Source organism: Streptococcus sp. HMSC061D10 (genome assembly GCF_001808865.1).
Classification (GTDB): Bacteria; Bacillota; Bacilli; order Lactobacillales; family Streptococcaceae; genus Streptococcus.
Genome location: NZ_KV794993.1, coordinates 1 through 46,847 on the forward strand (window position 1 = coordinate 1; position 46,847 = coordinate 46,847).

Consider the following 46,847-nt stretch of genomic DNA (forward strand, 5'->3'; position numbering starts at 1 on the left):
GCCTCATTCAAATATATTTTTGAATGTATTTTAACATTAAACTTTGTAGATGTCAACTTCAGCTCCATCAAAATATAGATAAGAAGGTAGTGTACCAAACATTAAAAAGCCCTGCCATCGAAATGATAGCAGGGCTCAACTTCAATATCCAGATGATATATTTATCTAAAAAAGGTAGTGATAAAGGTAGAGTTTGGACTGAAATATAGTGAAATGTATTGAAATTGAAAAAAGAAAAAACGCTTGAAATCAGCGTTTTTCCTATGTATTGATTCGTATTGAATGCTTACTTCACTTCTGTAAACACAACGTGTTTGCGAAGTTTTGGTGAGTATTTCTTCAATTGAAGACGGTCTGGAGTGTTACGTTTGTTTTTAGAAGTAAGGTACAAGCGTTCACCAGATTCTTTGTGTTCAAGTGTAATATTTACGCGCATGGTATCTCCCTTCTATTATTCAGCTGATGCAGCTTTAGCGATCTTACGTCCTTTGTAGTATCCTTTAAGTGATACACGGTGTGAACGTGAGTAATCTCCAGTAGTTTCGTCAAAGTTTACAGATGGAGCTGTTACTTTGTAGTGTGTACGACGTTTGTTTTTCTTCGCTTTTGAAGTGCGACGTGCAGGTACTGCCATTTTGATTTCTCCTTTTAAGATATAAATTCAGTTAGGTTTGATTTTCATCAACTTTAATAGTATATCAAAACTTTTTTGTAAAGTAAAGTTACTTGACAAAAAAAGATAAAAAATTTTCCTATCCAATCTTCTGGATAGGAAAATAGACTAAATATCAATCTCGAATGGTTCATCAATGGTTTCTGAGACGTATTTCCCGTCTTTCTTTCGTTGCTTGACACATTCTGTAAGGAGATATTCAATCTGCCCGTTAACTGATCGAAAGTCATCTTCTGCCCATGATGCGAGTGCAGCGTATAGCTTATTCGAGAGTCGAAGGGGGATTTGCTTTTTTTTAGCTTCTGCCATTTCTAATAAAGGCTTCCTGTATTGACAATTGGTTGTGCATCATGATTGCCACAGAGAACGACTAGGAGATTTGAAACCATCGCTGCTTTTCGTTCTTCGTCAAGTTCTACTAATTCTCCTTCATTGAGACGTTCTAGTGCCATTTCAACCATTCCTACAGCGCCATCAACAATCATTTTACGTGCATCAATAATGGCTGATGCTTGTTGACGTTGAAGCATGACAGCTGCAATTTCCGGTGCATAAGCTAGGTAAGTAATACGTGCCTCAAGGATTTCCAAGCCAGCGTCCTCTACACGACTTTGAATTTCCTCACGAATGCGACTAGCTACAATCTCGCTAGAGCCTCGGAGACTGCCTTCATCTGCTTGTCCATCACCTGTAGTATCCACATTCGGAGACACATCGTAAGGATAGATGCGGACAATATTACGAAGGGCGCTATCACACTGCAATGACAGATATTCTTTGTAGTTATCAACGTTGAAAACTGCTTTTGCCGTATCGACTACACACCAAGTAACGGCAATTCCGATTTCAACAGGGTTCCCTAAGCAATCGTTAATTTTTTGGCGAGAATTGCTCAAGGTCATAACTTTGAGAGAAATCTGTTTCTTGCCAATTTCAATGTTTACATCATTGCCATTTGATGATTTCATCCCTGAAAAAGGGGATTTTGTGCTAACGTCACCACTTTGACCAAGTCGAGTGTGATTTGCAGGGTTGACCGCTATGCTAAAAGGATTTACAAAGTAAAAACCAGGTTCTTTGATGGTCCCAGTATAGTTACCAAAGAGGGTCAAAACCAGTGCTTCCTGAGGTTTGACAACTTTTAAACCAGCATGAGCTAGAGCTGAAATTAGGATTAATAAAAGTCCGATAATAATTCCAAAAATATTTTCCGAACCAGCACCCATTATAAATATAAGGAAACCAAGTACGAGTGCCAACTCAATGAGTACCAATGCTACTACACCATTTGGTTTTGAATTGATTAGTTTTTCAGTCATCAGAATGACCTCCTGTATTTGATATCTAAATGATATCACTTTAATTTTAAATGTCAACAAAAATATGCAATCTTTTTTAAGAAGATTTCAACGACTTGAATTGTCTGAAAATTTAAAAATTTTCTTCTGTTATTCAGGTAAAATTTGTGCTATAATGGTAAAAACTGAAATGGGAGGGAACTTAATGACAGAATTAGATAAACGTCACCGCAGTAGCATCTATGACAGCATGGTTAAATCACCAAACCGTGCCATGCTTCGTGCGACTGGTATGACAGATAAGGACTTTGAAACACCGATTGTAGGAGTCATTTCGACTTGGGCAGAAAATACACCATGTAATATCCACTTGCATGACTTCGGTAAGCTTGCAAAAGAAGGTGTCAAATCTGCTGGTGCTTGGCCTGTGCAGTTTGGAACCATTACTGTAGCCGACGGTATTGCCATGGGAACGCCGGGTATGCGCTTCTCTCTAACGTCACGTGATATCATCGCGGACTCTATCGAAGCTGCTATGGGCGGTCATAACGTCGATGCCTTCGTCGCTATCGGTGGCTGTGACAAGAACATGCCTGGTTCCATGATTGCTATTGCCAATATGGATATCCCAGCTATTTTCGCTTACGGTGGTACTATCGCCCCTGGAAAACTGGATGGCAAAGACATCGACTTGGTTTCTGTATTTGAAGGAATCGGTAAGTGGAATCACGGCGATATGACAGCGGAGGACGTGAAACGTCTCGAATGTAATGCCTGCCCTGGCCCTGGTGGTTGTGGTGGTATGTATACTGCCAATACTATGGCGACTGCTATCGAAGTTTTGGGGATGAGCTTGCCAGGTTCTTCTTCTCACCCAGCAGAATCTGCTGATAAGAAAGAAGACATCGAAGCAGCCGGACGTGCCGTTGTCAAAATGCTTGAACTTGGTATCAAACCGTCTGATATCTTGACTCGTGAAGCCTTTGAAGATGCCATTACAGTGACAATGGCTCTAGGTGGTTCTACTAACGCTACTCTTCACTTGCTCGCCATTGCCCACGCAGCTAATGTTGACTTGTCTCTTGAGGACTTTAATACGATACAAGAACGTGTGCCTCACTTGGCCGATTTGAAACCTTCTGGTCAGTATGTCTTCCAAGATCTTTACGAGGTTGGTGGTGTGCCTGCGGTTATGAAGTACTTGCTGGCAAATGGATTCCTTCATGGAGACCGCATCACATGTACTGGTAAGACTGTCGCTGAAAACTTAGCTGACTTTGCAGATCTTACTCCAGGTCAAAAAGTCATCATGCCACTTGAAAATCCTAAACGTGCGGACGGTCCGCTTATCATCTTGAACGGTAATCTTGCTCCTGACGGTGCAGTTGCCAAGGTGTCAGGTGTTAAGGTTCGTCGTCACGTTGGTCCAGCCAAGGTCTTTGACTCTGAAGAAGATGCTATCCAAGCTGTCTTGTCAGATGAAATCGTTGATGGCGATGTTGTCGTTGTTCGTTTCGTTGGACCTAAGGGTGGTCCTGGTATGCCTGAGATGCTATCACTTTCATCAATGATCGTTGGTAAAGGCCAAGGAGACAAAGTTGCCCTCTTGACAGATGGCCGCTTCTCTGGTGGTACTTATGGATTGGTTGTTGGACATATCGCTCCTGAAGCTCAGGATGGCGGACCAATTGCCTATCTCCGTACAGGCGATATTGTCACTGTCGACCAAGATACAAAAGAAATTTCTATGGCCGTTTCCGATGAAGAACTTGAAAAACGTAAGGCAGAAACAACCTTGCCACCACTCTATAGCCGTGGTGTCCTTGGTAAGTACGCCCACACCGTATCTTCTGCATCCCGTGGTGCCGTTACAGACTTCTGGAATATGGAACAATCTGGTAAAAAATAAGCAAATCAAAAGCAAGCCATTTTTGACTTGCTTTTTTGTGTGTTTCAAAATAGATAACTATCGCGGTGGTAGTCCAAGTGCTATACGTCCATAGCGACTGATGCGTGTAATCTTCCAGGCAGGTGACCAGGTAACTTCAACCCTAACATCCTCAATTCCTTCAATCTGTTTCAAGCCTGCCACAATTTCAATAGGTAAACTTTCTGCACAGTCACAGGCTGTATCGGTGAAGGTCATGACAATTGTACAAAGACCAGCCTCGTCCAAATGAATCTCGTAAATCAAGCCAAGATTATAGACATCTAATTCCACATCTGTATCGTAAACTTTTTCTAGCTTGTCAATGATTTGATTTCCTAATGCTAAAGCACGGTCATTAATCTTGATGTCCTCTCTCATTGCATTCCCTCCATTTTCTGACTGCACCTATTTTCTCATAATTCTGACAATTTGGCAAGCTTTTCCCAATCAAGACGTGATCCGCCATAAAAACGAAAGCCTAGAGATTGCCATAGTTGGGCCAAACTACCCAAAGATCTAATAACCTAGAGTAAGACGATATTGCCATAGGTTAGAGAGAGAAGCTTAGAGAATGAATTATTTTCTAAGAAGTACTTTCTAAAAAGAAAAAGTAGAGAACGGTCACCTCTACTTTTTAACTATTATTTTGACTTCACAGGCTTATCTGCCAAGGCCTTGATAGCTGATGCTATCGTTTCTGCGTAGAGCTTAGCACCCTCTTCTAATTTGGTATTATCACTTCCAAAGTGAACTTGGTCCGTTCCTTTCCAGATGTCTGGATGATCTTTAGACACCTGATTCCAGTCTGCAACCGCAATGTAAGGATACTTTTGAGCTACTTCACGCACATAGCTAGCATACTGTTCTACATAAGGCTGAGTTGCTTGAGTTGTATCACCCTCATAAGGTGTCACAAGTACAAGCTGATGTCCCTTAGGTAGATTTGTTATCAAAGAATCGATATCAGCCTTATAATCCTCAGGGTTATTCACTCCAGTAGCAATAACAACTATTTTAGGGAGGACTTTATTCTGACTGTGGTTGAGCATAATAGCATTGGCTTGCTTGGTATTTCTGCTTATTTGACCATCTGTCTGAGCGTCTGGTAGAACCTCTTTAAGTCCAGGTGTTGCACGCAAGGTTACAGAATCTCCGATAATGGATACACCTTCAGCAATATTGTAGCGACTGGCTTCTGCTTGATCCGCCATGGTTTTTGTACGGGTAATATTGGTTTGAGCTTGATTGAGGCCATTTACCATCAAATCCGTTTCAAAAGCACCGACTTGGGGAGCTATGAGCATCACAATCAGTGTCAGCAAGCCAAGAAAACCGACGCTACCCGCAAAGATTGGTTGAATATGCGGAATTTCTTTTACCCTTTGCAATAAGCTAGTGTTCTTCCCGGCAATGAAAGGTTCAATCACATAGAAAGAAAGGCTTGCAAAGAGATAAGAAAAGATAGTGGTGAGAATCACTGCCGGTAGATTGCTCATCAACTGAGAGAAAATGATATAAAATGGCCAGTGGAAAAGATAAACGGCATAGCTCGTATCAGCTAAGAAGCTAATTACCTTTGGTTCTTCAATCGTCGGAGTTTTCTCATGTAAAACTCGTGCTGCAACGATCATCAGAAGGGCAGCTAAACTTGCCAACAAGAAACCAAGCAAGTAGGCAAAGAGATAATTGAATTTCACAAAGAAGGTCAATAAGAGTAAAACTCCGAGACCAGCCCCAAATACTAGCAAGGTCTGTTTCAAGTCTAGGGTTTGATTCAAACGTTTGAGAAGAGGTGTCGTATGACGAACTCCTATCAAGGTCGCAAGCACACTTCCTAAAAAGAATGGATAAACATGAGTCAAACTTGAAAAGTAAAGCGTTGAGTATGAGCTAACGATAAAGCTACCAATAAACATTGAAAGAAAGCTAACGACGAAGGTAGCTGAAGATAGTAGAAAAACCATTCCCCGTAGTTGCCCACCTGTTTTGGCTTGCTTAGACATAAGCCAAACTGCCAAGCCCCACAAGATATAGTAATGAACTTCAACCGCTAAACTCCAGTTGTGAACAAAGAGGTGAGGGATAAATTGAGATTCATAACTTCCTCCTGTCAGCATTTCATAGAAGTTAGTCATAAAACCAAGGACACCAGCAATCTGACCACCGATTCCTGCCACATAATCCTGTCGAACCAAGAAAGTAAAAGGCATAACGACCAGGATCATCAAGACAACTGGGGGAAAAATCCGATAGAAGCGTCTTCTAAAAAATCTTAGGATATCAATCTTACCTTTTTGTCCAAATTCTTCTAACAGGAGTGACGTAATTAGGAAACCTGAGAAGGTAAAAAAGACATCAACCCCGAAGAAACCTCCTGGAAAAACCGTCTGAAAGAAATGGTACAAAAGCACCAAGAGTAAGCCTGTAATCCTGATCAAGGAAAACCATTTAATACGCATACGAGTTTATTCTCCGTTCATTAGAGTAGTAAAAAACCATCTAATGTTCATTCCATACTACCTTTATTTTATCAAAAAAAGAAGAAAAATCCTAAGAGAAAACTTAGGATTTCAGCTTTAGATTGATAATCTTAGAAATTACGACCTGATTTATTGTAGCCATATTTTTCAACAAAATGCTCACGGAATTCCAAGAGATTGTCATCCATAATAGCCTGACGGACCTGCTTCATGAGATTGAGCAAGAAGTAGAGGTTATGGTAACTTGTCAAGCGGATGCCAAAGGTTTCGTCAGCCTTGAGCAAATGACGAAGGTAGGCACGGGTGTAGTTCTTACATGTGTAGCAATCGCACTCAGGATCAAGTGGGGTAAAGTCCTCCGCAAACTGGGCATTTTTGACAACCAAACGTCCTTGGCTAGTCATACAAGTTCCGTTACGAGCGATACGAGTCGGCAAGACACAGTCAAACATATCGACCCCACGAATAACCCCATCAATCAAGCTATCTGGCGCTCCCACTCCCATCAAGTAGCGAGGTTTGTTTTCAGGAAGGAGTTGAGTGGTGAAGTCCAAAACTGCGTTCATCTCTTCATGAGTTTCACCTACTGCCAACCCTCCGATAGAGTATCCTGGGAAGTCCATGCTGACAAGGTCATGAGCTGACTGACGACGAAGATCTTCAAATCCTGCACCTTGTACAATCCCAAACAAACCTTGGTCATGTGGACGACGATGAGCTTTTAATCCACGCTCAGCCCAACGGCTGGTACGTTCGATTGACTTCTTCACATAATCATAAGGCTGATAAAATTGAGGACATTCGTCAAAGGACATCATAATGTCTGACCCTAGATTGTTTTGGATAGAGATGGCTTTTTCAGGTGATAGAAACATTTTAGAACCATTGAGGTGGTTCTTAAACGTTACCCCTTCTTCTGTGATGTTACGACTATCCGCTAGAGAGTATACTTGGAAACCGCCACTATCCGTTAAGATAGGTTGGTCCCAGTTCATGAACTTATGAAGCCCACCTGCTCGAGCAATCAACTCATCTCCAGGGCGAAGCCACAAGTGATAGGTGTTGGATAGGATAATTCCTGAACCCATCTCTTTCAATTCTTCTGGCGACTGAGTCTTGACCGTTGCCTGAGTCCCTACTGGCATAAACATAGGAGTTGGGAAGGTTCCGTGTGGCGTGATAATCTCACCCAAACGAGCTCCCGTGTGTTTTTCTTTTTTAATCAAACGATATTTGATTGGTGAATCTGACATTTTTACCTCCGAAGCTGGAAAAGACAGTCCCAGTTCTTACTTTGTGCCCAAGGGCATACTGTATGATTCTATCAAAAAAAACAGGAACTGTCACGAACTATGGTATAATGAAAGAATGAAATACCCAAAAATTGATTTAAAAGAAGTTCGTCAACAAGCTAAACAGTTTCAAGCTGAACATCCACGTTTATTGCTTGTCTTTTTATTACCAAGCATTTTCTTGATTCTATCCAGCTTCATAAGTCCGTTATCCCTACTTGATGAGGGGATTCTTGAGCAATCCTTCTTTACTTTTTTGATGAGCTTGATCCAGTCTTCACTCTTTCCTCTAGCAGTTGGATTCACAAGTTCTATTATACTAGCTGGCGCTCTTTTTACAACCATTAATCTTTACAGAATTTCCGAGATAGAGCTTTCTTTTAAAGATAGTCTGTCCTTACTTGACAATCGCTTCTTCACCCAGACCTTTCTGACTCTCTTGCTCAAGCGTTTCTATCTCTTTTTGTGGAGCATCCCTAATCTTTTTGGAGTTTACTTGCTCTTTTACAGCAGTGCCATGGCTCGTAAATTTGTAGAACTTCATCCCGAATTTCCAGCTGTCGACGTCACCAATTCAGATATCGAACATTTTCTGCTCACTTTTGCACTCTACTTCTTTGGTAGCGTCTTTCTGATGATTTTGGGAACCATTGCCTATCTGCCGCAATACTACGCTTATTCCCAAGTAGAGCTGCTCCTTTGTGATACCCTTGCAATTGGAATTGCCAAGCCAAGTCGCGTACTCAAAACCAGTCGCTTCCTTATGAAAGGCTATAAGTTCCAACGCTTCGTACTTGATTTACAACTCCTACCATGGTATCTTCTTATCTGGATCAGCTTTGGAATTGCGAGCATCCCTTCTTTCCCTTATATCTATAGTAGTCAGTTCTTCTTCTATCAAAGATTACTCGAAATCAAGCGGAGAAAAGTTTAATGTGAATGATTAAAACCAGCACCTTCAATAGAAAGTGCTGGTTATTTTTATCTCAAGAAAAGGATACTCAAGAGTGCTAGGATTGCTGGTCCGCCTTGCTTTAGAATGATTTTTTTATCTGCTGTTAAGGCACCATAAGTCGCTGCTCCTACGACAAACAACACAAAGATTGTTACGATTTCTAAGCTATGTGAGAAATAAATTCCATAAATAAGAAATACCCCAATCAAGGCATTATAAATTCCTTGGTTTTTAAACAGTGAGGTGACAGAGGGGCGAGTCAACTCTTCCTTGTCCATATTAAAGACTCGGCTGGTTGCATCTGATTGGGTTGCGATACTCTCCAAATAAAAGATATAAAAATGTTCGAGGGCAACAAGGGTTGCTAAAATGGTAGTAATGATTGACATCGTTTTCTCCTTAAAATTCTATTTTTTCTAATCCTGATACTAGTTTTGTCAACAAAGCTATCAGCTCTTCCTGCTCGGCTGTCGATAAGATGCTGTCCATCTGTTCCTTCACCTTCAGGTGACGTTGAGGCGGATTAACCAAGAGTAGATTCTTGGCTTCTTGGGTTAATTCAACTAAGACTTCTCGCTGATTGGCCGGATTACGCTTGCGACTGACATAGCCCTCTGACTCTAGTATCTTAAAATGACGAGTCAAGGCCGCCTGGTCGATTTGCAACTTCTCCTGAACGGCAATCTGGTTGCAGGGTGACTGCTGCAGTAAAAACTGCAGGATTTGATAGCGGGTCAAACTAATTCCCAATTGTTTCTCAAAAAGTTGAGTGATCATCTGATCTGTTAAATGGAGCTGGTACAGTAAGTCGTTAATTTTTTTCATTTCTACCTCCCTGCGTACACTTGATTTATCAACTATTGACTTATCAAGTATAATGCAATCTTAGTAAAAACGCAACTATTTTGCTTATTCACGAAAAATAGCCTCTTGATTTCAATCCCAAAAGGCTATTATTTCTATATTCTAGACAAAATCCAGCACTAACCTACCAAATCTGCTCGAAGGATTTCTCCCTCTTTATCAATGACAACTTCGATGGCATGGCCTGCAAAAATTTCTTCACGATCATCATAGTAGAGGGTCAATTCTCCATCTTCGTTGATCGATAGTTCACTCAAGGAAAGTGAGTTGGTAAAATACTCTTCTGTTAACACTACATCATTTTCATCTGAATCTATCCAGTCTTGAGCTGTTTCCCACAGTTCTTTGACAATATAGTCTTTAATCCGAGTATCTTGAACTTGGAAAGTTCCCATAAATTTCTTTAGATCATCAAAAGAACTTGGAGGGAGACTTTCATCTGTACTCGCAGCAAAGATAGCATGAATCTTACCACCCTCGTAAGTGATAAATCCTTCAAACCAAGAATAGGCTCTGTTTAAGGTGAATTCGCCAATATCGTCTTGAATGATGACCGGTTTTTGATAGGTTTCAATCAAGGTCTCTAACCTAGAGTCTGAGGATTGGTCATCTAGGTATTCCAGCAAGTGGTAGCAGTTATTAGCTACTTCTGACATATATGGCTCTAACTCCATGAAGGGGCGTTTTTGGCATTTGATATGATGAATTTTGTAGGGTTCAAAACTAAAGCACCATCTCTTTTCTTCAAATTCTTCAGGAGTCAATACCCATTCCAAACGACCCTCACATTCAGAGAAGTTCTGAGTTTCAACATTGACACTAGCTTTAAAATGAACGGACGGCATTTTACAACCATCTTTTAAAGAAGCAGCCCCATTTACATTTTGGAGGGTAAAAATCAAGAGCTCAACAATTTCTCCAGTAAATTCCTGTTCAAAATCATCTCTTGTTTTCTCAAATGGAGTTTTTAATCGGTTTGTCATCCTTATCATCCTTTCTTTCTGCTTTTAATGCGTTAGCACTTTGTTTGTATCCGCTTACATTATATCGTGTTTTAGATTTTATTTCACTTATCAATACTATTTTTACAAAAAAAGAAGCCGAAACTAGATTAGTTTCAACTTCTCTTTGCATTAATTCATCGATACGTGAACGTGATCATAGTGGTTTTCTGTAACACTACCACGGTCTGGCATTGGATTCCAAGTGTAGGCTGGTCCGTATTTGCTATCGAATGGTGCGTAGAAACGTTGTTTCCAGATGATGTAGCTGATGCCACGGCTAGCCATATTTTGGATAGCATAATCTGCAATCTGGTCCCCAAGAGCAGAGCTTACTGGAACCATAAAGTCAATGGCAAGACCTTTTCCGTGATCGCCACTATCTCCTGGACGGTAACCACTAAATGACGTGATTCCGAACAAATTAGCTACTTCCTCTTTAAAGGCAGCCGTTTGTGGCTGAAGACCTGCATTTTCTGATTTTGAAGCTGCAATACTTGCATAATCAGGTGCTGCTGGTGCTGCATAAGTCGCTGATGAACCTTGGCTTGCTTCAGCTTGGTAAGTTGATGGTGTTGGTTGAGTCTCTGCTACAGTTTCTGTAACAGGGGCTTCTGTTGTAGTGGTTTCTTCCACTACAGGTGTTTCTGATACTGCTTCTTCTGCTGGTGCTGAAACTTCTGCCGTAGTTTCTGTAACTGGTTCCGCTACTGGTACTGAGGCTTCTGTTGTAGTTTCTGCTACTGCTTCTTCAGTCACTTGTGGTGTTACTGCCTCAACTTGAGCCTCTGTTTCTTCAACTGGTTGAGTTAAATCTTCAACCTGTACAGTTTGGTCATCTACAGTGACTTGGTTGGTTGTCAAATCTGCTCTTGCAGTTGTGCCTTCACCTGCCTGAGCTGTGTCAGGGGTTTGGATTTCAACTTCCGTCACTTCTTCCTCATCATTAACAGTTGTAGTAAGCACTGTCTCAGGGAAAATCAGATCAATATTGCTGATCTTGTTCAAGTTAGCAAGAACGGTCACATCCACTCCCAAAGCTTCGGCAATGGTACTTAGAGTATCTCCATACTGAATCGTATAGCTTGTTTTATTCTCATTCTTAGTAACATCGTTTTGAATTTGCTCAACACTGCGCGCTGTCCATACTAGTTCTTCTGCTTGAGTTGCCAATACAGGGGCAAAGGACAAGGCTACTGTTGATGCTAAAATAATTCTTTTCTTCATACTATCAAACTCCTTTTCAAATGTAGTACCTGTCTATCATAACACAAAGAAAATAGAAAAAAAGCCCTTTTGGGGCTATTTAACAGAACTGTACATTCGTTGTAACAAATCACATTACTTGAAATAGTTTGTTAGTTTCTTGTCATCAGGCTGACACATTCTTCTTAAAGAAAGTTCTAGAAAGAAAGTGAGCTAATATCTTCTAAACGCTCTATCTGTTGATTACAAGTTGCAGGTGAGGCAAGAAAATTGATACTCTGAATCCCACTATTTTGGGCAAATTCGATATCCAAAGTCCGATCGCCGATATAATAAGTCTGCTGAGGATTTAATCCATACTTATCTAAAAGATAAATCGCAGCTTCTGGACTAGGCTTTCGAGCAAAGCCACTTTGATTGGTTAAAATTTCTGTGAAATAGTGGGCCAAACCCAAATTCTCCAAAATTGTAAAAGCATTGTCCCCTTTATGGGTATAAACAAACTGCTCAATTCCTTGCTGAGCTGCCCAAGCTAAGATTTCACGCGCCCCTGGCATCAGAACCACTTGAGCATTCTTCTCAGCCAAGCTCTGAGCACGAACCTGATTGAGCATATCTGCATCCAAGCCTCTTTCTTCTCCCACCTTTTCCAACAGATCTTGAACGGAAGTTTGTAGAATAAAGGCACGAACCTTAGCCTTATCATAAGGAATGTCAAACTGGGCAAAAGTCTCTTCGATTCCTGCTAAAATAGCCTCATAAGAATCCAACAAGGTCCCATCTAAATCCCAGATAAATCCAATTTTTTTCATATGTCATCCTTTCAAAGAGATATATTGCTTATAACGATAGCGTAGGAAAATCCAACGGAAACCATTATCCAAAAGCGTTCCTGCCCAGATACCAGGCAAGCCCCAACCAAGAACAATTCCCATCAGATACCCTGTTCCGATACGGATACACCACATTCCGATACTTGTCGCATAAAAGGGAAGTCGGGCATTTCCCAAACCTTGCCAGACAGCTGTATAAATGACTGTCCCCGTCGTCATAGGAGTCCCTAGTAGAGAGAACAGCGTCACCATAACACTTGCTTCAATAGCCACAGGATCACTAGTGTAGAGGTGACTTAGGGGCGTTCCCAGAGCATAGATACTGAGTGTTAAGGGCAACATAAGAAAGAGGGAAAGACAAAAAGTTTGCTTACTTAAGTTGTATACCCTTGCCCAATCATCTTCTCCAACTGCTCGAGCCACCTGCATGACTGTTGCTGTAGCGACACCAAAGGCTGGCATATAGTTAAACTGGGTCAAGACTTCACCGATTGCATTTCCTGCGACTGCCTCAGTTCCGAAAGAAACAACTAAGGCAATAATGACCACATCTCCAGCTCGCATCATGAGACGTTCTCCCGCTGCAGGTAAAGCCAAAGTCAGCAAGTCTTTGTCCAGTCCAAAATTTGGTCTCGTATATGGAAGTTTTAATTGTGACCACAAAATCACAACCCCGACCAAACGAGACAAAATAGTCCCCCAAGCTACACCAGCTATCCCCATATCAAGAACAAAAATAGCTAGACTTGAAAAGAGAATATTCAGGGCATTGGATAAAAGACTTACATAGAGAGGAAGGCGCGGATTATGGGTGGCGCGAATCAAGGCTCCTAAACTAGTCATCAAGCCCAAGAGGACGATTGTCCCACCAACCAAAGCTAGGTATAGTCCACCACTCTCAGCCACAGCCGCTTCTGTCCCCAAAAGACCAATCATCTCTTGACCGGCAAAGATGGACAAGCCCCCTAAAACTAAACTCAGTAGCAGAGTAATCTTGAGCGCTTCTGTCACATGATAGGCTAGTTTAGATTGATCTTTCTGTCCCAAACTTTTGGAAATGACGCTGGAAATAGCCGCTCCCAAAGCAATAAAAATAGCCTGATAAATGGTGATAATATTACCCGCTACAGACACACCCGAAATGGCGATTAAACCCAGATGTGCCACCAGATAGCTGTCCACCATTCCCATGAGCATCTGCAAGAAATTTTCACCCATGGCTGGCAGAGCTATGTTGAGAATGTCTTTATATTTCTTAAACAATCCTTCCTCCTGATGAAAAGAAACTCAGTTAGTTTCCCAACCGAGTTTACTTCCTCTCTTTTAAAGTCCTAGATAAGATTCTACTGCAGTCTGCATCTCTGATGTTGCAACAGTTGTCTTGTGACGAACTGGAGCTGTTTCAAGGCCATCCACTGCTGGTGGCACTGTTACTCCTGAGATTTCATGTAATTGAGCCAAGGCTTCAAAGTCGCTAAGACCTGATTTTCCTGTCACAGCTTCCACCGCAACCACTGGGAATTTGTAAGGACTAGCTGTTGAAGCAATCACCGTCTTAGTTACATCGCCTGTTGCTGCTTGGTATTTTTTAAATACGGCTGAAGCAACTGCTGTATGAGGATCCTCGATGTAAGAGTCTGACTCATAAACACGCTTGATTTCTGCAGCTGTTTCTGCTTCTGTCGCATATTCTGCTGCAAAGAGGTCAAGAATCTCTGCATCAAAATCTGTCAATTCATACTGACCTTGAGTGTTCAAAGCATCCATGAGTTCAGCTGTCTTAACCGCATCATTACCCAAAAGGTGGAAAATCAAACGCTCCAAGTTTGAAGATACCAAGATATCCATAGATGGGCTAGTGGTTACCTTAAACTCACGCTTCTTGTCATAGACACGAGTCTTGAAGAAGTCTGTCAAGACATTATTGTCATTTGAAGCACAGATCAGTTTTCCAACTGGTAGACCGATTTGCTTAGCGTAAAAGGCAGCCAAGATATTACCAAAATTTCCTGTCGGTACGGTGAAGTTAACCTTGTCACCAGCCTTAATCTCGCCAGTCTTAACAAGCTGAGCGTAAGCATAAACATAATAGACAATCTGTGGTACCAAACGGCCAATATTCATAGAGTTGGCTGATGAGAACTGGAGCTTGTTAGCTGCCAATTTTTCACGAAGAGCCACATCGTTAAACATATGTTTAACATTTGTTTGCGCATCGTCAAAGTTCCCATCAATAGCGATAACATGAGTATTGTCGCCAGTTTGAGTGGTCATTTGCAATTCTTGCACCTTGCTGACACCATCTTTTGGATAAAAGACGATAATTTCAGTTCCAGGAACATCCGCAAATCCTGCCATAGCAGCTTTCCCAGTGTCCCCAGATGTCGCTGTCAAGATGACAATCTTGTTTTCCAAGCCATGTTTCTTGGCAGCTGTTGTCATAAAGTATGGCAAGATAGACAAGGCCATATCCTTAAAGGCAATGGTTGAACCGTGGAAAAGTTCCAAGTTGTATTGGCCATTAAGTTTGACAAGAGGGGCAATGGCTGGTGTATCAAACTTGCTGTCATAGGCATTGGTGATACAGTAGTCCAACTCTTCTGCTGTAAAGTCATCCAAGAAAGCTGACAAGACCAGCTTAGCCACTTCTTGGTAAGAAGCATCTTTTAATGTATCAAAATCCAAATCTACCTTTGGATAGCTAACTGGAGTAAATAAGCCTCCATCTGTTGCCAAACCTTGCAAAATAGCTTGGCTAGCTGTTACGGTATTTTTCGCATCACGCGTTGATTGATAAACTAATGTCATAAATCTCTATCCTTTATCTATAGTCTCATCCATTATAACATGATTTTTCAGAAAATTCTTCCTTTATAAGAAAATTATAGAGTCATTTTTTCTTTCAAAGGCTCTAAATAGGTTGTTTCTTGCTGACCTCTCATTTCAAGACCTTGCTCTGCTATAGCTAGCAAATCTTTTGAGAATTGAACAATTCCAGCTGTCTCCTCATCTGAAAGGTGTTTCTGAGAAAACTGGCGTCTCAATGATTTGTAGTCACGACCAAATCTCTCAAAGAAAGGTGCTGTTTCTAGGTATGTTTTAAGCTTGTCTAGATTCACCAACAAACCTAGATGAAAGGCTGCTGAAGAAAAAGTTCGGTCTAACGGCTGTGTACAAACACTACGGAATTCAACCGTCCCTCTAGTCGTCAAGTCTTGATATTGGTAACTACGGTGCGTTTGAAAATCCTTCTCTTGAGGAACAAGCAGAGTTTCTTTTCCATTTAGAGTATAGGCCAAAACTTCCTCAGTAGCTAGGTAATCTCTAGCCCGAATCGGAGAAAAATAGTAAGTTTCCCCATCTCGTTCTGCTGTAAAAATCGCAGAGTGGTCTAGATAATCAAAGAAATCATCCTCATCTTTGAAGAGTCTGGCATTGACACCAACATTCTCTGGATAAATCCCATGCATGGAAGCTTCCCAAAAAATATCCCGTGAAATCTTAGTATCCCATTCTGCTCCCGAAAACTCAGAATTGGCAAATAAGTAAGCTTTTGCTGCTTCAATCTGAGTAAAAGCATTGATAACTCGTAGGTAGTTAGCAGTCGATACATCCAACTGAACTTGACTCCCACAGATAAAAGCACCGTATTGTGGAAAGTCATGCAAATCAGCTCTATCTTGGCGACTTCCCATATGCAAGTAATCCATCAGCATCTGGTAGCGTGGATAAGCCACCGGTCGATTGTCATTCTGATCCCAGTTTGGATGAATCCCCCAGCCCTGGATAGCATGGTCCTTCTCGCCTAGTTTTTCCTGAATGACCTTCATATAAGCTTGAAGTCGACCTTGGACCTCTTGGATTTTCTGGGCTCTGCCAAAGGCAAACTCCAAGGTCGTGTAGGAAACCTCAAACAGAATCCGATCCTGACTTTTTGGTTCTACAAGTTGAATCGGATTACCATCCTGGTCCTCTTTTTCAACTTCCAGATGGAGAGCATCCACCAAAAAGCGCATCAAATCCTTGCTGACTTCAATATCTGTCGCTTGCCCATTTACATGAACGATAGGAAATTCCAACTCAATACCGATGTAGAGGTCAGGATTTTCTTTGATATTTTTTAAATAACGGTTTTTCAATAACTGAACAGAAGGGGACATAGATACCTCTCACTCTAAATTCTCTTACTAGAAAGATCAATTGCTTTCTATATTATACCAAAATCCCATCGAGAAGAAACTCAGAAAATTTGCTGAAAACCTTAAAGAGGCGATCTAAAGTCAACTTTTCTAGCATTTATAGGTATTTACTTGCCAATGCATCAATCTTACTTGTTCAATTTTCACAGTCTCATCAACCAGTTAAGCGATTACATGGTTTTTTACCTAAAAACCATTGTACTATAGTAAATATCGTGATATACTTCACATATAAGTAAATAAGAGGGCAGTTCAAACTCGACTTCACTTGAAAACCTCTCAAGCCAAGCCCCTTTTCCACTGCACCTCAACGACTAATCAAGGAGGATAGCTATGAAAGCTGTTGTTGTAAATCCAGAAGGCACTGGTGTTGCTATTGAAGAAAAAGTTCTCCGTCCACTCGAAACTGGGGAAGCTCTTGTAGAAGTTGAGTACTGTGGTGTCTGCCACACTGACCTCCACGTTGCACATGGTGACTTTGGTAAAGTTCCAGGACGCGTTCTCGGTCACGAAGGTATCGGTATCGTCAAAGAAGTTGCTCCTGATGTTAAAAGCCTAAAAGTTGGTGACCGTGTCAGCGTTGCTTGGTTCTTTGAAGGCTGTGGTATGTGTGAATACTGTACAACTGGGCGCGAAACTCTTTGCCGCACAGTGAAAAATGCTGGCTACTCAGTTGATGGTGGTATGGCAGAACAATGTATCGTAACTGCAGATTATGCCGTTAAGGTTCCAGAAGGTCTCGATCCAGCCCAAGCTTCTTCAATCACTTGTGCCGGTGTTACTACCTACAAGGCTATCAAAGAAGCAAAAGTTGAGCCAGGTCAATGGGTTGTCCTCTATGGTGCTGGAGGACTTGGTAACTTAGCTGTTCAATACGCTAAAAAAGTATTCAACGCTCACGTTATCGCAGTAGATATTAACAACGATAAACTTGCTCTAGCTAAAGAAGTTGGTGCAGATATCGTGATTAACGGTCTTGAAGTCGAAGATGTCCCAGGCCTTATCAAAGAAAAGACAAACGGTGGTGCTCACTCAGCTGTCGTAACAGCTGTATCAAAAGTTGCCTTTAACCAAGCAGTTGACTCTGTTCGTGCAGGCGGTCGTGTAATAGCTGTCGGTCTCCCATCTGAAATGATGGACCTTAGCATCGTCAAAACAGTTCTTGACGGTATCCAAGTCATCGGTTCTCTCGTTGGAACACGTAAAGATTTGGAAGAAGCCTTCCAATTTGGTGCTGAAGGTCTGGTTGTACCAATCGTTCAAAAACGCCCTGTCGAAGATGCCATTGCTGTCTTTGATGAAATGGCTGCCGGAACCATCCAAGGTCGTATGGTTCTAGACTTTACTCATTAAGATAAATAATAAATGCCCAAACGAGGTAGGGACAGAAGATCCTACCTCGTTTTTTTTAGCAATAATACTCTTCGAAAATCTCTTCAAACCACGTCAGCTTCGCCTTGCCGTACTCAAGTACAGCCTGCGGCTAGCTTCCTAGTTTGCTCTTTGATTTTCAGAGTATAACATTTTGATACGACAACTAATTGGACTTAGGGCATTTTTTAGACGCTCAAGAGCACTAGTGAAGAAAACGTCATTTTTCTAGACAAATTCTACAAGCAAACAGCGGATTGTTGAAACATCAGGGACCGGGACTAGAAAGTCGTGAGTTAATTCATTGACCTCTGCTCACCCATTTTTTATATTAAATTTTTTTACCATTCTATAGACTATTCCACAAAAAGTTGATATATCAATATTTGCAAAAATAAAGCTTTGAGATTTTTTTCACTCTTTAGTATAATTAGTTGCTTTTTTTCTGAAAACGATTTATACTTAAGGAGTCTTAAAGTTTTCTTAAACTAAGAGTCAAACATTTTATAAGGAGGAATGACAATAATGAGTATCGGAATCATTATTGCGAGCCACGGTGAATTTGCCGCTGGTATTCATCAGTCAGGATCTATGATCTTTGGTGAACAAGAAAAGGTTCAAGTTGTAACCTTTATGCCAAACGAAGGTCCAGATGATTTATACGCCAAGTTCAACAATGCTGTGGCTGCATTTGACGCAGAAGATGAGGTTCTAGTCTTGGCTGACCTTTGGAGTGGGTCTCCATTTAACCAAGCTAGCCGCGTAATGGGAGAAAACCCTGAGCGTAAATTTGCCATCATCACAGGACTTAACTTACCGATGTTGATCCAAGCTTACACAGAGCGCCTTATGGACGCTGCTGCTGGAGTGGATAAAGTCGCTGCAAACATCATTAAAGAGGCCAAAGATGGCATCAAGGCTCTTCCAGAAGAGCTAAATCCAGCTGAGGAAGTTGCAACTGCTGCAGCTGCTCCTGTAGCCCAAGCTGCTATCCCAGAAGGAACAGTTATCGGAGACGGTAAATTGAAAATCAATCTTGCTCGTCTTGACACACGTCTTCTTCACGGGCAAGTCGCAACTGCTTGGACTCCAGATTCTAAAGCAGACCGTATCATCGTTGCTTCAGATAACGTAGCAAATGACGACCTTCGTAAAGAATTGATCAAACAAGCGGCTCCTAACGGAGTGAAGGCTAACGTTGTGCCAATCCAAAAATTGATTGAGGTTGCAAAAGATCCTCGTTTTGGTAACACACACGCCCTTATCTTATTTGAAACACCTCAAGATGCCCTTCGTGCTATCGAAGGCGGTGTGCCAATTAAGACTCTTAACGTTGGATCAATGGCTCACTCAACTGGTAAAACAATGATCAACAACGTATTGTCAATGGACAAAGATGACGTTGCTACATTTGAAAAAATGCGTGATCTTGGTGTTGAATTTGACGTACGTAAAGTGCCAAACGACACTAAAAAAGATTTGTTTGACTTGATTAGCAAAGCTAACGTTCAATAATTAAAACTAAATAGAAAAGGAATAAAACCATGTCAGATATTTCATTCATTTCTGCTATCTTGGTTGTAGTTGTTGCCTTCTTCGCAGGTCTTGAAGGTATCCTCGACCAATTCCAATTCCATCAACCAATCGTAGCATGTACCCTTATCGGTCTTGTAACTGGTAACCTCGAAGCAGGGGTTATGCTTGGTGGATCACTTCAAATGATCGCCCTTGGTTGGGCTAACATCGGAGCTGCCGTAGCTCCTGACGCTGCCCTTGCCTCTGTTGCCGCTGCAATCATCATGATTAAAGGTGGTAACTTTACTACTGAAGGTATCGCAGTCGCAACTGCTACTGCAATACCTCTTGCCGTAGCTGGACTTTTCTTGACTATGATTGTTCGTACAATCTCAGTTGGTTTGGTTCACACTGCTGACGCTGCTGCTAAAGAAGGAAACATTACAGCTGTTGAACGCGCTCACTACTTTGCCCTCGCTCTTCAAGGTCTACGTATTGCTATCCCAGCTGCACTCTTGCTTGCAATGCCAACTGAAGCCGTTCAAAGCGTATTGAACCTTATGCCAGAATGGCTTAAAGGTGGTATGGCTGTCGGTGGTGCTATGGTCGTTGCCGTTGGTTACGCATTGGTTATCAACATGATGGCTACTCGTGAAGTATGGCCATTCTTCGCTATCGGTTTTGCTCTTGCAGCAATCTCTCAATTGACTTTGATTGCCCTTGGTGTCATCGGTGTTGCCCTTGCCTTCATCTACCTCAACCTTTCTAAACAAGGTGGAAACGGCGGAGGAGGAGCTGCAACTTCTAACGATCCAATCGGTGATATCCTAGAAGACTACTAGAAAGGGGAACAATCATGGCTGAAAAAATTCAATTATCAAAATCAGATCGCCAAAAAGTTTGGTGGCGTTCACAATTCCTTCAAGGTTCTTGGAACTACGAACGTATGCAAAACTTGGGTTGGGCTTACTCTTTGATCCCAGCTATCAAGAAACTTTACACTAAAAAAGAAGACCAAGCTGCTGCTCTTGAGCGTCACCTCGAGTTCTTCAACACTCACCCATACGTAGCTGCCCCAATCATGGGGGTTACTCTTGCACTTGAAGAAGAACGCGCAAACGGTACTGAAATCGATGACGCTGCTATCCAAGGTGTTAAGATCGGTATGATGGGACCTCTTGCTGGTATCGGTGACCCAGTCTTCTGGTTTACAGTTCGTCCTATCCTTGGTGCCCTTGGTGCATCACTTGCTGCAACTGGTAACATCGTTGGTCCACTTCTCTTCTTCTTTGGATGGAATGCAATCCGTATGTCTTTCCTATGGTATACACAAGAGTTTGGTTACAAGGCTGGATCTGAAATCACTAAAGATATGTCAGGTGGTATCTTGAAAGACATCACTAAAGGAGCTTCTATCCTTGGTATGTTCATCCTTGCCGTTCTTGTACAACGTTGGGTATCAATCAACTTCACTATCAACCTTCCAGGTAAACAATTGTCAGAAGGTGCCTACATCGTCTTCCCAGAAGGTCCTGTTACAGGTGGAGAATTGAAGGGAATCCTCGGCCAAGCACTTAGCGGATTGAGCTTGGATAGCGTTCAACCACAAACCCTTCAAGGACAGTTGAACTCATTGATCCCAGGATTGATGGGACTTCTCCTTACTTTCCTTTGCATGTGGTTGCTTAAGAAAAAAGTATCTCCAATCACAATCATTCTTGCCCTCTTTGTAGTTGGTATCGCAGCTCGTTTCTTCGGTATCATGTAATCTCGGTGAGAATTTACAAACAAAAAAAGAATCAGGTTTATCACCTGATTCTTTTGGCTCTTTGTCAAATAGTGTTGATGAAGAACCTAATGAAAAAAGAATCCAACAAAAATTGGACTACCTGTCTCCGGTTGGATACCGAAGACGGTAGCCCTAGGGTGTTTTTATTAAATTCTCACTTTTTGGGGTCAGTCCCTAAGCCTGATAGTAATTTTTTGTTCGTACTATTCCCCTTTAGTCATTTACTACTTTAAGTTGCATTGCTTTAGCTACTTCTTCTGCCTTTGATCCCTTAGGTGTATGGATTTCTACATCTGGGTTACAGTTATCCACAAAATAGAAGTATTCTGTAATTTCTGTTACACTTGCTGGAATTGTAATAGATTTAATTGATGATGTCCCCCAGAATACTAATGTTCCAATACTCTTTGTTCCTTCTGGGAATACAACTGATTCTAATGAACTGTCAGAGTTGAAAACATCATCTTCTACTGTTTCTATTGACTTACCAAAGTGGACATACTTTAACTTATTGTCAATCGTAAACGCACCTTTTCCAATATATCGTACTGTATCTGGTAAAACGATTGCCTCACAATGTTTCAAGTTCGCAAGACCACGTTCTCCAATTGCGATAACAGGTTTACCTTTAATTTCCTTTGGTACACGAACAACCTTATCGTCAGAAGTACAACTATAGATGACATAACCTTCTTCCCACAAATATACGCATGTTAATATATTAATATCTTTAAGGATTTATAACTATAGTTCCTTAATTTTCCCAGTAAAAAAACGAAAGGCACCACAAGTTATTTATGTGTTTTCTTTAAACGATTCATGTACTTCTGTCGCAACTTCTCACCCGCCTTTAATTGCGGTTGCGATAGATTGAGGACCTAAATATGCATCCCCTGTTATTAGTTCATTTCTATTGTATTCTGATGTTGACCGAAAGTCAAATTTTTACCTTTCATCTAGAACACTAAAGTCTACTTTTGTTCAATTGCTGCAACGACAAGGTCACATGGAATAATATGTTCACTACCTGCCACTTCATGCGTTGATCTTCTTCCACTTTCATCTGATTCACCAAGTTCCATTGTAATAACCTTTACACCAGTTACTTTCCCACTCTCATCACGCAATACTTCTTTAATATTCTCTAAGAAATGGAATGTAACACCTTCATTGTGTGCATCTTTGATTTGTAGTGTAGCTTCTAGTATATTGTTCATATGGTCATCATTCTTTTGTTTTAGGTTTCAGCGCTTTTAATATAATGGATGTTGGCCTTTTTGTATACACTAAAATAGGGTTGGTGGAAAATTTCCATCAACCCTAAAAATTATAGAACCACACAAAACCCTGACCAGAGATGGCCAGGGTTTTGTATTTCAAAAATTATTCTGTAAATTCTATAGTTACTTTTACTTCAGAATCCATTGAAGAAAATATTGTTTTATAATAATTGATTGCAGATTCTTTAATTTCACTCTTAAATTTATCTAAATACTCTGCTTGTTTATCACTAGAAAGTTGGTTAGCGACCAATTTCCCAGTATCAATATCTTCTGTAGTTCCACTTAATAACTCTCCATGACTATCATATAAATCATAAGGATTATCTTTTGAAAGTTCAACACCAATTACTTCCAATTTTGGAACAATAACCTTATATTCTTTTTCGCTTATTTGTTCAACCTTTACACTACTTTTAATTCCAAATTTAGCTTTATAATTTAAAATTACTAATGCTGCTTTTTTAGAGAACGGCACATCTAACCCAAAAACTTGAGTTGTTTTTGTTTCAGAAATAATTTCATTAATTCCCGCATTCAAAAATACAACTTCATTCACTTTTTCAATACTTTCGATATTAATTGACGATTTGACTTCTGATTTATGTTCCTTAGGTAAGAAAAATAGCACTCCAATAGCTATAATAGCTATTAATACCAGATTCAATAGAACACTAAACATATTAACTTTCTTCTTTAATATAGACAAGATAAAAAAACCTCACTTTAAATAATCTATCTAAATTTTACACATTCTAAAGAAAATAGTCAATATTTTTTCGTACTATCTTCTAAAATTAATTGTGCCTATTAAAAATGAAATTAGTTTGTTGCATTTGATTATATTTTTTGAACACCAAATCCATTTAAAATTGAGTGCTATTTTGAGCACTAAAAAAGGGCTCTTTGTCAAATAGTGTTGATGAAGAAATTTAGGAAGGGATTAAGCAACTAATTGTTGCTTAATTCCTTTTTGTTTTGGGCCAAACATTTTTGTTATTAAAATAATCCTATTTCTAAAATGGTAATAGTTTCTAAAGCCGTAGGCATTTCTTTTAAGCACTTTTATTTTATTGTTTATTCCTTCAATAGGGCCATTTGTTCTAGTTGGATACTCACAAGTATTTTGAATATATGGCAAGTAAGTCATAAGAGTCTTTAATACTCTTTTTAAACCAGGAGATAGGTCTAATTGCGTAGCTGCTTCAATCGTTTCCTTGAATTCTATATAATCTCTATCCTGTATACATTCACGAAGTGAATGTACAACCTCATAATCATTTTTAAGAGATGGATTTTTTTCTAAGATATAATCTACGATTCCTTTACTTGTTATGAAGCTTTCAAAAAGCTTATAACGATTATATTTATAGTTCTGAAGTTCATTAGAGTTCTTTAAAATTAACTTCCAATAATGTTTTAACTTTCGATATAATTTAGAGTCTTTATAGCGATGCTTATTCATGACACGTACCCGAGTTCGATTTAATTCTCTATTTAAGGCTTGTACGATATGAAAAGGATCAATGATAATTTTAGCGTTAGGAAACATTTCTTTTATTAATTGAATGTACGGTAAGTACATGTCGATGGAGATAGTTTTTACCTTTAATCTAGTCTTAGGCTCAAAACGATGAAAATACTTTTTCAAGCTGTAAGATTTTCTATCTCGTACAACATCGACCAGCTTGTGTGTAGTGCTATCACAAATAATGAAGCTCATATTACTATCGGAAGATTTGACGGATTTAAATTCATCAAAACACAAATGCTCAGGTAAATCGTGTAATGGTTTAATCTTTAGTAAACGTGTTGTATCATCTATGATACGTCTTACCGTATGAACTGAAACATTTGTTTCTTTTGCGATATAGGTTTCAGATACTGTTTCACTTATTTTTGATTTAATTTCGTTTTTTAAGCGTTTAGAGATATGACAGTGTTTTTCTACGATTCGACTAGTGTCTGCGGTAAATGAAGAGCCGCATTCTCTACAGAGAAATCTCTGCTTGCGTAGATTTAAGTAGGCCGCTAGGCCTGAAACAGAACAGAGAGTGATACGAGATGTTTTCGTGCCGTTTTTAACGATATTATTATTTCGGCTAACACACCCACAAACGGTACAAAATTCTGGTTTATGCGTATAAGTAGCTGCATAAAATAAAGATTTTCTCTTTTTAAATATCTTCTCTTGAACTTTATTATCCCAAATAATGTTTTTATCTTTGATTTGTAGTGTAGCTTCTAGTATATTGTTCATATGGTCATCATTCTTTTGTTTTAGGTTTCAGCGCTTTTAATATAATGGATGTTGGCCTTTTTGTATACACTAAAATAGGGTTGGTGGAAAATTTCCATCAACCCTAAAAATTATAGAACCGTTCTTTTTATATCTCATTTATTCAGCCAAGGCACCCATTGGATCCCATGGTGCAAGGACGATTGGTTCTGCTTCATAGGCAGCTTGTTCTTCTGCTGTTAGTAATTCTTTACGAACAACGATTTGGTAAGTGTATTCGTCCATCCAGGCATCTGAGGCAACAAAGTAACCATCTGTCCCAACCTTGTCTCCCCAAGAGTTTTCAACTTTCCACTTGATTGATTTACCATTTTCATCCAAATCAACACCTGTCAAGACCATGGCGTGAGTCATCAAGCTTTCGCTGTAGTCCAAACGTCCTGCCTTGTCTTGAGTGAGTTGAATGTCCATGCTTGATTCAAAGTCATAGACATCTGTCGCAAGGATTCCGGCTTTACGGTTGCTGAGCTGGCCAACATCTGAACCAAACCAAACAGTTTCTCCTGTCTGCATTTGGGCAATCGCCAATTCTTTCAAACGTTCCATCGGTACGTTGATGTAGCGAACTGCACGGCTTCCAACGACATTTCCCAACATCTCAACTGTGTAAGATTTACCGTAAGGTTTGTCAGCAGTTGGAGCATTGATCACAGAAACGTAGTCTTCTAGTGGAAGGTCAACGTATTTCTTGTAAAACTCTTGTGGTGTGATGCCTTTTTCGCTTTGGTAGTTGTTGTCCTTATCACGATAAGCAAAGTCAAATTTACGTGGTGGAAGTCCTAGTGACATGGCAAGGAAGTTAAAGATCTCTTGCAAGAGGTCTTCTTTCTTAGCTTGAACAGTCGCTTGGTCTGCGCCAGAAGCCAAGAGGTCACGCAAGATTTGAGCATCTTGACGAAGCAATTTGTTAAGGATGGCATTAAGCTCACGACTGCTACTAGATGAAACAGACTCTGGATAAACAGACTTAGGAACGACACCGTATTTTTCAAAGAGAGCTACAACCATATCCCATTGTCCACCATCTTGTTGTGGAGTTTGGAGTAGGAAGCTAACCTTGCGGCTTGTCAATTCTTGGTCTGCAGTCGCAATGACTTGCTCCAAGAACCAGTTAGATTTTTCATACTTGTCCCAGAAGAAGGTGTGGGCTTGTGACAATTCAAAGTTTTCAAGCTTGTATTGAGAGATGAGTTTGTGACGGAAAGTGTTGAGGGCCGCAAACATCCAGCAACGACCAGAAGCCTTCTGGTTAGTAACCTTGTCCTTTGTCAAATCAAGTGAGAAAACAGGTGTGTTATCTACATGGCTTTGACGATGCTCAAGGGCTGCAAAAATTCCATTGTGGCTAGCAGCATTTTCGATAGCTTGGTATTTGACATTTGCTTCATAATTAGCAAATAATTTATCTGTAAATGATTCTTGAATCGCGTTCATAAAATCCTCCTTTTATTCTACAGTCTATTATAACTCTTTTCACAAAGGAAGCAACCAAAAACTGAAAAAGGTAAGGGTATTTCCCTCACCTTTTTCAAAGATTACACAGTTTACCCAACACTTTCGCGCAAGCTTTCTAATTCCTCTGTGGTCAAGCGACGCCATTCCCCACGCTTCAGATTTTCATCCAAGGTCAAAGTTCCCATGGTCAGACGTTGCAAGTCCACCACTTCCTTGCCACAGTAGGCTACCATCCGTTTAACCTGGTGGAATTTCCCCTCGGCAATGGTCACTCGAACCAAACTTTGGTTTTTTTCTCTATCAAGAACCACAAACTCCAACTTGGCAGGCTGACAGGTAAAGTCTTTGAGCGGAATCCCCTGAGCAAATTTCTCTACATCCTCTTGGGTCATGATTCCATCGACTTGCGCCAGATAGGTTTTATCCACATGGCGTTTTGGTGAAAGAAGAGCATGAGCCAACTGGCCATCATTGGTCAGGAGCAAGAGCCCATGCGTATCAATATCCAAACGCCCTACTGGGAAAACTTCCTTTGATCGAGCTAAATCATCTAACAAATCCAACACAGTCTTATGTTTAGGATCTTCAGTTGCTGAAATAACACCCTGGGGCTTGTTCATCATATAGTAAACAAACTCCTCGTAGTCTAGCTTTTGCCCGTCAAAACAAATCTCGTCTGTCTCTTCATTGATTTGTAGCTTGGCAGATTTTTCCTTTTTACCATTGACCATCACGCGCCCAGCCTTTAGAAAGTTTTTGACCTCCGTCCGGCTTCCTACTGCACATGCAACTAAATATTTATCTAATCTCATAGCACTATTATACCATGAACAAGCTTAATCTTATACTCTTCGAAAATCAAATTCAAACCACGTCAGCTTCACCTTGCCGTACTCAAGTACAGCCTGCGGCTAGCTTCCTAGTTTGCTCTTTGATTTTCAGAGTATTAATACAAAAATAAGCCGCCTGATTGGGCGACTTGATTTTTTATAGGGAGATTATTATGAAAAATTTTTAGGAGTTAAAGTTAAGTTCTTCTTAACTTATGCTTATAGTATAAGCTAGATTCCTAAAAGTTTTCTTAAAATTTTCTCCTCAAACTTAAATTTCTTTAAATCTTCACTGTCAAAATCAAACGTTCTAGCAATACAGATAAAGATTAGTTAAAAGTTAAAACCATAAAGAGGAGCAACAACACAAATAGTGATAAGCTAACAAGCAAGGTTAAGACTTTAACAAGCGTATTGCTTTGCCAATAGCTGGGCTTTCCGATATTACTAGTAGCATCCGTAGAAAAGATTTGAGTTTGTCTTGGTTGAATGGTCACAAGAATGATTAAGGAAAGAGCTAATATAATGGTTAAAATTATCAATAATTCTGTCATTTGACTACCTCAAAAGTCCTATCAAGGTAAATAATAAACCGATCAAAATAATGAATCCTATCAAGAAAGAAAATGTCTTACTAATTTTTTCACCACGTGTAGACTTTTCTTTTTTGATGGGTTGTTGTTTCATCTCTTCCATGCGACCTTCAACATCTTGATAAAATAGATCTTTTTTAGTCATGGCTTTCTCCTAAAATGGTTTCCATCCGCTCCTGATACATAATTGGATCTACATAATTGGCGTGGTACCCTTGATCTCCAAGAGCTCGTCCCATCTCTTTGACATGAGAAAGAGCTAACTCAATGGTGTGAATCATGTCGTCAACTGCTTCCTTAGCGAAAATATGATTCGGAGCTGTATAGCGACGGTTATGGGCAGTTTCTTCAAAAGCTAGGACCAGTTGATTGTGTTCAAAAGCCTGACGAACAGCCTGAAGCAGTTCATTCCCATAGTTGATATCCAGGTAGATATCTGATAACTGATAAAGCTCCTGAATCTTTTGGGGACTGGCATTCTGATAGAGCACAACATTGGGATAGCGGAGCATGTCCAGTAACTTGGATGACATCTCTGTCACTGCTGCGATTCGGAAAGTAACCCTTGGTAAACTCTCCACCAGTTTTTCGATTTGCTCTAGTTGGTCCGAATTGGTCACAATCAAGACATCAGGACGAACAAAATTATCGCGATTAAAGTGGTAATGATAGCCTAAATGACTAAACTTATGATGGAATTTTTCATCTGTCAATTGCAGAGCACGTTCATAGGTTGCATAATCTGGAATGACAATAGTCTTAGCTCGAAGCTGGTCATTCTCCAAGATCAGTTGCATATTTCCTGGTATATCATTATGCAATGGTTCTTGCCAAACTAGGATATCCTGACCTGATTTTTCTGGGAAATGGAAGGAAGTCAAAAACGAGGTAGATAGGGTGTTAAAGAGAATGTGGTCAAGATTCACTTTCAAACCTTGCAAGAAGTCTATGATAAAGGCTACTCGACCAGAAAAATGGCGCAACCCTTGACCTTCCAAGGTCAGCAAAATATCACCTGTGACATGGTTTTCCAAAATAACTTCTTTTTGATCTACATTCCGATAAGAAGTCATAATAGCTTGGCCAGTAGCATCAAAGGTAGTCTTAGCAAAGCAAGCTCCAAAACGATTGTAGTGATCTACTTGGAAGATGCGACCTGCTGGTGTTTTCCATTCGACTTTTTTCACCAAACGAGCCTGTAAGCCATCTGCAAAATGAATCACTGCTCGTTCTTGATTAAGGTCATTGATAGTCCCAAATTGATTATTACCAGCAATCTCCCAAAAATCTGGGACGGGAACTTGGTTAAAGTACAAGGGTTTACCACTGTCATAACCCAAATAATAGGTGAAGGGTGAGACAACTCCATCTGGTAAAAATCCATCTGGTTCAATAACCACAGTCAAATCAGACAGTCCTGCCGCAGTCAGACTATAATGCAAATCTTGGCTTTCTTGATTGTATACATCAAATAACTGAACCATCCACTACCTCCTTGATTGTTTTTTCCCATTTGTTCAAAATCTCTTGAGTCAAGAATTTCTCAGCAATCTGGTAGGATTTTTCTCTCATACTTTCCAAACGATTTTCCAAATACAGTTGGCAGATTTTTTCTGCATAAGCTTTCTTGATTTCATCTTCTACATGGTCAGATGAGCTTGGAATCAAATATCCATTTTCGCCATCTTCAATGAAGGTTTGATTGCCATAAGGAACATCAAAACCAATCAATGGCAAGCCTGATCCAATTGCTTCCATGAGTGTCAACCCAAAGCCTTCACTGGTAGAAGCGGTTAGATAAACTTCATACTGTGAATAGATTTGGGAAAGTTCGGCATGACCCTTGAGTTTAATATACTCTTCTGCCTGACCTGCAGCGATAATCTCATGTAGACGTCCTTCTTCGCCACCACTACCGTAGATATCAAAGGTTAATTCTGGCAACTCCTTATGAGCCTCAATTACAGCCTTGACAAGCCAATCAATATGCTTTTCCTTAGCTAGACGCGAAGCTGTAATAAGAGAAAATGGTTTACGGCTCTCTTGTGGTTTTGTTAATTGGTCAACACTTCCAACTGGAATGGTCACAATCTTAGGAGCATGCGAGGTATAGCGAGCAAACTGTTGCTCTAGAACTTCCTTTTGACGATCCGTTGAAACGATAAAAAGATCGACCTTATCTGCATTGGTAAACTGGTAGTCATAATAGTTGTTCCAAAGGATATAATCATCATTGGTCGCATTTTCACTATAGTGCTCAGCGTGAACAACAACAGCTAGATGCGCCGCTTGCGCTTCTTCAAATACCACCTGACCAATCCCTGTTTCACGATCCAAAATCACTAGATCTGATTTACTTAACCCAAGTGTCTGCATGAAATAACGGATCAAAGCAGGCTTCCCATATAAGATTCGATCCTTAAAACGGTAGACTTCCTCAGTTCCTTGATTCATGAACATCTCATAAGCTGGAGTCCCATCTTCATTGTAGAAGGTTCTTTGGTAGAGTGTCGCTACATTATCTTTAGGAGCAAAATACTCTGTGCAGTAGCGTGTATATGAGAAGTAATCCTTGCGGATCAATTTGCCAGCATACACATACTCCACATGTTGGACAAAATCTTTTTCCTCATCAACCAAATAACAAGTGATAAATTTGTCTTCATCTGAGAAGAAGATTCGTTCAATTCTCCCATTTCTTTCACGACGGCTTTCTACACCTTCAAAATAAGCCAGAACATCATCTACCGTCACACTGGTCGGTGCAATCTTGATGTCTGTGAAGTGAGTGTAAAGCCAGATGACCTGTTCATCATCAAAACCGATATTTGCGGTTAAGTGCTGGATATTATCGCCCAAAATCATGTCTGTAAAGATAAACTTCGACGGCTGATTCAGGCTGCTAAAAATACCTGCACGATAAGCTTGGGCATATTCAACACCACTGCTGGCCCAACCAATTCCTAAATTTATATTGTAAATTGTCATAAATTCTCCTTTTATGGAAAATGGGTTACGATTTCACCCTTAGGTCCCATCTGTACCAAGCCCATCAAGATATTTCGTACCATATCTGAACGAATCTGCTCCTTCATGGTTTCAAATCCCATATAGGCTTCTCGATAATATTCTACGATAGGATTCGTTTGACTAGCTGTTTGCCCGCCAATTGCCATCATCAACTGTTGTAGGTAGTCCACCTGTTCTACCCAGTTATCATCAATGGCTTTAAGCATGGAAACTCTCAAAAATTGGTCATATAAATCATGAGGTTCTAACAAGGTCTTCTTATCATTTAACTCACTGTTAATGATCTGAATCAAGAAATTTCTCAACTCTTGTTCATCTTCAATGACTAGATCAAGAGGTAATTCTCGGATATTAAAACTGATATTCGTGACAATATAGTGAAATAATTCTTCTCTAGTTTTTATGTTTTCAGATAAAATTGTTTCAATATACTCGTCAATCATCTCAGATAATACATCTCGAAGATCCCTATCACCGTTTATTAAACGATTTCTTTCCTTATAGATGAGATCACGTTGGATATTCATACTCTCAGCATATTCTAGTGTTCTCTGTCTGTTGGCGCGACTAGCACTATCACTTGCATTTTGAGCCTTCTCAACCAGTCGGTGATATTTTCTTCCCTCAAGGATTTGTGGTTGAGTAATATCAGCAACACTATACTCCTTGTACATTCTGTGAACCCAGGATGGACCAAACTTCTTGATAACATCATCTTCTAATGATACAAAAAACTTCGACAGACCTGGGTCTCCTTGTCTACCCGAGCGTCCTCTGATTTGCAGATCGATTCGCTGGCTTTCCATTCGTTCTGTACCGATGACTACTAGGCCACCGAGTTCTGCAACACCCGGTCCCAATTTAATATCTGTTCCTCGACCTGCCATGGATGTTGCAACCGTCACGGCTCCCATCTGACCTGATTCTGAGACAATTTGTGCCTCACGCGCAGCATTATTGGCATTCAAGACGTTATGGGCAATTCCTTCCCGTAACAGTAGGGACGAATAGAGATGCGACATCTCAACAGATCCGACAAAGACTAGTAGTGGGTTTCCTTTGATATGGTATTCCTTGATACATTCAAGTGAAGCATAAACCTTTTCTGGTAGTGTTACATAAAGATTGTCTGGATAGTCTTTTCGGATTAAGGGACGATTGGTCGGAATTCGGATAACAGACATATTATAAGTTTCCAAAAATTCCTTCTCTGCGACCTTCCCAGTCCCAGTCATTCCTGATATCTTATTAAACATTTTGAAAAGACTTTGATAGGTGATAGAAGCCATCGCCCGCGTTTCAGGAGAGAGTTTCACATGCTCCTTGGCTTCGATAGCCTGATGAAGACCTCCCTGCAACTTGGTCATTTCCATCAAACGACCTGTTCCTTTATCCAAGAGAATCATTTCATCATCTCGAATGATATACTCCTTATCTTTCGTAAACAACTTATGAGCTCTCAAGGAATAGACTAGATGTCGTACATAAGTCGCGTATTCTTCCTTATACAAGTTATCAATCCCTAGGAAGTTTTCAGCAGTTTTAGCCCCCTTTGTAGTCAACCATATCTCTTCTTTTTCTTCTTTAAAGATATAGTCTTCATTTTCAACCATGGTCGTTACTAAAGTATCGATGATGCCATAGTAGTTGGACTGAACGCGAGGAGATCCCGCAATGATGAGTGGGGTCTGTGCACTATCTAGTAAAATATCATCAATTTCATCAATGATGACATAATCAAATGGGCACAAAAACTTTTCGTTACTACTGGAAGCCAGATTATCAGTTAGATAATCAAAACCTAGACTACTATTGGTCAAATAGATAATATCTGAGTTATAAATTTTCCTTTTATCTTCGGCTTTTAATTCTTCCTCAGGATCATCAGTGAATGGGATTCCTATACTCAAACCTAAGAATCGATAGACCGGCCCCATTTCCTCTGCGTCACGCTTTGCAAGATATTCATTGGTCGTAATCAACATAGCGCCTTTTCCAGTTAGCGCATTGAGATAAAGAGGCATGGTCGCAGTCAAAGTCTTTCCTTCACCAGTATTCATCTCCGCAACGTTCCCCTGGTGGATGACAATGCCCCCCATAACTTGAACATCATAAGGAAACATTCCTAGGATTCGCTTATCAGCTTCTCGTACAACTGCAAAAGCTTCAACAAGTAAGTCATCTAGGGTTTCCCCCTCTGCTAAACGTTGACGAAACTCTACCGTTTTTGCTGCCAAGGTTTCATCGCTAAGAGCTGCCATCTCATCTTTGAGACCATTGATCTTTTTTAAAGTAGCTCTGACTTTTCTGAGTTTTCTATTTTGATACAAACTATTAAACACGATCATACTCCTTAATTGAGAAAGAATAAAAATCGAGTGACTCAAACCCAGCAGCAATGAGAGAAACTCTATAGGTATAAGCATCCTCAGGATAAACGAAAGAAAAAGATAAGGTTTTTTCAACTTTTTCTTCTAGCACTTCGTCGTAACGGTCCAAGAAAACTAGTTTGATGTAAATGCTATTTTCAGGATAACAAGTCATATTCATGGTAAATTGATAGCGATGATTTCTTTTTAAGAGAGGTAGGCTGGGTTGACTTCTACCACCTTGATAATTCAAGCTTGAAAGCCATGATTTGAGAACTTCTCCTGGAGCTAGTAATGGATTTGAAAGACTGATATGGCCATCTTCCCAAAACTGAACTCGAGTTCCATACAGGTAAGTTGCTCCCATATCTCCCCAGAGTATGTCTTCTCTTTGATTTATAATCATGTCTCACCTCTTCCAAATTCTGCTTGTAATATCATATTATAAAAATGGATAAACCAGGTAACGTTGGTCCCTGTATCATCATTGTGTCGACCGGCTGTTCCCTTTGATAAGATCTTCGCTCCAGTTTGACAGAGCGTAGTGACTAGCTGATCATAAGCATGACTATCCATATCTTCATCCTTCATGTAAGAAAGACCAAACGTCGTTTGAGAAAAATCTGCTTGTTTGAAGGCAGACCAAAAACGGTTATCCAACTCATCCATGTGGGCTGGGCTGATTCCTCCAGTTTGATGATGAAGTACGTCGAATCCTGTTGGAAAGACACCTGGTGCTTCCAATCTACCACGTCTTGCAATTGTTCCCAAATTTGCTAAGGGTTTACCTACAACGATTCCTTTCGGTTCGAAGAATGAGCCATAGTAAAGAGAGGGGAAGGTTCCCATTGATAAACCTGATAAGATCAAATCTTTTTTATCAAAACCTAAGTATTCCTGATAATGTTCAATCGTTTGTTTGATTTTTTCTTCTAGTTCTTCACTACCTAGGTAAAATGCTCCACCTTCTAATCGAGGATCAGAGAACAGGATGAAGGGACACTTAAAATTTTGCATCATCCAGTATCCTTCAAATCCCTCGGCAGAACGAAACCCTGCGAAATAAACAGCTAATGGTGGTTTAAAATCGCCAGGATGGAAGAAGTAGTTAATCTCATCACGCTTGTTATCGTGTAAGATATTCCCTCCGAGAACAAATTTCCCAAAGTACTTCCGACTCCAACGTTGGTGTAAACTTCCTAGTTTTAGGATTCCCTGACCACGCGCCTCGACAGACATACAGAGGTAGGAATTGTAATCCTGATCCATGATTAGGGATGTCTTCAGGTCCTCTTCTGTATAGATCAAGTCTTCAACTACATCTGAAACCGAACCTTCAGGCATTTTTTTTACCCGAAACTGAAATTCTACACCTTCACTTTTTTCATACTCTAACCACAATTCGATTGGAAGTTTTGTTGAAGAGACAAAGTTATATTTCCAAGTAGCTACTGGAGAAAACTCAGAACCAAAATCCCCCTCTAAGAGCAGATACTCAAATCCTTGATAAGAAATAGATCCCTTAAAACTTGGATGAACCTCAATTGTAGCTGGTTTCATCTTGTCCCCGTATCCACCACCAAATAAGGAAGTAGATAAATCTTTTAAGAGCTTCTGTGGGTCTGAAAAGTCAATTGCTTGGGCACAGCGTTTTTTGATTAAATCCAAAATAAGAGGATTGCTTGTTTGAAACTCTTGGTTATAGAAAATCGTATAGGGCTCGATTATTTTAATAATTGGGAGTAGGTCAATCAAGTAACGGCCATCTTCGATGAGAATTGCATTGAACTTGCGAATCTCATCCATTTTTATCGTTTCCTTAAGAGCCTTAGGAGAATTAGGATAAATATAATACCATTCCAATTTCTTAGGGATCTCATAACGATGTTTCCAATTTTCTGTCCCTATCTGTAGGATTTTAAGATCCTTTGACATTTGTACTCTCCTCTATCCATTGATCTAGTTTTTCCACAAATTTTTCACCTGTATGTTCCTTGATCTTATCAATCGAGTAAATCAAAGACTGATTCCACTCTTTTAGGGTATCCAGGTAGTAATGGGCTGCTTTCTTAAATTCTGAGATAGTAGAAAGCAGGTAGCCATTTTTCAAATGGTCAACATAGACAGTCTCTACTTGATTCACCTGAGGAATCCCTGCACTAATTCCCGCTATTTGGGTATATAGGTGAGGTTGGGGATTCAAATCAACAATCAAACGAACATATTCTAAGGTCTTAATCATTTCCAATTCATCATTGATGTTTAACAAGCGGTAACGGAGTTTCTGCTGAGCATTTTCCGTTAAAGGATTTTCAGCCCCTTCAAAGTCGATTGCTTTCTCAAAAATTTCTGCTGAGAATTTTTCATCTATAATTTCCTGAATTACCTCTGCGACTCTCTCCATCTGATCGTTATTGGCAGCAAAAGCACCAAAAATTACCTCAGTGTCTTTGGTCTCTGCAAGGAAGGATAAGATTTGGAAAAGTCCTTCTTTGTCCACTTCTTCTTCAAAATTAAGTTGATAGTAAATAATGGATTCCCTCTTTGTCTGACTTTTTCCTAATCTCAAACGAGTATCAAATGGCGATAAATGTTTGAACAGATTGTATTTATCTGGATACAAGTCCTGCAAAAGCTGAAGGCTATCCTCCCTATCAACCAAAACCAAATCGACCTTGGATATAGGATCAAGTAGGTCTCTCATAGCCTCCTTTGGATTACGACCGATGAAAAGGCTCAAGATTTTTGGATTTGCTTCGGGTAAACGTTCTAAGATGAAATCGTTATGTCGCGAATCAGATGGGACAATAAACAAATCACTACTCTCATGAATCTTTTCGAGTCGTCTCTCGAAAAATTCAGCAACTAACTGCCCCATATCACTATAATGGAGCGAATGAAAACGAAAGGCAAAAATAGGATTAATCTCTACCCTACCATCCTCTTGCAAATACTCTCTGAATTGCCAAATTCCTTCAGGATTCAGGTAATCTTGATAAGCTGGATAATTGTCCTGATAATAAATGACACTCGAAACAAAGCCTCGATCATCCATAATATAGTGACTGGTCATCCGACCTAGGGTATCAAAATACTGGATATCACTAATAAATCCTTCCACACCATGCTCAATCTGGGCATAGCGTTTTCCATCTTTTTGGACAATAATGGCGAAAGGACTGTACATAAATTCACAGTCCTTATCCCACTCAATATCTCTGATATTTAGTACTCGTGGAGAAATATCAGTAATATCCTGCATCTCATCAAAAATAGAATATACTTCCGCCTCTAAAACACCATGACGATGTAAAAAATAGCGAAGATGTGGTTGATAGGCTAAAAGCAATAGACATGTTGATAGTTCCTGTCTATGCAGCATCCGAATCTGATTAAAGGTATCGTCAAATTCTAATTTAAAAGAAGCACGATACCATGGAATGAGATCAGCATGCCACTGCCGATGGCTACCATACCAAGCCGGAATAAAATAATACATTACACTCTCCTAAATCAGTGGTTTATAAGTTTCGTTTAATTTCAGTGCTCTAATTTCATCTTTAATGTTAAAGATCATACCACTTAAAATCATAAATAAACCTGGTATCATACTCACTCTCAATAATTGTTCATCAACTAAAACAAACAACATCGGTAGACCTGCGAACAACACATTAAAGATACCACCTACAATAGCAAACTTGAATACTAGATTATTGATATATTTACTAGTGTCCTCACCTGGATAGATGCCATAAATATACTCGCCAGATTTTTTCATCCGTTCCGCCACCTGTTCTCCACTAATATTGACAAAAGCAAAGGCAATACTAAAGACAAACAAGGTCGCTATATAGGTATAAATCCACAAGGGTTTCCCCATCGCATATTGGATCGTTATTTGTTGATAAACTGGATTTCCTGGATCAAATAATTGCAACAAAAGAAGCAAGTAAGTTGGTAAGTTAATTAAACTCATCACGTACATGAAGGGCATCCCACCTGCAGGATTCAGCATTATATCAAAATAAGAATAACGCTTAAAGCGAGAGTGAAGACCAATCTTATTGACTGGAATCCGATAACGAGCACGATAAAAAATTGCGATGAGATAGGCAAATACGATCCCCATCGCTCCAAGTATTACGATAATCCACATAGGAATCCCTAATTTTTGTATGGATTGTACAATGTCTTGGGGAATATAAATAATCATACTGGTCAACAAGATGACAATAGAGCCACCAACACCTATCACCGAGTTAATATCTGATAACCATATCAAGAAAAAAGTTCCGGCTATCAGCAAGGTCGTGTTGAGTATGAGTACCAAGAGTGTATTATAATTGTCCTTGATTGGTAGATTTACCGCTAAAGCTAGCGATTGAATCAAAGCGATTGTCAAGGTTAGATACATCTTTCTCCGATCTTGAACCTCTGCCGAACCAGAGGCAAGATTCAAACGCTTAGAAAAGGAGAACATCTGCCATAAAATCATCGATGACATCCAAGGAGATAAACCGACTGAAAAGATTGACAAGCTCCGTAAATTTCCACCTGTAATTGCGGTTGAAAAGGCCAAATAGGCGGTAGCACCACCAAGGAAATCCCTGCTATTCAAATCGATAAAAGGAAGAGTAATCCGACTCCCTAATACATAAATAAAGAGCAGAAACAAGGTTCCTAGGCCTTTCTTTACTGCTATTGATGAAAAAAATCGTTTCACGAAATACTCCTTTTCATTAGTTATAGGTTGCGGTCAAATCACTCAAGCTGTTGTTACAAATGAGATTTGAAAATTATATCATTCTTCACTCATCCTCTAATCTTACAGGTAACTCTCAATCACTTGGTAATTAGTTAGTATCCAAGTTTTTCATAGCAGCTACCAAGTCCTCTGGTTTATCGATAGAGAAAATGCCATCATAGATACTATCTTCAGCTTTTTTTCGAGTGTCTTCAAAAGCAAAAATTTTCTTTCCTCTTTCTTTTGCTCTTGAAACTACATCCAAGACTTCATCACCCCTATTAATATCCAAGTAAACACTAGAATCATCCAATAACCAATCAATTCTTTGATGAAGGATAGACTGGTACAAAGTCATATTAGGATAAGAGGATAGCTTTGTGACCGACTCAATACAGTAAACTGGAGCTGCTAGATGGAAATGCCAATCTGGTAGGCTACTAATCAAATACTCTAAATGCTCTACATTAGCACTCCAAGTCACAATCATCGCTTGTTTTTGAGATTGATTACTCCGTTTAAAGTAGTTCAAACTAGAACGTTTAAAAGCAATCTCTGTCCAATCCAAATCTCTATAAGTCCACCAGAGTTCACGAAGCCGTGAAATACTGTAGGTGTTCCATGGCTTATCATGACTAGCAAAATGAACAATTACTGGTGGCTGATCGTCCAGACGTTGACACTTCTGAGTTAGGTGATAGATATCTACACCTACCATATAATTATAAGTTTGGTCTAAGGGCAGCCATTTGTTTTCAAAGTAAATATTTAAAATACTTTGGTCCCCTAGATGCACAGCCTGATTCTGTTCTGCTGCTAATTCTAATAGACTATTAACAATTGAGTGCTCTTTCCATTTTGCGACATCCATGATTAAAACACCAGAATTAAATCCTGATTCCCTACCTTCGTAGGCATATACATCATCGACAGCACCTACATAATAGCCTTGAAGATCCATTGTATATAAAGGCGACAAGTCCCCTGTCACAATGATATCTGAATCAAGGTACAGAACTCGTTCAGAATGAACCACTTCCGTAGCAAAAAAACGAAAGTATGAAGCGTAATTTAAATGAGGGCCGGTCTTATAACCTTCAAATATCTCTTTGCTCAAATGGACATTGTGAATAGTAGAATTCACAACTGTCATTTTCTTTGCTAATAACTTGAACCACTCTGGTGCGATATCACTATTTAGTATATAAAAATCAACATCTTGATTATGATACAAAATCGATTTAATGGTTGTTTCTAACTGAATGAGATAGGCATTATCTGCTGCTAGTACAATTGACTTTCTCACAATTCTCTCTCCTTCATATAGCACTTAATTGCTTCTACCAATTCTTCTGGTCGACTTTCAGAGTAAATACCTGCATAGCAATTATCAGGCAAATCTGGACAACGACTACTATCAAAACTGAGCATCGGCTTTTGGTGTTTTTGAACCAAATCATAAATGTAAGTTAGTTTTTGGTCCATATTTAGGTCTAAATAAAGATCCGCTTGTTCAAGAACATTCTCCACTAAAAGAGGGAAGGAATTTGGATAGAGGGTCACATTTTGAAAAGCTGATAAACGCTTCAGTTCATCTGCCATAAATGTCTGAGCAGCAATGTAAAAATGGACCTCAGGCAAGTGTTGAGCCAGATAATCTATTTTCTTAACACACCAAGAATTTGTTAGGTTCATGCACTTTAACTTGGGTTTGTATATATCTGTAGCATAAACAAGATTCTTTTCTCTCCAAGTAGATATGATATATGACCACTCCATCATGGAATAGTGCCACCATTGGTCTCTGAGACGACCAACAGAAAATTGGTTCCAAGGTTTGTCTGGAGAGATATAGTGTAAAATTTTTGGAAGAGGTGTTAGCGGAAAATCAAAGACAAAACGATGATTCATTTCAGCTGCACCAGCATCAAAACCTATTTGAAAATTATAGGTATCTTCTAGCTGATAACAACTATCCCTAAAGAGAATATTGAGAATAGACTGATCTCCTTCTCCCACGTTTTCATGCTCTCTCTCAGTTAAATCAACCAATCTCTGTCTGATATTATCTGATTTCCACTTTTTATTATTGATTAATAATACTCCTGCATTAAAACCAACTCCTGCACCAAAACAAGAACGAGCTGCTGCCAAATAATTTTCTTCTAGATCTATTTCAAACAGCTGACTTAAATCACCAGTCACAACTAAATCACTGTCTAAGTAGAGGACCTTATCTTCTTCGACAAAATCTGGAATAAAGTAGCGGGCAAAGGTCATGTGATTGATATGAGGCAACTGATTAGTCCAGTTCATCTTATATTTTGCTCCAATAACCTTGCAATCAATCAAATTCCCACCCATTTGTTGAATATAGGTTCGAATATTCATAAACCATTCTTGTGGAATATCTTGATTGAGTACATATATTTTCAAATGGCTATTATGGCGACAGATTGATTTTATAGCAGTTTCAATTTGACGAATATAGGCATAATCCCCCGCAAAGATAACTGACTGCTGTTTTTTCATTCCTTCTCCTTTTACTGAGTTGCTTTTGATAAATCAGCAACTATTTGACTTGTATAGGTCTCATCTTCGATAAATTCAATATCTTGATCAAAATTATATTCAGCCGTATGTTTATGGGCAAATTTAACCTTGGTTTTAGCCCCCATTTTCATCCACTCATACTCTGAGTCGATGTGCCCAATGTCTAAGACCTGATGCCCTTTCTGACTTAGACGGTAAGCCAAAACCTTGGCTGTAGGTCCAAGCATACATAAAACAAGACGCCCAGCTGCATGCTTTTCTATCTCTTGCTCAATCTCATCGACACGCGAATAGGCACTATGGGATGAACAAACAATTCGTTTAATCGATTTTGCTTCAGCAAATAAATCATTGCCGACGCCCGAACGCGAAGTAGCCCCTTCTACGATAAGTAGGTCACGATTTTTCCAAATACTTTTTAGTTTATCAAATTGACCTTTGGCCTGACTCTTATCTTCAAAATCAATGTAGGGACGAGATACAAAGGTTGACCCATACCACGAATCCGTGCAGAGCTCACGATAGAAGTCCATATAATGATCCATATGTTCTTTCCAGAAGGGAATCGCCCATGATGTAAATTTAAAACGATCCGTAAAGGCATCAGGAAGGCAGACTACTAAGTCTTTCGTGCTTTCTAGACCTATAATCTCACGCATGGTAGATACGAGATCTTCATCATAGTGTTGGTAGGGAATTGAATGCCCTGCTAGCATATTGATCTCACCATCTCCAAAGCGGACTAAAGACGACTGGTTGGCAATGATATAATCCAGAGTTTCATCAATGCTCTTAACCCGAATAGGATCTTCTTGTTTTGCTAGTGGTTCCCCATCAAGAAGTTTTTGAAGATCTCCTAACATCCGTTCAGGGTGCTCACTCGAATATAATCTTTGACCATGATAGCCATTTTGAGATTTATAAAAAGCAAAGACAGGCTTAGACAGTTGCGCTACATCTGCAACCATATATGAAGTCGAGGTTTCTAGGTTAATATCCAGATAAACATCCATCTGCTCTTTTAGCTCTTCAAGTTTTTCTTTTGAAATAGCTGGATGGAGGTGAATATTTGGATAACGATTGGATAAGTCATAGAGTTTTGGACCCATACTTGTCCAGGCTGCTACATGAAAGGCTACATTTGGCAATTGTTCTGCTAAGTAGTCTAATTGTTCTAATTCTTGAGAAGCCGTAAAGGTTAAACACGTTAATTCTGGAACTTGATAAAATCGTGTAAAGCGCCCATTCACCTTGAAATCTTTGATTGCCTCAATCATCAAAGCAGTTTTCCCTGTTTCAAATAAAATTTGACCACAATTTCCATGTTGGGTGGATTGGAAAGCCAGCATTGGTTTTCCTTGTTTTTTCAATGGAATCTAGCATCGTCTGATCCACATTGCCATGGTTAATATCAAGGTAGATTGAGACTATATTTTTAAGATTTTCTAATACTGGAGGAACAATTTGAGGATAGAGGCGGACGTTATCATAGCTTGCCAGTCTTTTGAGCTTTTCGCCCATATCGGTCCAGGCTGCGATATGGAAAATCACGTCTGGTAAAGCTGTAAGCAGTTCTTCTATTCCTTCTAAATCTTGCGATGTTGTAAGCGTTAAGCAAGAAAATCCTCGATTCTGAGGGGAAACTAGCTCAAACTCGCCCATATGGTGTTGCAAAATTTGAGTCCATTCTAAATCATGAAAATCCCACCAGAGATCGCGGTAGCGATTAGCTATCAATGTCGTCCATGGTTTTCTATGAGATAAAAAATGCAAAACAACAGGTCTGTAGGATGATTCATCAAAAAAATTAGGCCAGTTACTAAAAAAAGCGACAGTATCGTGTCCAACTTGCAAGTTGAATCGACGGTCCAATTCTAACCAGTTATTCTTAACAACCTGATTAAAAATAGTTTGATCACCATTGAAATTTTTAAAACGACCTTCTGCTACTATTTTTAGAGTATCAATTGATTGAGAAATTAATAACTCTTTAATATTCTCTTGTTTCCATTTGGCATTATTAATTAATAAAACTCCTGTATTAAAGGTAATTCCCTCTGTATCCCGAACAGCAGCCAGCCACTTATCTCCAAGATTATTAGTAAATAATCCCTCTAAAGAATCATTCACAATTAAATCCGAATCTAGATATAAAACCTTGTCTTCTGGAACATAGTCGGCGATAAAATAACGAGCATAGGCAATCGCACTGATATGATCATGCTTACTCCACTGCTGAAACACAGCTTGCTCAGGTAACTTCACATCGATGATATCACTTCCCAGCATTCGGGCTATTTTGCGAGGCTTCCGAAACCAGTCTGGCATGATATCTTGGTTTAAAATATAAATGTTAAGATCTCGATTGTGATATAAAATTGACTTGATAGTCGTTTCGAGCTGGGAAGTATAGGAACAATCTCCAGCTAGTACAATTGCTTTTTTCATATATTCTCCTAGTTAATTCCTAATTGATAGATGGCATCTACCAGTAATTTTTTTGTAAAATAACCTTCTTTGATTAAATAACTGAAGGTCTTGATTCGCTCTGTCATGACTTGATACTTTTCTGGTGTCATATTATCGACTATTTCGTGAACTTCTTGTAGGTTATTTGCGATAAATCCTAAACCTTGATCCACGATAAAGGAAGCAATCGATAAGCTAGGTGGCACAATGATTGGAAGACCTGCTGCTAAATAGCTACTTACTTTATGAGAGAGATTCAAACTATAGTAGTCTTGGCTTTCTCCTTGATTTTGATAAGTCCCCCAGACTAAACCAAAACCACCTTTCGATAATTCCAAGAGCATTTCCTCATCTCGCTTCCATCCTTCGATACTGAGATTCTTGGCTTGTTCATTAGCGACACCCTGATTTGAAAAGACTCTAAGTGGAGTATCCTGGGACCAATTTTGCAGGTCTGGAAATCTTTCCAAACTACCAGCAAAGAAGATTTCTTTTTTAAAGGCGGGTGTATAAAGAGATAGATCATGCGGATGGTCCCACATCCCCTGAATGAGAATTTTCTCGGTCGTCAATCCTTCTTGAATCAAACGTTCCTTCATTCTTTCTGATGGAACTACTAGAACGTCTGACAAATTATACATCGAGATGTACTCTTTCATCAGATAGTAATTGCTCTCAAACATCAAAGGAGGTACATCGTGGATAAAGCAGACAATTTTGACACGTAAATCCTTTAACTTATCAAGGAAGAGACGATCAAACTCAAAGCCATTCCAGGTTGGAGATTGAAAAACGAGAATATCCCCAAAGGAAATACTGGCCATGATACCATCCAAGCGTTTATTCATTTCTGAGGGCGTATCTGCAGCTATGTTATAAAAGTAGATTCCCACTTCTCGGAAACCTAGTGTCATCGAAATTTTTTGAACGGCATTCTGAGCTAGAATAACGGTACTGTCTCCAGCCATACCATAAAGATTGGTTAAGTGTAGTTTCATAGTTTCTCTTTTATATATTTAAAGCAAAAAGTTATCAGTCCAGTGTGATTACAAAAAGGCACCCTTAAACATGACCTAGATGTTATCTATCTTCTTATTGAGGAGAGATATGAGTTTTTTGCAGTGCATGTAAATGGTAGTTTTGACCCAATTCTGTCCATTCAAGATTATGATAATACCACCAAACATCACGATAGTCTTGCATCCCCAGATCATCCCACGGTTTTCTATTCGAAAGATAATGAATAACACCTGGATAGTCTTGAAATTTTGGTAGTTTATAATCTGTAAATTGCTTATGACTCACAATATAATTATTATCAAAATCCAACTCTAGCCACTTATTTTCAAAGAGTTTATTCAAAACAAGTTGGTCCACCTGATCCGCCTTGTCATGCCATTTATTCGTTAAATCAATCAATCGTTGGGTCATTTGTTCTTGTTTCCATACACGATTGTTGATAAGCAAGACACCTGCATTAAATATTTCTTGATTATGGTACACTTTTCCGACATAATCACGAATCGCAGCCAATGGATAATCTTTTAGATCTGTTTCAAATAAGTCATCTAAATTTTTCGTTACAACCAAGTCACAGAGCCCTATCTTCTTTTACAAAGTCAGCTACAAAGTAACGCAGAAAGACTGTATGACTGATATCTGTTTTATAACGTGAAATTTGCTCGGATGTTACTCGACAATTGATAACTTCCGAATCAAAGTCCCTTAATCGACTATTCAATTGTATAAACCACTCTTTTGGAAAATCCTTATTGATAATATAAAAACGAACCGAACGATTGTGGTAGCATATAGATTTCATGGTGGTCAAAACCTGATCGACATATAAAAAATCAGCTGCCAATACGACGGCTTTTTTGTCTTCTTTATTTTGAGGAAGAAGTCTATCCAATAACATCTTTTTCTCTTTTATGTAATTTAATTCGTGAGAATTAGCTAGACCTCTATTGTAACCCTCAGAACTGATATAATCCAAACTCATTTTATATGCTCGCCTATGCTCCGAAAGTGGATATCCTAACGTTGCCAATAAAGATAATCTCTCTTCAATTATATAAATGGCATCTCTAATCCATTCATCAGTCCATGTATTAGATAAGCTTCCCTCACGAACTCTATAAATATAGGCTGATTTATTAACGTATACAACTTTTTTCGAATCTAATAAAGCCTTCAAATTAAATAATGCATCTTCTCCGATTCTATCAATTGGAAAACGAAAATTAGCCATAATCTCTTTTTTATATATTTTCCCCCAAGCTACAATCAAAGCAGAATTTAACAATTCTTTTGAATCGTACAAACAACTTATAATAGACGTGTTATCATATACTTTTTCATAATAGTCAGCAGAGGTGTGAAAATAAAAAACTGAATTAGCCTCATTAAATCTCGTATAATTTCCAACCACAATATCTGCTTGATGTTCTATCAATTTCTCATACAAAAACTGAACATAGTTTGGTTCCAACCAATCATCCGAATCAACAAAGGTCACATAAGATCCTGTCATTCGGTCCAAACCAGTATTTCGCGTATCAGAAACGCCACCATTTTCTTTTTCCATATAGATAATGCGGCTGTCCTTTTGTTCATATTCATGACAGATTTGTCCTGAGTTGTCTGTAGAACCATCATTTACAATGATAATTTCCAAATTTTGATATGTTTGCTCCAGAATACTATCTAAACATTTTTGTAAGTATTTTTCAGCATTATAAACCGGAACAATGATGCTAATCAATTCCTTCCCCATTCTAGCTTACTCCTAATTTTTTCAGACTTGCTCTTCCCATTTCTTTGATAAAAGGAACGAAAATTTAACTCCTTTCACCTTACCCTTACTGAAGATTATAGAAATCATTTTATACAAAGGTAGTTATTACAAATATATACAACTATAAACCTAGACTAACTGAACTAGATTTCTAAAATCCATCCCTTATTTCTCAACTTTAATTTTATAGTACTTGTTGATCCAAAACACTGTTCCTACTATTTTATAAGAATTAATATTTGATAAACTAATTCCTTGTGATTTTTCTTATTTCAAAAAAATAGAGATTCTAATAATTACACTTTTAAATACAAAAATCTACTATACAAGTATACCATTTTTATACATTTTCATAAAGTCAGACAACCTTAGAAACATTCATTTTAGCAAGAAAACCTCCATGAGAATACTATCTCATGAAGGTTTTTACGTCTTGCTAATCTATTACAACTAGTTCAGATAGATTTTAGTCTTCATCTTCTCTTTTACGACGTTTAGCTACTAAACCTAACCCTGTTAGACCTGCTACAACTCCAAGGAGAGCATTTGTAGCTGAAGCTGTTTCACCTGTATTTGGTAATTGCTTACGGGCCTTAGTGGTATCAGTTTGTGGAGCTTGACTAGTTGAAGTCGAATGAATCATAGACGCGCTTGTGCTTGCTGACTGGCTTGCACTGGTTGACGCTGACTCAGAGGCCGATGTGCTGGCTGACTGGCTCGCACTGGTTGATGCTGATTCAGATGCTGATGTGCTTGGTGCTTGCTGATTCAGAAGCCGATGTGCTTGCTATTGACTCGCACTGGTTGACGCTGACTCTGAAGTACTTGCGCTTGCTGAGTTAGACACACTTATTGATGCCGATGCTGAAACACTTGTACTTGCTGAAGCTGACGCGCTGGTTGATGCTGACTCAGAAGTAAGTATGCTTTCGATATTCAAGCTTTCAATAGAATAAATCTCTGGCATTCCCTTACTTGTAACGATTGTGTCAGATGCCGATGTGCTTGCTGACTGGCTT

Annotated in this window: 42 protein-coding genes and 2 pseudogenes; 7 read left to right on the forward strand and 37 right to left on the reverse strand. The window is 39.4% G+C overall.

Annotation, left to right across the window (positions count from 1 at the left end; genetic code table 11):
- Positions 1-23 precede the first annotated feature (23 nt).
- On the forward strand, positions 24-209 hold the full coding sequence (locus tag HMPREF2728_RS10905; protein WP_075226832.1) for a FanG protein: 186 nt from the start codon (positions 24-26) through the stop codon (positions 207-209).
- Between the two features lie 77 nt (positions 210-286).
- Here the strand turns inward: HMPREF2728_RS10905 and rpmG are convergent, their stop codons facing one another.
- From rpmG to HMPREF2728_RS01200, 4 genes are all read right to left on the reverse strand, one after another.
- On the reverse strand, positions 287-436 hold the full coding sequence (gene rpmG / locus HMPREF2728_RS01185; protein WP_001265622.1) for a 50S ribosomal protein L33: 150 nt from the start codon (positions 434-436) through the stop codon (positions 287-289).
- A 15-nt stretch (positions 437-451) separates the two neighbouring features.
- Positions 452-634 (reverse strand): 50S ribosomal protein L32, encoded by a 183-nt coding sequence (rpmF, locus tag HMPREF2728_RS01190; RefSeq protein WP_000290417.1) that lies wholly within the window; start codon positions 632-634, stop codon positions 452-454.
- A 147-nt stretch (positions 635-781) separates the two neighbouring features.
- Positions 782-982 carry a type II toxin-antitoxin system antitoxin gene (locus tag HMPREF2728_RS01195; protein WP_000796543.1) on the reverse strand — a complete coding sequence of 67 codons (201 nt, stop codon included), beginning with the start codon at positions 980-982 and terminating at the stop codon, positions 782-784.
- Between the two features lie 2 nt (positions 983-984).
- Positions 985-1,992, reverse strand: coding sequence for an SPFH domain-containing protein (locus tag HMPREF2728_RS01200; RefSeq protein WP_075226833.1), 1,008 nt, complete (start codon positions 1,990-1,992; stop codon positions 985-987).
- Between the two features lie 184 nt (positions 1,993-2,176).
- Between HMPREF2728_RS01200 and ilvD the strand changes: the two genes are divergently transcribed.
- Positions 2,177-3,880, forward strand: a complete 1,704-nt coding sequence (ilvD, locus tag HMPREF2728_RS01205; RefSeq protein WP_006149292.1) for a dihydroxy-acid dehydratase — start codon at positions 2,177-2,179, stop codon at positions 3,878-3,880.
- Between the two features lie 57 nt (positions 3,881-3,937).
- On the opposite strand, the gene HMPREF2728_RS01210 is transcribed toward ilvD, so the two are convergent.
- The 3 genes from HMPREF2728_RS01210 to tgt form a co-directional block, all read right to left on the reverse strand.
- Positions 3,938-4,279 carry a metal-sulfur cluster assembly factor gene (locus tag HMPREF2728_RS01210; RefSeq protein WP_045763083.1) on the reverse strand — a complete coding sequence of 114 codons (342 nt, stop codon included), beginning with the start codon at positions 4,277-4,279 and terminating at the stop codon, positions 3,938-3,940.
- Positions 4,280-4,542: 263 nt separating this feature from the next.
- Positions 4,543-6,360 (reverse strand): acyltransferase family protein, encoded by a 1,818-nt coding sequence (locus tag HMPREF2728_RS01215; protein WP_075226834.1) that lies wholly within the window; start codon positions 6,358-6,360, stop codon positions 4,543-4,545.
- A 131-nt stretch (positions 6,361-6,491) separates the two neighbouring features.
- On the reverse strand, positions 6,492-7,634 hold the full coding sequence (gene tgt / locus HMPREF2728_RS01220; protein ID WP_004250663.1) for a tRNA guanosine(34) transglycosylase Tgt: 1,143 nt from the start codon (positions 7,632-7,634) through the stop codon (positions 6,492-6,494).
- A gap of 115 nt (positions 7,635-7,749) precedes the next feature.
- Between tgt and HMPREF2728_RS01225 the strand changes: the two genes are divergently transcribed.
- Positions 7,750-8,607, forward strand: a complete 858-nt coding sequence (locus tag HMPREF2728_RS01225; protein ID WP_060955191.1) for a DUF975 family protein — start codon at positions 7,750-7,752, stop codon at positions 8,605-8,607.
- Between the two features lie 47 nt (positions 8,608-8,654).
- On the opposite strand, the gene HMPREF2728_RS01230 is transcribed toward HMPREF2728_RS01225, so the two are convergent.
- The 8 genes from HMPREF2728_RS01230 to HMPREF2728_RS01270 all read right to left on the reverse strand — a co-directional run bounded on the left by HMPREF2728_RS01230 (position 8,655) and on the right by HMPREF2728_RS01270 (position 16,692).
- A complete protein-coding gene (locus tag HMPREF2728_RS01230; RefSeq protein ID WP_004250661.1) occupies positions 8,655-9,017 on the reverse strand; it encodes a DUF1304 domain-containing protein in 363 nt (120 codons plus the stop codon).
- 10 nt (positions 9,018-9,027) lie between these two features.
- Positions 9,028-9,453 (reverse strand): MarR family winged helix-turn-helix transcriptional regulator, encoded by a 426-nt coding sequence (locus HMPREF2728_RS01235; RefSeq protein WP_075226835.1) that lies wholly within the window; start codon positions 9,451-9,453, stop codon positions 9,028-9,030.
- A 158-nt stretch (positions 9,454-9,611) separates the two neighbouring features.
- A complete protein-coding gene (locus HMPREF2728_RS01240; RefSeq protein ID WP_075226836.1) occupies positions 9,612-10,475 on the reverse strand; it encodes a DUF2262 domain-containing protein in 864 nt (287 codons plus the stop codon).
- Positions 10,476-10,625: 150 nt separating this feature from the next.
- Positions 10,626-11,720 (reverse strand): LysM peptidoglycan-binding domain-containing protein, encoded by a 1,095-nt coding sequence (locus HMPREF2728_RS01250; protein ID WP_075226838.1) that lies wholly within the window; start codon positions 11,718-11,720, stop codon positions 10,626-10,628.
- A gap of 176 nt (positions 11,721-11,896) precedes the next feature.
- Positions 11,897-12,511, reverse strand: coding sequence for an HAD family hydrolase (locus HMPREF2728_RS01255; RefSeq protein ID WP_075226839.1), 615 nt, complete (start codon positions 12,509-12,511; stop codon positions 11,897-11,899).
- A gap of 3 nt (positions 12,512-12,514) precedes the next feature.
- Positions 12,515-13,795, reverse strand: a complete 1,281-nt coding sequence (locus HMPREF2728_RS01260; RefSeq protein ID WP_060955185.1) for an MATE family efflux transporter — start codon at positions 13,793-13,795, stop codon at positions 12,515-12,517.
- A 60-nt stretch (positions 13,796-13,855) separates the two neighbouring features.
- Entirely contained in the window at positions 13,856-15,340 is a 1,485-nt protein-coding gene (thrC, locus tag HMPREF2728_RS01265; RefSeq protein WP_060955184.1) for a threonine synthase, read from the reverse strand.
- 74 nt (positions 15,341-15,414) lie between these two features.
- Positions 15,415-16,692 carry a glutamate-cysteine ligase family protein gene (locus HMPREF2728_RS01270; protein ID WP_060955183.1) on the reverse strand — a complete coding sequence of 426 codons (1,278 nt, stop codon included), beginning with the start codon at positions 16,690-16,692 and terminating at the stop codon, positions 15,415-15,417.
- A gap of 372 nt (positions 16,693-17,064) precedes the next feature.
- On the opposite strand from HMPREF2728_RS01270, the gene adhP reads away from it, so the two are divergent.
- The 4 genes from adhP to HMPREF2728_RS01290 all read left to right on the forward strand — a co-directional run bounded on the left by adhP (position 17,065) and on the right by HMPREF2728_RS01290 (position 21,385).
- Positions 17,065-18,084, forward strand: a complete 1,020-nt coding sequence (gene adhP, locus HMPREF2728_RS01275; RefSeq protein ID WP_060955182.1) for an alcohol dehydrogenase AdhP — start codon at positions 17,065-17,067, stop codon at positions 18,082-18,084.
- 543 nt (positions 18,085-18,627) lie between these two features.
- On the forward strand, positions 18,628-19,617 hold the full coding sequence (locus tag HMPREF2728_RS01280) for a PTS sugar transporter subunit IIB (RefSeq protein ID WP_060955181.1): 990 nt from the start codon (positions 18,628-18,630) through the stop codon (positions 19,615-19,617).
- Between the two features lie 29 nt (positions 19,618-19,646).
- The gene (locus HMPREF2728_RS01285; RefSeq protein ID WP_060955180.1) at positions 19,647-20,459 is read left to right on the forward strand and encodes a PTS mannose/fructose/sorbose transporter subunit IIC; all 813 of its coding nucleotides are present in this window, start codon (positions 19,647-19,649) and stop codon (positions 20,457-20,459) included.
- Positions 20,460-20,473: 14 nt separating this feature from the next.
- Positions 20,474-21,385 (forward strand): PTS system mannose/fructose/sorbose family transporter subunit IID, encoded by a 912-nt coding sequence (locus HMPREF2728_RS01290; protein ID WP_045763029.1) that lies wholly within the window; start codon positions 20,474-20,476, stop codon positions 21,383-21,385.
- 234 nt (positions 21,386-21,619) lie between these two features.
- Here HMPREF2728_RS01290 and HMPREF2728_RS01295 read toward each other — a convergent pair whose 3' ends face one another.
- The 22 genes and pseudogenes from HMPREF2728_RS01295 to HMPREF2728_RS10930 form a co-directional block, all read right to left on the reverse strand.
- On the reverse strand, positions 21,620-22,108 hold the full coding sequence (locus HMPREF2728_RS01295; protein ID WP_223299868.1) for a leucine-rich repeat domain-containing protein: 489 nt from the start codon (positions 22,106-22,108) through the stop codon (positions 21,620-21,622).
- A 269-nt stretch (positions 22,109-22,377) separates the two neighbouring features.
- Positions 22,378-22,623: a hypothetical protein gene (locus HMPREF2728_RS01300; RefSeq protein ID WP_004238875.1), complete on the reverse strand. Its 246-nt coding sequence runs from the start codon at positions 22,621-22,623 to the stop codon at positions 22,378-22,380.
- A 166-nt stretch (positions 22,624-22,789) separates the two neighbouring features.
- Positions 22,790-23,368, reverse strand: a complete 579-nt coding sequence (locus HMPREF2728_RS01305) for a DUF4230 domain-containing protein (RefSeq protein ID WP_083280535.1) — start codon at positions 23,366-23,368, stop codon at positions 22,790-22,792.
- A 261-nt stretch (positions 23,369-23,629) separates the two neighbouring features.
- Positions 23,630-24,946, reverse strand: a complete 1,317-nt coding sequence (locus HMPREF2728_RS01310) for an ISL3 family transposase (RefSeq protein ID WP_001059646.1) — start codon at positions 24,944-24,946, stop codon at positions 23,630-23,632.
- Between the two features lie 138 nt (positions 24,947-25,084).
- The gene (gene pepC, locus HMPREF2728_RS01315; protein ID WP_075226841.1) at positions 25,085-26,419 is read right to left on the reverse strand and encodes an aminopeptidase C; all 1,335 of its coding nucleotides are present in this window, start codon (positions 26,417-26,419) and stop codon (positions 25,085-25,087) included.
- A 110-nt stretch (positions 26,420-26,529) separates the two neighbouring features.
- Positions 26,530-27,252: a pseudouridine synthase gene (locus HMPREF2728_RS01320; RefSeq protein WP_075226842.1), complete on the reverse strand. Its 723-nt coding sequence runs from the start codon at positions 27,250-27,252 to the stop codon at positions 26,530-26,532.
- Positions 27,253-27,599: 347 nt separating this feature from the next.
- The gene (locus HMPREF2728_RS01325; protein WP_075226843.1) at positions 27,600-27,824 is read right to left on the reverse strand and encodes an accessory Sec system protein Asp5; all 225 of its coding nucleotides are present in this window, start codon (positions 27,822-27,824) and stop codon (positions 27,600-27,602) included.
- Positions 27,825-27,828: 4 nt separating this feature from the next.
- Positions 27,829-28,008 carry an accessory Sec system protein Asp4 gene (gene asp4, locus HMPREF2728_RS01330; RefSeq protein WP_049508236.1) on the reverse strand — a complete coding sequence of 60 codons (180 nt, stop codon included), beginning with the start codon at positions 28,006-28,008 and terminating at the stop codon, positions 27,829-27,831.
- Positions 28,001-29,347 (reverse strand): accessory Sec system glycosylation chaperone GtfB, encoded by a 1,347-nt coding sequence (gene gtfB, locus HMPREF2728_RS01335; protein WP_075226844.1) that lies wholly within the window; start codon positions 29,345-29,347, stop codon positions 28,001-28,003. Before gtfB ends, asp4 begins: the two co-directional genes overlap by 8 nt.
- Complete coding sequence (gene gtfA / locus HMPREF2728_RS01340; protein ID WP_075226845.1) at positions 29,331-30,851, reverse strand: accessory Sec system glycosyltransferase GtfA; 1,521 nt, start codon at positions 30,849-30,851, stop codon at positions 29,331-29,333. The genes gtfB and gtfA overlap by 17 nt, the downstream gene beginning before the upstream one ends.
- An 11-nt stretch (positions 30,852-30,862) precedes the next feature.
- Positions 30,863-33,241: an accessory Sec system translocase SecA2 gene (secA2, locus tag HMPREF2728_RS01345; RefSeq protein WP_398578137.1), complete on the reverse strand. Its 2,379-nt coding sequence runs from the start codon at positions 33,239-33,241 to the stop codon at positions 30,863-30,865.
- Positions 33,228-33,668: an accessory Sec system protein Asp3 gene (asp3, locus tag HMPREF2728_RS01350; protein WP_060955172.1), complete on the reverse strand. Its 441-nt coding sequence runs from the start codon at positions 33,666-33,668 to the stop codon at positions 33,228-33,230. Before asp3 ends, secA2 begins: the two co-directional genes overlap by 14 nt.
- Positions 33,665-35,197, reverse strand: coding sequence for an accessory Sec system protein Asp2 (gene asp2, locus HMPREF2728_RS01355; RefSeq protein ID WP_060955171.1), 1,533 nt, complete (start codon positions 35,195-35,197; stop codon positions 33,665-33,667). Before asp2 ends, asp3 begins: the two co-directional genes overlap by 4 nt.
- Positions 35,181-36,761 (reverse strand): accessory Sec system protein Asp1, encoded by a 1,581-nt coding sequence (gene asp1 / locus HMPREF2728_RS01360; RefSeq protein WP_075226847.1) that lies wholly within the window; start codon positions 36,759-36,761, stop codon positions 35,181-35,183. The genes asp2 and asp1 overlap by 17 nt, the downstream gene beginning before the upstream one ends.
- Before the next feature lie 9 nt (positions 36,762-36,770).
- Positions 36,771-37,988, reverse strand: coding sequence for an accessory Sec system protein translocase subunit SecY2 (gene secY2 / locus HMPREF2728_RS01365; protein ID WP_060955169.1), 1,218 nt, complete (start codon positions 37,986-37,988; stop codon positions 36,771-36,773).
- Between the two features lie 130 nt (positions 37,989-38,118).
- Positions 38,119-39,315 (reverse strand): glycosyltransferase family 8 protein, encoded by a 1,197-nt coding sequence (locus HMPREF2728_RS01370; RefSeq protein ID WP_060955168.1) that lies wholly within the window; start codon positions 39,313-39,315, stop codon positions 38,119-38,121.
- Positions 39,312-40,541, reverse strand: coding sequence for a glycosyltransferase family 8 protein (locus tag HMPREF2728_RS01375; RefSeq protein ID WP_060955167.1), 1,230 nt, complete (start codon positions 40,539-40,541; stop codon positions 39,312-39,314). Before HMPREF2728_RS01375 ends, HMPREF2728_RS01370 begins: the two co-directional genes overlap by 4 nt.
- A gap of 11 nt (positions 40,542-40,552) precedes the next feature.
- Positions 40,553-43,010, reverse strand: a pseudogene (locus HMPREF2728_RS11005) (SP_1767 family glycosyltransferase).
- Positions 43,011-43,018: 8 nt separating this feature from the next.
- Entirely contained in the window at positions 43,019-44,029 is a 1,011-nt protein-coding gene (locus HMPREF2728_RS01385) for a sugar transferase (RefSeq protein ID WP_075226848.1), read from the reverse strand.
- A gap of 100 nt (positions 44,030-44,129) precedes the next feature.
- Positions 44,130-45,807 (reverse strand): annotated as a pseudogene (locus HMPREF2728_RS01390) (glycosyltransferase); the annotation flags it as partial.
- Between the two features lie 487 nt (positions 45,808-46,294).
- A complete protein-coding gene (locus tag HMPREF2728_RS10925; RefSeq protein ID WP_075226849.1) occupies positions 46,295-46,471 on the reverse strand; it encodes an LPXTG cell wall anchor domain-containing protein in 177 nt (58 codons plus the stop codon).
- A 144-nt stretch (positions 46,472-46,615) separates the two neighbouring features.
- Positions 46,616-46,847 (reverse strand): hypothetical protein (locus HMPREF2728_RS10930; RefSeq protein WP_261674101.1); only part of this gene is annotated, 232 nt, incomplete at its 5' end.

Coding starts and splice junctions, on each gene's coding strand:
- HMPREF2728_RS01225 (WP_060955191.1), top strand. CDS start 7,750: ATGAAATACCCAAAAATTGATTTAAAAGAAGTTCGTCAACAAGCTAAA.
- HMPREF2728_RS01255 (WP_075226839.1), bottom strand. CDS start 12,511: ATGAAAAAAATTGGATTTATCTGGGATTTAGATGGGACCTTGTTGGAT.
- HMPREF2728_RS01210 (WP_045763083.1), bottom strand. CDS start 4,279: ATGAGAGAGGACATCAAGATTAATGACCGTGCTTTAGCATTAGGAAAT.
- pepC (WP_075226841.1), bottom strand. CDS start 26,419: ATGAACGCGATTCAAGAATCATTTACAGATAAATTATTTGCTAATTAT.
- HMPREF2728_RS01280 (WP_060955181.1), top strand. CDS start 18,628: ATGAGTATCGGAATCATTATTGCGAGCCACGGTGAATTTGCCGCTGGT.
- secA2 (WP_398578137.1), bottom strand. CDS start 33,241: ATGATCGTGTTTAATAGTTTGTATCAAAATAGAAAACTCAGAAAAGTC.
- asp4 (WP_049508236.1), bottom strand. CDS start 28,008: ATGACTAAAAAAGATCTATTTTATCAAGATGTTGAAGGTCGCATGGAA.
- HMPREF2728_RS01290 (WP_045763029.1), top strand. CDS start 20,474: ATGGCTGAAAAAATTCAATTATCAAAATCAGATCGCCAAAAAGTTTGG.
- HMPREF2728_RS10925 (WP_075226849.1), bottom strand. CDS start 46,471: ATGATTCATTCGACTTCAACTAGTCAAGCTCCACAAACTGATACCACT.
- ilvD (WP_006149292.1), top strand. CDS start 2,177: ATGACAGAATTAGATAAACGTCACCGCAGTAGCATCTATGACAGCATG.
- HMPREF2728_RS01250 (WP_075226838.1), bottom strand. CDS start 11,720: ATGAAGAAAAGAATTATTTTAGCATCAACAGTAGCCTTGTCCTTTGCC.
- HMPREF2728_RS01195 (WP_000796543.1), bottom strand. CDS start 982: ATGGCAGAAGCTAAAAAAAAGCAAATCCCCCTTCGACTCTCGAATAAG.
- HMPREF2728_RS01305 (WP_083280535.1), bottom strand. CDS start 23,368: ATGTTTAGTGTTCTATTGAATCTGGTATTAATAGCTATTATAGCTATT.
- thrC (WP_060955184.1), bottom strand. CDS start 15,340: ATGACATTAGTTTATCAATCAACGCGTGATGCGAAAAATACCGTAACA.
- asp1 (WP_075226847.1), bottom strand. CDS start 36,761: ATGTATTATTTTATTCCGGCTTGGTATGGTAGCCATCGGCAGTGGCAT.
- HMPREF2728_RS01240 (WP_075226836.1), bottom strand. CDS start 10,475: ATGACAAACCGATTAAAAACTCCATTTGAGAAAACAAGAGATGATTTT.
- HMPREF2728_RS01230 (WP_004250661.1), bottom strand. CDS start 9,017: ATGTCAATCATTACTACCATTTTAGCAACCCTTGTTGCCCTCGAACAT.
- HMPREF2728_RS01300 (WP_004238875.1), bottom strand. CDS start 22,623: ATGAACAATATACTAGAAGCTACACTACAAATCAAAGATGCACACAAT.
- asp3 (WP_060955172.1), bottom strand. CDS start 33,668: ATGATTATAAATCAAAGAGAAGACATACTCTGGGGAGATATGGGAGCA.
- HMPREF2728_RS01285 (WP_060955180.1), top strand. CDS start 19,647: ATGTCAGATATTTCATTCATTTCTGCTATCTTGGTTGTAGTTGTTGCC.
- adhP (WP_060955182.1), top strand. CDS start 17,065: ATGAAAGCTGTTGTTGTAAATCCAGAAGGCACTGGTGTTGCTATTGAA.
- gtfB (WP_075226844.1), bottom strand. CDS start 29,347: ATGGTTCAGTTATTTGATGTATACAATCAAGAAAGCCAAGATTTGCAT.
- HMPREF2728_RS01270 (WP_060955183.1), bottom strand. CDS start 16,692: ATGTCCCCTTCTGTTCAGTTATTGAAAAACCGTTATTTAAAAAATATC.
- HMPREF2728_RS10905 (WP_075226832.1), top strand. CDS start 24: ATGTATTTTAACATTAAACTTTGTAGATGTCAACTTCAGCTCCATCAA.
- HMPREF2728_RS01235 (WP_075226835.1), bottom strand. CDS start 9,453: ATGAAAAAAATTAACGACTTACTGTACCAGCTCCATTTAACAGATCAG.
- rpmF (WP_000290417.1), bottom strand. CDS start 634: ATGGCAGTACCTGCACGTCGCACTTCAAAAGCGAAGAAAAACAAACGT.
- HMPREF2728_RS01200 (WP_075226833.1), bottom strand. CDS start 1,992: ATGACTGAAAAACTAATCAATTCAAAACCAAATGGTGTAGTAGCATTG.
- HMPREF2728_RS01215 (WP_075226834.1), bottom strand. CDS start 6,360: ATGCGTATTAAATGGTTTTCCTTGATCAGGATTACAGGCTTACTCTTG.
- gtfA (WP_075226845.1), bottom strand. CDS start 30,851: ATGACAATTTACAATATAAATTTAGGAATTGGTTGGGCCAGCAGTGGT.
- HMPREF2728_RS01385 (WP_075226848.1), bottom strand. CDS start 44,029: ATGAAACTACACTTAACCAATCTTTATGGTATGGCTGGAGACAGTACC.
- HMPREF2728_RS01325 (WP_075226843.1), bottom strand. CDS start 27,824: ATGACAGAATTATTGATAATTTTAACCATTATATTAGCTCTTTCCTTA.
- rpmG (WP_001265622.1), bottom strand. CDS start 436: ATGCGCGTAAATATTACACTTGAACACAAAGAATCTGGTGAACGCTTG.
- asp2 (WP_060955171.1), bottom strand. CDS start 35,197: ATGTCAAAGGATCTTAAAATCCTACAGATAGGGACAGAAAATTGGAAA.
- HMPREF2728_RS01310 (WP_001059646.1), bottom strand. CDS start 24,946: ATGAACAATATACTAGAAGCTACACTACAAATCAAAGATAAAAACATT.
- tgt (WP_004250663.1), bottom strand. CDS start 7,634: ATGTCAGATTCACCAATCAAATATCGTTTGATTAAAAAAGAAAAACAC.
- HMPREF2728_RS01375 (WP_060955167.1), bottom strand. CDS start 40,541: ATGAAAAAACAGCAGTCAGTTATCTTTGCGGGGGATTATGCCTATATT.
- HMPREF2728_RS01320 (WP_075226842.1), bottom strand. CDS start 27,252: ATGAGATTAGATAAATATTTAGTTGCATGTGCAGTAGGAAGCCGGACG.